The 55,639-nt window shown below is 63.9% G+C and carries 52 protein-coding genes (2 of these 52 only partly in view); 24 read left to right on the top strand and 28 right to left on the bottom strand.

Annotated elements, in window-relative coordinates; translation table 11 throughout:
• Positions 1-103: the 5' portion of a Na+/H+ antiporter gene (locus ACNFBR_RS04365; protein WP_416733818.1), read on the bottom strand. It extends 1,544 nt beyond the left edge of the window; the window shows 103 of its 1,647 coding nt (coding positions 1-103); its start codon is at positions 101-103; its stop codon lies beyond the left edge, outside the window.
• Positions 104-603: 500 nt separating this feature from the next.
• On the opposite strand from ACNFBR_RS04365, the gene ACNFBR_RS04360 reads away from it, so the two are divergent.
• The 4 genes from ACNFBR_RS04360 (at position 604) to ACNFBR_RS04345 (ending at position 3,750) form a co-directional block, all read left to right on the top strand.
• Entirely contained in the window at positions 604-951 is a 348-nt protein-coding gene (locus tag ACNFBR_RS04360; RefSeq protein ID WP_306381699.1) for an ArsC family reductase, read from the top strand.
• 31 nt (positions 952-982) lie between these two features.
• Positions 983-2,017, top strand: coding sequence for a 2,3,4,5-tetrahydropyridine-2,6-dicarboxylate N-succinyltransferase (dapD, locus tag ACNFBR_RS04355; RefSeq protein ID WP_416733817.1), 1,035 nt, complete (start codon positions 983-985; stop codon positions 2,015-2,017).
• Positions 2,018-2,137: 120 nt separating this feature from the next.
• Positions 2,138-3,343 carry a cysteine desulfurase gene (locus tag ACNFBR_RS04350; protein ID WP_416733816.1) on the top strand — a complete coding sequence of 402 codons (1,206 nt, stop codon included), beginning with the start codon at positions 2,138-2,140 and terminating at the stop codon, positions 3,341-3,343.
• Positions 3,340-3,750 carry a SufE family protein gene (locus ACNFBR_RS04345; RefSeq protein WP_416733815.1) on the top strand — a complete coding sequence of 137 codons (411 nt, stop codon included), beginning with the start codon at positions 3,340-3,342 and terminating at the stop codon, positions 3,748-3,750. The genes ACNFBR_RS04350 and ACNFBR_RS04345 overlap by 4 nt, the downstream gene beginning before the upstream one ends.
• Before the next feature lie 113 nt (positions 3,751-3,863).
• Here ACNFBR_RS04345 and tcdA read toward each other — a convergent pair whose 3' ends face one another.
• Entirely contained in the window at positions 3,864-4,673 is an 810-nt protein-coding gene (tcdA, locus tag ACNFBR_RS04340) for a tRNA cyclic N6-threonylcarbamoyladenosine(37) synthase TcdA (protein ID WP_416733814.1), read from the bottom strand.
• Positions 4,674-4,792: 119 nt separating this feature from the next.
• On the opposite strand from tcdA, the gene ACNFBR_RS04335 reads away from it, so the two are divergent.
• From ACNFBR_RS04335 to ACNFBR_RS04320, 4 genes are all read left to right on the top strand, one after another.
• A complete protein-coding gene (locus ACNFBR_RS04335; RefSeq protein WP_416733813.1) occupies positions 4,793-7,384 on the top strand; it encodes a glycosyltransferase in 2,592 nt (863 codons plus the stop codon).
• A 199-nt stretch (positions 7,385-7,583) separates the two neighbouring features.
• Positions 7,584-8,735, top strand: a complete 1,152-nt coding sequence (gene dapE, locus ACNFBR_RS04330; protein ID WP_416733812.1) for a succinyl-diaminopimelate desuccinylase — start codon at positions 7,584-7,586, stop codon at positions 8,733-8,735.
• A complete protein-coding gene (locus tag ACNFBR_RS04325) occupies positions 8,735-9,547 on the top strand; it encodes a putative RNA methyltransferase (protein WP_416733811.1) in 813 nt (270 codons plus the stop codon). The genes dapE and ACNFBR_RS04325 overlap by 1 nt, the downstream gene beginning before the upstream one ends.
• A 17-nt stretch (positions 9,548-9,564) precedes the next feature.
• Positions 9,565-9,942: a hypothetical protein gene (locus tag ACNFBR_RS04320; protein ID WP_416733810.1), complete on the top strand. Its 378-nt coding sequence runs from the start codon at positions 9,565-9,567 to the stop codon at positions 9,940-9,942.
• A gap of 123 nt (positions 9,943-10,065) precedes the next feature.
• Here the strand turns inward: ACNFBR_RS04320 and ACNFBR_RS04315 are convergent, their stop codons facing one another.
• Positions 10,066-10,275 carry a cold-shock protein gene (locus tag ACNFBR_RS04315; RefSeq protein WP_003252255.1) on the bottom strand — a complete coding sequence of 70 codons (210 nt, stop codon included), beginning with the start codon at positions 10,273-10,275 and terminating at the stop codon, positions 10,066-10,068.
• A 233-nt stretch (positions 10,276-10,508) separates the two neighbouring features.
• Here ACNFBR_RS04315 and plsB point away from each other — a divergent pair, with 233 nt between their 5' ends.
• From plsB to ACNFBR_RS04300, 3 genes are all read left to right on the top strand, one after another.
• A complete protein-coding gene (plsB, locus tag ACNFBR_RS04310; protein WP_416733809.1) occupies positions 10,509-12,995 on the top strand; it encodes a glycerol-3-phosphate 1-O-acyltransferase PlsB in 2,487 nt (828 codons plus the stop codon).
• 76 nt (positions 12,996-13,071) lie between these two features.
• The gene (locus ACNFBR_RS04305; RefSeq protein ID WP_012270814.1) at positions 13,072-13,470 is read left to right on the top strand and encodes a YbaY family lipoprotein; all 399 of its coding nucleotides are present in this window, start codon (positions 13,072-13,074) and stop codon (positions 13,468-13,470) included.
• 33 nt (positions 13,471-13,503) lie between these two features.
• On the top strand, positions 13,504-14,193 hold the full coding sequence (locus ACNFBR_RS04300) for a DUF4197 domain-containing protein (RefSeq protein WP_416733808.1): 690 nt from the start codon (positions 13,504-13,506) through the stop codon (positions 14,191-14,193).
• A 127-nt stretch (positions 14,194-14,320) separates the two neighbouring features.
• Here ACNFBR_RS04300 and ACNFBR_RS04295 read toward each other — a convergent pair whose 3' ends face one another.
• Both ACNFBR_RS04295 and ACNFBR_RS04290 read right to left on the bottom strand, forming a co-directional pair.
• Entirely contained in the window at positions 14,321-17,386 is a 3,066-nt protein-coding gene (locus ACNFBR_RS04295) for an efflux RND transporter permease subunit (protein ID WP_416733807.1), read from the bottom strand.
• Between the two features lie 6 nt (positions 17,387-17,392).
• The gene (locus ACNFBR_RS04290) at positions 17,393-18,493 is read right to left on the bottom strand and encodes an efflux RND transporter periplasmic adaptor subunit (protein WP_416733806.1); all 1,101 of its coding nucleotides are present in this window, start codon (positions 18,491-18,493) and stop codon (positions 17,393-17,395) included.
• 284 nt (positions 18,494-18,777) lie between these two features.
• Here ACNFBR_RS04290 and ACNFBR_RS04285 point away from each other — a divergent pair, with 284 nt between their 5' ends.
• A complete protein-coding gene (locus ACNFBR_RS04285) occupies positions 18,778-20,019 on the top strand; it encodes an acyl-CoA dehydrogenase family protein (RefSeq protein ID WP_416733805.1) in 1,242 nt (413 codons plus the stop codon).
• Between the two features lie 136 nt (positions 20,020-20,155).
• Here ACNFBR_RS04285 and ACNFBR_RS04280 read toward each other — a convergent pair whose 3' ends face one another.
• Entirely contained in the window at positions 20,156-21,541 is a 1,386-nt protein-coding gene (locus ACNFBR_RS04280; protein ID WP_416733804.1) for an LLM class flavin-dependent oxidoreductase, read from the bottom strand.
• A 238-nt stretch (positions 21,542-21,779) separates the two neighbouring features.
• Here ACNFBR_RS04280 and ACNFBR_RS04275 point away from each other — a divergent pair, with 238 nt between their 5' ends.
• Positions 21,780-22,421: a TetR/AcrR family transcriptional regulator C-terminal domain-containing protein gene (locus ACNFBR_RS04275; RefSeq protein ID WP_416733803.1), complete on the top strand. Its 642-nt coding sequence runs from the start codon at positions 21,780-21,782 to the stop codon at positions 22,419-22,421.
• 68 nt (positions 22,422-22,489) lie between these two features.
• Here ACNFBR_RS04275 and ACNFBR_RS04270 read toward each other — a convergent pair whose 3' ends face one another.
• Entirely contained in the window at positions 22,490-23,266 is a 777-nt protein-coding gene (locus tag ACNFBR_RS04270) for a class I SAM-dependent methyltransferase (protein WP_416733802.1), read from the bottom strand.
• A 103-nt stretch (positions 23,267-23,369) separates the two neighbouring features.
• Between ACNFBR_RS04270 and ACNFBR_RS04265 the strand changes: the two genes are divergently transcribed.
• The gene (locus ACNFBR_RS04265) at positions 23,370-23,990 is read left to right on the top strand and encodes an energy transducer TonB (protein ID WP_416733801.1); all 621 of its coding nucleotides are present in this window, start codon (positions 23,370-23,372) and stop codon (positions 23,988-23,990) included.
• A gap of 43 nt (positions 23,991-24,033) precedes the next feature.
• On the opposite strand, the gene ACNFBR_RS04260 is transcribed toward ACNFBR_RS04265, so the two are convergent.
• The 6 genes from ACNFBR_RS04260 to ppc all read right to left on the bottom strand — a co-directional run bounded on the left by ACNFBR_RS04260 (position 24,034) and on the right by ppc (position 30,536).
• Positions 24,034-24,864 (bottom strand): isocitrate lyase/PEP mutase family protein, encoded by an 831-nt coding sequence (locus tag ACNFBR_RS04260; protein ID WP_416733800.1) that lies wholly within the window; start codon positions 24,862-24,864, stop codon positions 24,034-24,036.
• Positions 24,865-24,892: 28 nt separating this feature from the next.
• The gene (locus ACNFBR_RS04255; RefSeq protein ID WP_416733799.1) at positions 24,893-25,762 is read right to left on the bottom strand and encodes a DUF72 domain-containing protein; all 870 of its coding nucleotides are present in this window, start codon (positions 25,760-25,762) and stop codon (positions 24,893-24,895) included.
• A gap of 3 nt (positions 25,763-25,765) precedes the next feature.
• Positions 25,766-26,056, bottom strand: a complete 291-nt coding sequence (locus ACNFBR_RS04250) for a hypothetical protein (RefSeq protein WP_416733798.1) — start codon at positions 26,054-26,056, stop codon at positions 25,766-25,768.
• Positions 26,057-26,187: 131 nt separating this feature from the next.
• Complete coding sequence (gene tsaB / locus ACNFBR_RS04245) at positions 26,188-26,862, bottom strand: tRNA (adenosine(37)-N6)-threonylcarbamoyltransferase complex dimerization subunit type 1 TsaB (protein ID WP_416733797.1); 675 nt, start codon at positions 26,860-26,862, stop codon at positions 26,188-26,190.
• Between the two features lie 138 nt (positions 26,863-27,000).
• Positions 27,001-27,651, bottom strand: a complete 651-nt coding sequence (gene adk, locus ACNFBR_RS04240) for an adenylate kinase (RefSeq protein ID WP_016712963.1) — start codon at positions 27,649-27,651, stop codon at positions 27,001-27,003.
• A gap of 257 nt (positions 27,652-27,908) precedes the next feature.
• Positions 27,909-30,536, bottom strand: coding sequence for a phosphoenolpyruvate carboxylase (gene ppc / locus ACNFBR_RS04235; protein ID WP_416733796.1), 2,628 nt, complete (start codon positions 30,534-30,536; stop codon positions 27,909-27,911).
• 165 nt (positions 30,537-30,701) lie between these two features.
• Here ppc and ACNFBR_RS04230 point away from each other — a divergent pair, with 165 nt between their 5' ends.
• From ACNFBR_RS04230 to ACNFBR_RS04220, 3 genes are all read left to right on the top strand, one after another.
• Positions 30,702-31,046: a pilin assembly protein gene (locus tag ACNFBR_RS04230; RefSeq protein WP_416733795.1), complete on the top strand. Its 345-nt coding sequence runs from the start codon at positions 30,702-30,704 to the stop codon at positions 31,044-31,046.
• Positions 31,047-31,320: 274 nt separating this feature from the next.
• Positions 31,321-31,734: a DUF4398 domain-containing protein gene (locus ACNFBR_RS04225; protein WP_416733794.1), complete on the top strand. Its 414-nt coding sequence runs from the start codon at positions 31,321-31,323 to the stop codon at positions 31,732-31,734.
• A gap of 50 nt (positions 31,735-31,784) precedes the next feature.
• Positions 31,785-32,573: an OmpA family protein gene (locus ACNFBR_RS04220; protein WP_416733793.1), complete on the top strand. Its 789-nt coding sequence runs from the start codon at positions 31,785-31,787 to the stop codon at positions 32,571-32,573.
• Positions 32,574-32,855: 282 nt separating this feature from the next.
• Here ACNFBR_RS04220 and ACNFBR_RS04215 read toward each other — a convergent pair whose 3' ends face one another.
• The 15 genes from ACNFBR_RS04215 to ACNFBR_RS04145 all read right to left on the bottom strand — a co-directional run bounded on the left by ACNFBR_RS04215 (position 32,856) and on the right by ACNFBR_RS04145 (position 49,394).
• Positions 32,856-33,182, bottom strand: a complete 327-nt coding sequence (locus ACNFBR_RS04215; RefSeq protein ID WP_003252219.1) for a hypothetical protein — start codon at positions 33,180-33,182, stop codon at positions 32,856-32,858.
• The gene (locus ACNFBR_RS04210; RefSeq protein ID WP_416733792.1) at positions 33,179-34,102 is read right to left on the bottom strand and encodes an alpha/beta hydrolase; all 924 of its coding nucleotides are present in this window, start codon (positions 34,100-34,102) and stop codon (positions 33,179-33,181) included. Before ACNFBR_RS04210 ends, ACNFBR_RS04215 begins: the two co-directional genes overlap by 4 nt.
• The gene (locus ACNFBR_RS04205) at positions 34,074-35,351 is read right to left on the bottom strand and encodes a flavohemoglobin expression-modulating QEGLA motif protein (protein ID WP_012270793.1); all 1,278 of its coding nucleotides are present in this window, start codon (positions 35,349-35,351) and stop codon (positions 34,074-34,076) included. Before ACNFBR_RS04205 ends, ACNFBR_RS04210 begins: the two co-directional genes overlap by 29 nt.
• A gap of 173 nt (positions 35,352-35,524) precedes the next feature.
• On the bottom strand, positions 35,525-36,073 hold the full coding sequence (locus tag ACNFBR_RS04200; protein ID WP_003258915.1) for a hypothetical protein: 549 nt from the start codon (positions 36,071-36,073) through the stop codon (positions 35,525-35,527).
• Positions 36,074-36,102: 29 nt separating this feature from the next.
• Positions 36,103-36,807 (bottom strand): TetR/AcrR family transcriptional regulator, encoded by a 705-nt coding sequence (locus ACNFBR_RS04195; RefSeq protein ID WP_416733791.1) that lies wholly within the window; start codon positions 36,805-36,807, stop codon positions 36,103-36,105.
• A gap of 206 nt (positions 36,808-37,013) precedes the next feature.
• Complete coding sequence (gene lysS, locus ACNFBR_RS04190) at positions 37,014-38,516, bottom strand: lysine--tRNA ligase (RefSeq protein WP_012270790.1); 1,503 nt, start codon at positions 38,514-38,516, stop codon at positions 37,014-37,016.
• Between the two features lie 93 nt (positions 38,517-38,609).
• A protein-coding gene (gene prfB / locus ACNFBR_RS04185) for a peptide chain release factor 2 (protein ID WP_110678858.1) occupies positions 38,610-39,705 on the bottom strand; the annotation gives its coding sequence in 2 pieces (ribosomal slippage) (positions 38,610-39,632 and positions 39,634-39,705; 1,095 coding nt in all).
• 213 nt (positions 39,706-39,918) lie between these two features.
• On the bottom strand, positions 39,919-40,923 hold the full coding sequence (wspR, locus tag ACNFBR_RS04180; RefSeq protein WP_416733790.1) for a Wsp signal transduction system regulator diguanylate cyclase WspR: 1,005 nt from the start codon (positions 40,921-40,923) through the stop codon (positions 39,919-39,921).
• A 51-nt stretch (positions 40,924-40,974) separates the two neighbouring features.
• A complete protein-coding gene (gene wspF / locus ACNFBR_RS04175) occupies positions 40,975-41,988 on the bottom strand; it encodes a Wsp signal transduction system protein-glutamate methylesterase WspF (RefSeq protein ID WP_416733789.1) in 1,014 nt (337 codons plus the stop codon).
• Entirely contained in the window at positions 41,985-44,291 is a 2,307-nt protein-coding gene (locus tag ACNFBR_RS04170) for a hybrid sensor histidine kinase/response regulator (RefSeq protein ID WP_416733788.1), read from the bottom strand. The genes wspF and ACNFBR_RS04170 overlap by 4 nt, the downstream gene beginning before the upstream one ends.
• Positions 44,288-44,953 carry a chemotaxis protein CheW gene (locus ACNFBR_RS04165; protein ID WP_416733787.1) on the bottom strand — a complete coding sequence of 222 codons (666 nt, stop codon included), beginning with the start codon at positions 44,951-44,953 and terminating at the stop codon, positions 44,288-44,290. The genes ACNFBR_RS04170 and ACNFBR_RS04165 overlap by 4 nt, the downstream gene beginning before the upstream one ends.
• A complete protein-coding gene (locus ACNFBR_RS04160) occupies positions 44,950-46,224 on the bottom strand; it encodes a CheR family methyltransferase (RefSeq protein WP_416733786.1) in 1,275 nt (424 codons plus the stop codon). The genes ACNFBR_RS04165 and ACNFBR_RS04160 overlap by 4 nt, the downstream gene beginning before the upstream one ends.
• Positions 46,221-46,724 carry a chemotaxis protein CheW gene (locus ACNFBR_RS04155; protein WP_416733785.1) on the bottom strand — a complete coding sequence of 168 codons (504 nt, stop codon included), beginning with the start codon at positions 46,722-46,724 and terminating at the stop codon, positions 46,221-46,223. The genes ACNFBR_RS04160 and ACNFBR_RS04155 overlap by 4 nt, the downstream gene beginning before the upstream one ends.
• Before the next feature lie 5 nt (positions 46,725-46,729).
• Complete coding sequence (locus tag ACNFBR_RS04150; protein WP_416733784.1) at positions 46,730-48,352, bottom strand: methyl-accepting chemotaxis protein; 1,623 nt, start codon at positions 48,350-48,352, stop codon at positions 46,730-46,732.
• Positions 48,353-48,707: 355 nt separating this feature from the next.
• Positions 48,708-49,394 carry a tellurite resistance TerB family protein gene (locus tag ACNFBR_RS04145; RefSeq protein WP_416733783.1) on the bottom strand — a complete coding sequence of 229 codons (687 nt, stop codon included), beginning with the start codon at positions 49,392-49,394 and terminating at the stop codon, positions 48,708-48,710.
• A 217-nt stretch (positions 49,395-49,611) separates the two neighbouring features.
• On the opposite strand from ACNFBR_RS04145, the gene ydcS reads away from it, so the two are divergent.
• The 7 genes from ydcS to ACNFBR_RS04110 all read left to right on the top strand — a co-directional run.
• Positions 49,612-50,763 (top strand): putative ABC transporter substrate-binding protein YdcS, encoded by a 1,152-nt coding sequence (gene ydcS, locus ACNFBR_RS04140; RefSeq protein ID WP_416733782.1) that lies wholly within the window; start codon positions 49,612-49,614, stop codon positions 50,761-50,763.
• 133 nt (positions 50,764-50,896) lie between these two features.
• Positions 50,897-51,928, top strand: a complete 1,032-nt coding sequence (locus ACNFBR_RS04135; protein ID WP_416733781.1) for an ABC transporter ATP-binding protein — start codon at positions 50,897-50,899, stop codon at positions 51,926-51,928.
• Position 51,929: 1 nt separating this feature from the next.
• On the top strand, positions 51,930-52,841 hold the full coding sequence (locus ACNFBR_RS04130; protein WP_416733780.1) for an ABC transporter permease: 912 nt from the start codon (positions 51,930-51,932) through the stop codon (positions 52,839-52,841).
• Positions 52,831-53,637 carry an ABC transporter permease gene (locus tag ACNFBR_RS04125; RefSeq protein ID WP_416733779.1) on the top strand — a complete coding sequence of 269 codons (807 nt, stop codon included), beginning with the start codon at positions 52,831-52,833 and terminating at the stop codon, positions 53,635-53,637. Before ACNFBR_RS04130 ends, ACNFBR_RS04125 begins: the two co-directional genes overlap by 11 nt.
• A 17-nt stretch (positions 53,638-53,654) precedes the next feature.
• Entirely contained in the window at positions 53,655-55,079 is a 1,425-nt protein-coding gene (locus ACNFBR_RS04120; RefSeq protein ID WP_416733778.1) for a gamma-aminobutyraldehyde dehydrogenase, read from the top strand.
• Between the two features lie 128 nt (positions 55,080-55,207).
• Entirely contained in the window at positions 55,208-55,462 is a 255-nt protein-coding gene (locus tag ACNFBR_RS04115; protein WP_416733777.1) for a type II toxin-antitoxin system HicA family toxin, read from the top strand.
• On the top strand, positions 55,459-55,639 hold the 5' portion of the coding sequence (locus ACNFBR_RS04110) for a type II toxin-antitoxin system HicB family antitoxin (RefSeq protein ID WP_043203391.1). It continues 152 nt past the right edge of the window; the window shows 181 of its 333 coding nt (coding positions 1-181); the start codon lies at positions 55,459-55,461; its stop codon lies off the right edge, out of view. Before ACNFBR_RS04115 ends, ACNFBR_RS04110 begins: the two co-directional genes overlap by 4 nt.

Genomic DNA, 55,639 nt, shown 5'->3' with positions numbered 1-55,639 from the left:
CGGCGATCTGCACCAGCGGCAAGGGCAGCGGAATCACGCGGCCGACCAGCTTCGACAGGCTGACCAGCGTCAGCAGGATGAGGACGGTGTAGGCGGACTGCATCCGGGAAAGCTTCCTTTGTGAACCAGAAACGATAGCAGGGCGAAACATCGCCATTGAAACAATATGTTAGCGGCGACCAACGGTTTGGGGCCGCTGCACGATAGTCGCAGGTGGCCGGGGAATATGTAACATGATGATACTTCGCTGCCAGTGAGATCGAGCGCCGCCCGCGCGGCGCATCGCGAGCGAAGCTCGCTCCTACATTTGTTTCGGGCCAATTATTCCTGTGCCAGTGGCGCGCGGCCCTTTGGCGCTCACCTCGATATCGCGTTGTACAAACAAGGCGGTCGCGTGCGCCTGGCACAGGCGATACTGGCCCGAAACAGATGTGGGAGCAGCCTTGTGCTGCGAAGCGCCGCGCGGGCGGCGCTCGATCTCCGCCACACTGCAAACCCCAAGGCGAGCACACCCGTGGCGCTCACAGTTTCGTTCCCGCATAATCCCGCGACTGACATCGGAAAACGGAGAGATTGGGGCAACCTGCACCCCCAATGCACACAATGACCTACACGCTCTACGGCATCAAAGCCTGCGACACCATGAAAAAGGCGCGTACCTGGCTCGAAGACAAAGCCATCGCCTACGAATTCCACGATTACAAAGCCCAAGGCATCGACCGTGACAGCCTGAACCGCTGGTGCGACGAACACGGCTGGGAAGTCATCCTCAACCGTGCCGGCACCACCTTCCGCAAACTGGACGACGCCAGCAAGGCCGACCTCGACCAGGCCAAGGCCGTCGAGCTGATGCTGGCCCAGCCGTCGATGATCAAGCGCCCGGTGCTCGACCTTGGCGCGCGTACCCTGGTCGGCTTCAAGCCTGACCTGTACGCCGCAGCCCTGGCCTGACCCCCTACCCTATTTCGCACGAGGTAATCACATGTCCAATACCCTGTTCAGCCTGGCCTTCGGTGTCGGCTCCCAGAACCGCCAGGGCGCCTGGCTGGAAGTGTTCTACGCACAACCACTGCTCAACCCGAGCGCCGAACTGGTCGCTGCGGTAGCCCCTGTTCTGGGTTACGAAGGTGGCAACCAGGCCATCGCCTTCAGCAACGCCCAGGCCGCGCAACTGGCCGAAGCCGTGAAAGGCGTGGATGCCGCCCAGGCCGCCCTGCTGACCCGTCTGGCCGAAAGCCACAAGCCGCTGGTCGCCACCTTGCTGGCTGAAGACGCCGCACTGACCTCGACCCCAGAGGCCTACCTCAAGCTGCACCTGCTGTCGCACCGCCTGGTGAAACCGCATGGCGTAAGCCTGGCCGGCATCTTCCCGCTGCTGCCGAACGTGGCCTGGACCAACCAGGGCGCAGTCGACCTGAGCGAACTGGCCGAGCTGCAACTGGAAGCGCGCCTGAAAGGCGAGCTGCTGGAAGTGTTCTCGGTGGACAAGTTCCCGAAAATGACCGACTACGTGGTCCCGGCCGGCGTGCGCATCGCCGACACCGCCCGCGTACGCCTGGGTGCCTACATCGGCGAAGGCACCACCATCATGCACGAAGGCTTCGTCAACTTTAACGCTGGCACCGAAGGCCCAGGCATGATCGAAGGCCGCGTGTCCGCTGGCGTGTTCGTCGGCAAAGGTTCGGACCTGGGCGGCGGTTGCTCGACCATGGGCACCCTGTCCGGTGGCGGCAACATCGTCATCAAGGTCGGCGAAGGCTGCCTGATCGGCGCCAACGCCGGTATCGGCATCCCGCTGGGCGACCGCAACACCGTCGAAGCTGGCCTGTACATCACCGCTGGCACCAAGGTGAACCTGCTGGACGAGAACAACGAGCTGGTCAAAGTGGTCAAGGCTCGCGACCTGGCTGGCCAGACCGACCTGCTGTTCCGTCGCAACTCGCTGAACGGCGCGGTGGAGTGCAAGACCCACAAGTCGGCCATCGAGCTGAACGAAGCACTGCACGCCCACAACTGAGAACCCTTCAGCCCCTGTAGGCGCGAGCTTGCTCGCGAACAGCGCATTCTCAGCGTTTGAAATGTTAAGATCGGGTCTGGCGCCACGCCAGACCCGATTTTCATTCCAGGCCCCGCGAACATGTTCCAGCCCTCCCCCTGGCGTGCCGACTTCCCCGCCATCGCCGCCCTGCAACGGCAGCACCAGACTTACCTGGACAGCGCCGCCACCACCCAGAAGCCGCAAGCGCTGCTCGATGCCCTGAGCCATTACTACGGCCATGGCGCAGCCAACGTGCACCGTGCCCAGCACTTGCCCGGCGCGCTGGCCACCCAGGCCTTCGAAACCAGCCGCGACAAGGTCGCCGCCTGGCTCAACGCCGCAGACTCACGGCAGATCGTGTTCACCCACGGCGCCACCTCTGCACTGAACCTGCTGGCCTATGGCTTGGAACACCGCTTCGAAGCCGGTGACGAAATTGCCATCAGCGCCCTGGAGCACCATGCCAACCTGCTGCCCTGGCAGCAACTGGCGCGCCGGCGCAACCTGCGCCTGGTGGTGCTGCCGCTGGATGCCCATGGTCGCATCGACCTGGACCAGGCACTGCAACTGATCGGCCCGCGCACCCGGTTGCTCGCCGTCAGCCAGTTGTCCAATGTGCTGGGTACCTGGCAGCCACTGCCGGCGCTACTGGCCCATGCCCGCGCCCAGGGCACACTGACCGTGGTCGACGGTGCCCAGGGGGTGGTGCATGGTCGCCATGATGTGCAGCATCTGGGTTGCGACTTCTATGTGTTCTCCAGCCACAAGCTGTATGGCCCGGACGGGGTTGGCGTGCTGTATGGCCGCCCTCAGGCGCTGGAACTGTTGCGCCACTGGCAGTTCGGGGGCGAGATGGTGCAACTGGCCGAGTACCAGAGCGCCAGCTTCCGCCCGGCCCCGCTGGGCTTTGAGGCGGGAACGCCGCCAATCGCCGGGGTGATCGGCCTGGGCGCAACCCTGGACTACCTGGCCAGCCTGGATACCCAGGCAGTCGAATCTCACGAAACCAGCCTGCACCAGCACCTGCTCCGTGGGCTGGCCGACCGCGAGGGCGTGCGGGTGCTCGGTGCGCCACAGGCGGCCTTGGCCAGCTTCATTATCGAGGGGGTGCACAATGCCGATATCGCCCACCTGCTCACCGAGCAAGGCATTGCCGTACGAGCCGGGCACCATTGCGCGATGCCGCTGTTGCAAGGGCTGGGGTTGGAGGGGGCAATCCGCGTGTCGTTGGGCTTGTACAACGACAGCGATGACTTGCAGCGCTTCTTTACGGCGCTGGATCAGGGCCTGGAGCTGCTGCGATGAATATGCCGGAACAGGCGCGCCAGGCGCTGGACGCTTTTGAACAGGGCAAGGGCTGGGAGCAGCGCGCGCGGCTGCTGATGCAATGGGGCGACCGACTGGAACCGCTGGCCGAAGCTGAAAAGACCGAAGCCAACCGAGTGCATGGCTGCGAAAGCCTGGTCTGGCTGGTGGCCGATCAGGTCGAGGGCTTGTGGCGGTTCAAGGCCAGCAGCGATGCACGCTTGTTGCGTGGCCTGCTGGCCTTGTTGCTGGTGCGGGTGCAGGGACTGGCCAGCGAAGAGCTGGCCGGGCTCGATCTGCGCGAGTGGTTCACTCAGCTGGGGCTGGAGCGCCAGCTGTCGCCGTCGCGCAGCAATGGGCTGCATGCAGTGTTGCAGCGGATGGCGGAGTTGGCGTCAACCCGTTGAATCGGTGCTGGCTTCTTCGCGGGCTTGCCCGCTCCCACAGGTACTGCATCTCTTCTCAAGAAAGATGAGCCCCCCTGTGGGAGCGGGCGAGCCCGCGAAGAAGCTCACGCGGTCTATTCAGGCTTGACTCGCTCAGAGGGCCGCCGCGCCCCGGCCACCAGCTTTTCTATCGCCTTGCTCGCCGCCACCATGCCAAAGGTCGCGGTCACCATCATCACCGCGCCAAAACCACCCGAGCAGTCCAGCCGCACGCCCTCGCCCACGAAACTTTTCTGCAGGCAAACGCTGCCATCGCCCTTGGGATATCGCAGTTGTTCGCTGGAAAACACACAAGGCACACCATAGTTACGGCTGACATTGCGCGAGAAGTTGTAGTCGCGCCGCAGGGTGGAGCGCACCCGTGAGGCCAGCGGGTCGTTGAACGTCTTGTTCAGGTCGGCGATCTGGATCTGCGTCGGGTCGATCTGCCCGCCAGCGCCACCGGTCGTCACAATGGCAATCTTGCGGCGCCGGCACCAGGCGATCAGCGCCGACTTGGCCATCACGCTGTCGATGCAGTCGATCACACAGTCCATCTGCTCGGTGATGTACTCGGCCATGGTCTCGCGGGTGACGAAGTCGGCCACCGCATGCACCGTGCACGCCGGGTTGATCGCCCGCAGGCGCTCGGCCATGACCTCGACCTTGGGCCGCCCCACCTGGCCTTCCAGGGCATGGGCCTGGCGGTTGGTGTTGCTGACGCAGACATCGTCCAGGTCGAACAGAGTGATTTCACCCACGCCACTGCGGGCCAGCGCTTCAGCCACCCACGAACCCACCCCGCCGATACCGACCACGGCCACATGGGCCTGCCCCAAACGTTGCAGCCCCTGGTCGCCATACAGCCGGGCAACACCGGCGAAGCGTGGATCTTCTGTGCTCATGTTCATACCCCAAAAAACCGGCGCGCATTATATGCCAGTGGGCCCATCGCCTGCATCGTTAGGAAAGAGACTACCAACCCTGCTTTAATGTCCTATCACTTCGACACAAATGGACGACAATGTCTTCACGTAAATTCGGCCTGAACCTGGTTGTGGTGCTGGCCATCGCCGCACTGTTCACCGGGTTCTGGGCACTGATCAACCGCCCGGTTTCCGCTCCCGCCTGGCCAGAGCAGATCTCTGGCTTTTCGTATTCACCGTTCCGCCTGGGCGAAAGCCCGCAGAAGGGCCAGTACCCCACTGACGACGAGATGCGCCAGGACCTGGAGCAGTTGAGCAAACTGACCGACAGCATCCGTATCTATACCGTGGAGGGCACCCAGGCCGACATCCCGCGCCTGGCCGAAGAATTCGGCTTGCGGGTGACGCTTGGGATATGGATCAGCCCGGACCTGGAGCGCAACGAACGTGAAATCGCCACGGCCATCGAATTGGCCAACACGTCGCGCAGCGTGGTGCGGGTGGTGGTCGGCAACGAGGCGTTGTTCCGTGAAGAAGTCACCCCGCAAAACCTGATCAAATACCTGGACCGGGTACGCGCAGCCGTAAAAGTGCCCGTGACCACCAGTGAACAGTGGCACATCTGGAAGGAACACCCAGAGCTGGCCAAGCACGTCGACCTGATTGCCGCGCACATCCTGCCCTACTGGGAGTTCGTGCCGATGAAGGATTCGGTGGAGTTCGTCCTCGACCGCGCCCGTGAGCTGAAGCACCAGTTCCCGCGCAAACCCCTGCTGCTGTCGGAAGTCGGCTGGCCGAGCAACGGCCGCATGCGCGGGGGTGCCGATGCCACCCAGGCTGACCAAGCCATCTACCTGCGTACCTTGGTCAACACCCTCAACCGCCGTGGCTACAACTACTTTGTCATCGAAGCCTATGACCAACCGTGGAAGGCCAGCGACGAAGGCTCGGTAGGGGCCTACTGGGGGGTGTACAACGCCGAGCGTCAGCAGAAGTTCAACTTCGACGGCCCGGTGGTGGCGATCCCACAGTGGCGTGCCCTGGCGGTGGCCTCGGTAGTGCTGGCAATGATTGCCCTGATGGTGCTGTTCATCGACGGCTCGGCCCTGCGCCAGCGTGGCCGTACGTTCCTGACGTTCATCACCTTCCTCTGCGGGTCGGTGCTGGTGTGGATCGCCTATGACTACAGCCAGCAATACAGCACCTGGTTCAGCCTGACCGTAGGTGTGCTGCTGGCCCTCGGTGCGCTGGGCGTGTTCATCGTGCTGCTCACCGAGGCCCACGAACTGGCCGAGGCGGTGTGGATACACAAGCGCCGCCGCGAGTTCCTGCCGGTACAGGCCGACAGTGCCTACCGGCCCAAGGTGTCGGTGCATGTGCCGTGCTACAACGAGCCGCCGGAGATGGTGAAGCAGACCCTCGATGCGCTTGCCGCCCTGGACTACCCCGACTACGAAGTGCTGGTGATCGACAACAACACCAAGGACCCAGCCGTGTGGGAGCCGCTCAAGGCCCATTGCGAAAAGCTTGGCGAGCGCTTCAAGTTCTTCCACGTCGCGCCCCTGGCCGGCTTCAAGGGCGGCGCGCTGAACTACCTGATACCGCACACGGCCAAGGACGCCGAAGTGATCGCGGTCATCGACTCGGACTACTGCGTCGACCGCAACTGGCTCAAGCACATGGTGCCGCACTTCGCCGACCCGAAAATTGCCGTGGTGCAGTCGCCGCAGGATTACCGCGACCAGCACGAAAGTGCCTTCAAGAAGCTGTGCTACAGCGAATACAAGGGCTTCTTCCACATCGGCATGGTCACCCGCAACGACCGTGATGCGATCATCCAGCACGGCACCATGACCATGACCCGGCGCAGCGTGCTGCAGGAGCTGGGCTGGGCCGAATGGTGCATCTGCGAGGACGCCGAACTGGGCCTGCGTGTGTTCGAGAAGGGCCTATCGGCCGCCTACGCCCACAACAGCTACGGCAAGGGCCTGATGCCCGACACCTTCATCGACTTCAAGAAGCAGCGCTTCCGCTGGGCCTATGGCGCCATCCAGATCATCAAGCACCACGCCAGCGCCCTGCTGCGCGGCAAAGGCAGCGAGCTGACCCGTGGCCAGCGCTACCACTTCCTGGCCGGCTGGCTGCCGTGGATCGCCGACGGCATGAACATCTTCTTCACCGTCGGCGCGTTGCTGTGGTCGGCGGCGATGATCATCGTGCCGCACCGGGTCGACCCGCCGCTGATGATCTTCGCCATCCCGCCGCTGGCGCTGTTCTTCTTCAAGGTCGGCAAGATCATCTTCCTCTACCGCCGTGCGGTAGGGGTGAACCTCAAGGATGCCTTCGCCGCCGCGCTGGCGGGGCTGGCCCTGTCGCACACCATCGCCAAGGCGGTGCTGTATGGCTTCTTCACCAGCAGCATGCCGTTCTTCCGCACGCCAAAGAATGCCGACAGCCACGGGTTGCTGGTGGCGATTTCCGAGGCGCGTGAAGAGCTGTTCATCATGTTGCTGCTGTGGGGCGCGGCGCTGGGCATCTACCTTGTGCAGGGGCTGCCGAGCTCGGACATGCGCTTCTGGGTGGCGATGTTGCTGGTGCAGTCGTTGCCTTATGTGGCGGCGCTGGTGATGGCGTTCCTGTCCTCGCTGCCCAAACCGCAGGAGAAGGCGGCCGAACCGCAACAGGCTTGAGGTTGCCGGGGCTGCTTTGCAGCCCATTCGCGGCGCAAGGCCGCTCCTACAGGTATTGCACACGCTCGATGGGCTGCGGTGATCCTGTAGGAGCGGCCTTGCGCCGCGAATGGGCCGCAACGCGGCCCCACCGGCCGATCGGTTTGATATAAGATAACGCCCCTCAGTTTCCCCGCCTTGCCTTGCCCCGGAGTCCCCCATGACGGCCCCTGCCGAGCTCTCGCCTACCCTTCAACTGGCCTGCGACCTTATCCGTCGCCCCTCGGTCACCCCTGTCGACGCCGACTGCCAGGCGCAGATGATGAACCGCCTGGGCGCCGTGGGCTTCGAGCTCGAGCCGATGCGCATTGAAGACGTCGATAACTTCTGGGCCACCCACGGCAGCCAGGACGGCCCGGTACTGTGCTTCGCCGGCCACACCGACGTGGTGCCCACCGGCCCGGTGCAGCAGTGGCAGCACGAACCGTTCGAAGCGCTGATCGATGCCGAGGGCATGCTCTGCGGCCGTGGCGCCGCCGACATGAAAGGCAGCCTGGCCTCCATGGTGATCGCCAGCGAGCGCTTCGTGCAGGACTACCCCAACCATCGCGGCAAGGTCGCGTTCCTGATCACCAGCGACGAGGAAGGCCCGGCCCACCACGGCACCAAGGCGGTGGTCGAGCGCCTGAAAGCACGCAACGAGCGCCTGGACTGGTGCATCGTCGGCGAGCCGTCCAGCACGACCCTGCTGGGTGACGTGGTGAAAAACGGCCGTCGCGGTTCGCTGGGCGCCAAGCTGACCGTGCGCGGCAAGCAGGGCCATGTGGCCTACCCGCACCTGGCGCGCAACCCGATCCACCTGGCCGCACCGGCCCTGGCGGAACTGGCTGCCGAACACTGGGATGAAGGCAACGCATTCTTCCCGCCGACCAGTTTCCAGATCTCCAACCTCAATTCCGGCACTGGCGCCACCAACGTGGTCCCGGGCGAGCTGACCGCGCTGTTCAACTTCCGCTTCTCCACCGAGTCCACCGTTGAAGGCCTGCAGGCGCGGGTGTCGGCGATTCTCGACAAGCATGAACTGGACTGGTCGGTCGACTGGGCGCTGTCGGGCCTGCCGTTCCTCACCGAGCCGGGCGAACTGCTCGACGCGGTAGCGGCCAGCATCAAGGGCGTCACCGGCCGCGACACCCAGCCATCCACCAGCGGCGGCACCTCCGATGGCCGCTTCATCGCCACCATGGGTACCCAGGTGGTCGAACTCGGCCCGGTCAACGCCACCATTCACCAGGTTGACGAGCGGATCCTGGCCAGCGACCTCGACCTGCTGACTGAAATCTACTACCAGACCCTGGTCCGGTTGCTCGCCTGATGCTCGCCTGCCCACTTTGCCAGGCGCCGCTGAGCCGGCTCGACAATGGAGCGGTGTGCCCGGCCGGCCACCGCTTCGACCGCGCCCGCCAGGGTTACCTGAACCTGCTGCCGGTGCAGCACAAGAACAGCCGTGACCCGGGTGACAACCAGGCCATGGTCGAGGCCCGCCGCGACTTCCTCGACGCCGGCCACTACGCGCCGGTCGCCCGCCGCCTGGCTGAGCTGGCCGCCGAACGCCAGCCCGGTGCCTGGCTGGACATCGGTTGCGGCGAGGGTTACTACACCGCGCAACTCGCCCACGCCCTGCCGGCCGCCGACGGTTACGCCCTGGACATCTCTCGCGAAGCGGTCAAGCGTGCCTGCCGACGCGCGCCAGAGGTCACCTGGATGGTCGCCAGCATGGCCCGCGTACCGCTGGCCGACGCCAGTTGCCAGTTCATCGCCAGCGTGTTCAGCCCGCTGGACTGGGCCGAGGCCAAACGCCTGCTCAGCCCTGGCGGTGGCCTGATGCGCGTAGGCCCGACCAGCGGCCACCTGATGGAACTGCGTGAAGTGCTCTACGATGAAGTACGCCCTTACGCCGACGACAAGCACCTGGCCTTGGTCCCCGAAGGCATGGCCCATGCCCACAGCGAAACCCTCGAGTTCCGCCTGAGCCTGGTCGCGCCCAAGGCCCGCGCCGACCTGCTGGCCATGACCCCGCACGGCTGGCGCGCCAGCGCCGAAAAGCGTGCCCGGGTGATCGACCAGCCCGAGCCGTTCGAGGTCACGGTTTCCATGCGTTATGACTATTTCGTGCGCCAAACCTGAGCACACCCGGAGCCCTTATGCGCCAACCTGATATCGAGATTTACCTGAAGGACGCCGACGTCGACCACAAGCAGATTGCCGAGTGGCTCACCCAGGCGATCGGCCCGTGCAGCGAATGGAAGCAGAAAGGCCATACCTTCAAATGCCAGGCCGGTAACATTCCGGTCACTTGGTTACCCAAAGCTGTGGGGAAATGGAACAGCCTGTACCTGGAAAGTGACCAGACACCGTGGGCCGATGACGTGGCTTGCGCCCACGCCGCATTCGCCGCACTGGGTGTGGAAGTGCGCTGCGCGCCGGGTGGCTGGGTCGAGGAAGATGGGGAAGAGGATGCCGACCGCTGGGTCCGCATCAGCGCCGACGGTGAAGAGGAAATCACCTGGCGTACATCATAAAACTACAGCCTTGCTCATCTATGTAGGAGCGGGCTTGCCCGCGAACACGGGCGAAGCCCGTGCCAGTCACCGTGGTGGCTGCTTCGCGGGTAAACCCGCTCCTACAGCTTGAAACCAGAAGGCTCAGAGGCCCACTACGTCTTCGGCTTGCAGGCCTTTCTGGCCCTGCACGCAGGCGTATTCCACCCGCTGCCCTTCGACCAGGGTACGATGCCCCTCACCGCGGATCGCCCGATAGTGGACGAACACATCCGCACCACCTTCGCGCTGAATGAAGCCATAACCCTTGGCATCGTTGAACCACTTTACATTCCCAGTCTCACGAGACGACATCTGAACTACTCCGGATTTTTATTGTGAAGATCGCCTTGCAGGCATGGGGTTACCTGCCCCGTGCCAACGCCGCTTGCCGAAATATCCTGCAAGTGGCAGGCCGAGTATATGACACAGAACAAAAAAAATTGATGACGGTCCCGCAGTTGGCCGATTTTTGCTGAACTTACGCCGATACGGCAGACTAATTAGCTGGATACTCACCTGAACATCACACCCAGGGCACACACCCCATGACCCGTTCCCCCCTGCACCGCCTGATCTTCGGCGGCCTGCGTCGCCTGTTGTACCTGTGGGTGCGCTCCGAGACCATCAACCAGTCGTCCATGACCCTCAACCTCGACCGCAGCCGGCCGGTGTTCTATGCACTGCCCTCGCCGTCGCTCACCGACCTGGCCGTACTCGACCACGAGTGCACCAAGGCAGGGCTGCCGCGCCCGGTGCTGCCGGTAGCCGTCGGCCCACTGCAGGAGCCAGCCGCGTTCTTCTACCTGACCCCCGACCCGGACTGGCTCGGGCGCCAGGACAAAAGTGGCGCCCCCCCTACGCTTGAGCGCCTGGTGGCAGCCGTCAGCCAACACGCCGAAGAAGATGCGCAGATCATTCCAGTGAGCGTGTTCTGGGGACAGACCCCGGCCAGCGAATCCAGCCCGTGGAAGCTGCTGTTCGCCGACAGTTGGGCCGTGACCGGGCGCCTGCGCCGGCTGCTGACCGTGCTGATTCTGGGGCGCAAGACCCGCGTGCAGTTCTCCGCGCCGATCCACCTGCGCGAGCTGGTGCAGCACAACAAGGGCCACGAGCGCACCGTGCGCATGGCCCAGCGCCTGATGCGCGTGCATTTTCGCAACCTCAAGACTGCCGTCATCGGCCCGGATATCTCGCACCGGCGCAACCTGGTCAAAGGCCTCGTACACGCCCCGCAAGTGCGCCAGGCCATCGCCGACGAGGCGCAGCGCGAAAACCTGCCGCTGGCCAAGGCCGAGGCCCAGGCACTGCGCTATGGCAACGAGATCGCCTCGGACTACACCTACACCGCCATCCGTTTTCTCGAAGTGGTGCTCAGCTGGTTCTGGAACAAGATCTACGACGGCATCAAGGTCAACCACATCGAACAAGTGCAGGGCATCGCTCCCGGCCACGAAGTGATCTACGTACCGTGCCATCGCAGCCACATCGACTACCTGCTGCTGTCGTACCTGCTGTTCCGCAACGGCCTCACCCCACCGCACGTGGCGGCAGGCATCAACCTCAACATGCCAGTGGTGGGCAACCTGCTGCGCCGCGGTGGCGCGTTCTTCATGCGTCGCACCTTCAAGGGCAACCCGCTTTACACGGCGGTGTTCAACGAGTATCTGCACACCCTGTACACCAAGGGCTTCCCGGTCGAATACTTCGTCGAAGGTGGCCGCTCGCGGACCGGGCGCATGCTGCAGCCGCGCACCGGGATGCTGGCCATTACCTTGCGCAGCTTCCTGCGTTCATCACGTACGCCAATCGTGTTCGTACCGGTGTACATCGGCTATGAGCGCGTGCTCGAAGGCCGTACCTACCTGGGCGAACTGCGCGGCGCCAGCAAGAAGAAAGAGTCGGTGTTCGACATCTTCAAGGTGTTCGGTGCGCTCAAGCAACGCTTTGGCCAGGTGTACGTCAACTTCGGCGAACCGATCCGCCTGGCCGGCTTCCTCGACCAGCAGCAACCTGGCTGGCGTGAGCAGGATCACGGCCCGCAGTACCGCCCGGACTGGCTCAACGCCACCACCACCCGCCTGGGCGAGACCGTGGCCCGTCACCTCAACGAGGCGGCCGCCATCAACCCGGTCAACCTGGTGGCCCTGGCATTACTGTCCACCAGCCGCCTGGCCCTGGACGAGCGCGCCCTGACCCGTGTGCTCGACCTGTACCTGGCCTTGCTGCGCCAAGTGCCCTACTCGCCACACACCACCCTGCCCGACGGCGACGGCCAGGCGCTGATCGAACATGTGCGCAGCATGAACCTGGTGGCCGAGCAGAAAGACGCCCTGGGCCGCATCCTTTATCTGGATGAAGGCAATGCGGTACTGATGACCTATTACCGCAACAACGTGCTGCACATTTTCGCCCTGCCGGCGCTGTTGGCCAGCTTCTTCCTCAGCAGTTCACGCATGAGCCGCGAACTGCTGGGCCAATATGTGCACGCGCTCTATCCCTACCTGCAGGCCGAACTGTTCCTGCGCTGGACGCCAGAACAGCTGGACGAGGTGATCGACCAATGGCTGGCCGCCCTGGTCGAGCAGGGCCTGTTGCGCCAGGACAACGACCTGTACATCCGCCCGGCGCCCAGCTCGCGGCAGTTCGTGTTGCTGACCTTGCTCGCCCGCACCATCACCCAGACCCTGCAGCGCTTCTACATGGCCACGTCGCTGCTGATCAACAGCGGGCAGAACAGCCTCAGCGCCGAAGAACTGGAAGACCTGTGCGTGATGATGGCCCAGCGCCTGTCGATTCTGCACGGCCTGAACGCCCCGGAGTTCTTCGACAAGACGCTGTTCCGCCACTTCATCCAGACCCTGTTGCAGCAAGGCGTGCTGCACACCGACGCGCAAGGCAAGCTGGGCTATCACGACAAGCTCGGCGAGTTGGCCGAGGGCGTGGCCAAGCGTGTGCTCTCGGCCGAATTGCGCTTGTCGATTCGCCAGGTGGCCCTGCATCGTGACGACGGGCTGGAAACTTCGGCCATCTGAGGCTTTATCCGACGGGAAAATCCGCTACAGTCCCTGGGGTTGGCCACAAGCCAACGCCAAGGACTTCGGAGATACCATGAAAAAGCTCTTTATGCTGTGTTGCGCATCCCTGCTCGCAGCCTGTTCCAGCCAAACCCCATCCAACCAGGCCAGCCTGGACGGTGAAGTCTTCTACCTGCAGCGTATTGCCCTGCCGCCTGCCGCCACCCTGAGCGTGGAGCTGCAGGACGTCTCGCTGATGGACGCCCCTGCCGTGACCCTGGCCCGCCAGGCCGGCCCGGTCAAAGGCAACGTACCGCTGCCGTTCCACCTCACTTACGACCCGGCCCAGGTCAAACCCGGGCACCGCTATGCGGTGAGCGCGCGCATCGAGCTCGATGGCAAGTTGCTGTTCATCAATACCGAACACCATGGTGTCGCGCTCGACGGCAGTGACCCTCAATCGGTCCGCATCAAAGTCGACCCGATTCGCTGATACCCGTACTCATCCGTTTACAAGGAACGCTTCATGATCCGCACCTCCCTGCGCTTCACTACCCTGTGCGCCGGCCTACTGCTGTCGGCCAGCGCCCTGGCCCTGTCGCTGGGCGACCTGAGCCAGAAAGACGCCACCGGCGGCCTGAAAGATGCCCTGACCCAAGGCGCACAGCTGGCAGTCAAGCAGCTGAGCACCCCAGGCGGTTTCAACAACAACCCGGACGTGCGCATCGAGCTGCCAGGCAACCTGGGCAAAGCCGCCAAGGCCATGAAGATGTTCGGCAAGGGTGAACAGGTCGACGCCCTGGAAGCCAGCATGAACAAGGCCGCCGAAGCTGCCGTGCCGCAGGCCCAGGCGATTCTGGTGGATGCCGTGAAGAACATGAGCGTGAGCGATGCCAAGGGCATTCTCAGCGGCGGTGACGATTCGGCCACCCAGTACCTGAACAAGAGCAGCCGCGAGCAGATCCGCGCCAAGTTCCTGCCGATCGTCAAGCAGGCTACCGACAAGGTTGGCCTGGCCCAGCAGTACAACAACTTTGCCGGGCAGGCGGTAGCACTGGGCGTGGTCGACGCCAAGAGCGCCAGCATCGAGAACTACGTGACCGAGAAGGCACTGGATGGGCTGTTCGAGATGATTGGCAAGCAAGAGCAGAGCATTCGCCAGAACCCTGCGCAAGCAGCTACCAGCCTGGCCAAGAAGGTCTTCGGCGCCCTCTGATACACAACCTGTAGGAGCAGCCTTGTGCTGCGAAGAGGCCGGTGCAACAACATGAATTCTCATGTGCTGCACCGGCCTCTTCGCAGCACAAGGCTGCTCCTACAGACACACAGGGCGGTGAAGCCTGCTAGGTTTTCTTCACCCTGAACCACGCCGCATACAACGCTGGCAGGAACAACAGCGTCAGCACCGTGGCCACGATCAACCCGCCCATGATCGCCACCGCCATCGGCCCGTAGAACACGCTACGCGACAACGGGATCATCGCCAGCACCGCCGCCAACGCGGTCAGCACGATCGGCCGGAAGCGCCGCACCGTGGCCTCGATGATCGCCTGCCAACGCTCCATCCCCGCCGCGATGTCCTGCTCGATCTGGTCCACCAGAATCACCGAGTTGCGCATGATCATCCCCGCCAGGGCAATGGTGCCGAGCATGGCGACAAAGCCGAACGGCTGGCGGAACACCAGCAGGAACAGGGTCACGCCAATCAGCCCCAGTGGCGCGGTAAGGAACACCATGACCGTGCGCGAGAAGCTGCGCAGCTGGATCATCAGCAAACTCAGCACCACCACGATGAACAATGGCATGCCGGCATTCACCGATTTCTGCCCACGCTCGGAGTCTTCCACCGTGCCGCCCACTTCCAGCAGGTAGCCATCAGGCAGCTTGGCGCGGATGTCCTGCAGGGTCGGCAGAATCTGCTTCACCAGCGTTGCCGGCTGCTCCTTGTCGTAGATATCGGCACGTACGGTCACCGTCGGCAAGCGGTTGCGGTGCCAGATGATGCCTTCTTCAAAGCCGTACTCCAACGTCGCTACCTGCGACAGTGCCACGCTCTGGCCATTGTCGGTGGGCAACGCCAGGCTACCGAGGTTGCCCAGTTCGCTGCGTTCCTGCAGGGTGCCGCGCAGCAGGATCTCGATCAGCTCATTGTCCTCGCGGTACTGGCTGACGGTGCTGCCGATCAGCGAACTTTGCAGGAAACTCGCCAGGTGCGCGGTGCTCACCCCCAGGGCGCGGGCACGGTCCTGGTCGATTTCAAGGAACACCGCCTTGCTCGGTTCCTCCCAATCCAGGTGCACGTTCACCACATGCGGGTTTTCGCGCACCTTGTCAGCCACTTCACGGGCCAGTGCACGGGCCTTCTCGATGTGCTCGCCGGTCACCCGGAACTGCACCGGGTAGCCCACGGGCGGGCCGTTTTCCAGACGCGTGACCCGCGCCCGCAGGTCGGGGAACTGCTGGTCAACGGTGCTGATCAACCAGCTGCGCAGGCGCTCGCGGTCTTCCATCGACTTGGCCAGCACCACGAACTGGGCGAAGCTGGCTGCCGGCAATTGCTGGTCCAACGGCAGGTAGAAGCGTGGCGAACCGGTGCCCACATAGGCCACATAGTTGTCGATGCCCTCCTGCTGCTTGAGCAGCGCCTCCAGTTGCTTGACCCGCTCAGCGGTGTTGGCCAGCGAGGCGCCTTCGGCCAGCTTCAGGTCGACCATCAGCTCCGGTCGCCCGGACGCCGGGAAGAACTGCTGGGGCACGAAGCGGAACAGCAGAATGCTGCCGACAAAGGCGGCAATGGTCAGCAGGATCACCGTCTTGCGCCGCCGCACGCACCACTCCACTACCCGCCGCACACGCTGGTAGAACGGTGTGGCGTAAGGGTCAGGCGCATGGCCGTCCTTGCCGTGGCGCGCGGCATGCAGCTTGGCCAGGTCCGGCAGCAGGCGCTCGCCCAGGTACGGCACGAACACCACGGCCGCCACCCACGAGGTCAGCAACGCAATGGTAACCACCTGGAAGATCGACCGGGTGTATTCGCCGGTGCTGGAGGCCGCCGTGGCGATCGGCAAAAAGCCTGCCGCCGTGATCAGGGTACCGGTGAGCATCGGGAAGGCCGTGCTGGTCCAGGCATAGCTGGCCGCCTTGAGGCGGTCGTAGCCCTGCTCCATCTTGATCGCCATCATCTCCACGGCAATGATCGCGTCGTCCACCAGCAGGCCCAAGGCCAGCACCAGCGCGCCGAGGGAGATCTTGTGCAGGCCGATGCCGAAGTAATGCATGGCGGCAAAGGTCATGGCCAGCACCAGTGGGATGGCCAGCGCCACCACCAGGCCAGTGCGCAGGCCCAGCGAGAAGAAGCTCACCAGCAAGACGATGACCAGGGCCTCGACCAGCACCTGGACGAACTCGCCCACGCCGGCCTTCACCGCCGCTGGTTGGTCCGACACCTTGCGCAGCTCCATGCCGGCCGGCAAGTTGTGCGCCAGGCGTTCGAACTCGCCTTCCAGGGCCTTGCCCAGTACCAGGATGTCACCGCCGTCTTTCATCGACACGGCCAGGCCAATGGCATCCTCGCCCATGAAGCGCATGCGCGGTGCGGGTGGGTCGTTGAAGCCACGGTGCACCTCGGCGACATCACCGATACGGAAGGTGCGATCACCTACCCGAATAGGGAACTGGCGGATCTGCTCGACGCTGTCGAAACGCCCGCTCACGCGCAATTGCAGGCGCTCGCTGGGGGTCTCGAAGAAGCCGGCGGTGCTCACCGCGTTCTGCTCTTGCAACGCCTTCTGCACGGCCTCCAGCGGCACGCCAAGGGTGGCCAGCTTGAGGTTGGACAGCTCGATCCAGACCTTCTCGTCCTGAAGGCCGATCAGCTCGACCTTGCCCACATCCTTGACCCGCTGCAGCTGGATCTGGATACGGTCGGCGTAGTCCTTGAGCACCGCATAGTCGAAGCCCTCGCCGGTCAGCGCATAGATATTGCCGAAGGTGGTGCCGAATTCATCGTTGAAGAACGGGCCCTGGACTTCCGGCGGCAAGGTGTGGCGGATGTCCGCGACCTTCTTGCGGATCTGGTACCACAGCTCGGGGATGTCCTTGGAATGCAGTGAGTCGCGGGCCATGAAGGTGACCTGCGATTCGCCGGGGCGGGAGAACGAGACGATCTTCTCGTACTCGCCGGTTTCCATCAGCTTCTTCTCGATGCGCTCGGTCACCTGGCGCGACACTTCTTCAGCGCTGGCGCCGGGCCACAGGGTGCGGATGACCATGGCCTTGAAGGTGAACGGCGGGTCCTCGCTCTGGCCGAGCTTGGTGTAAGACATGGCGCCGATGGCCGCCAGCAGGATCATCAGGAACAGGACGATCTGGCGGTTGCGCAGCGCCCAGGCAGAAAGGTTGAAACCCATCGGGACTTACTCCTTGGCCGTCAGGTTCACTACACGGTTGCTGCGGTCCACGGGGCGTACCTCTTGGCCCTCGCGCAATACATGGCCACCGGCGGCGACCACCCAGTCCCCCGGGGCAAGGCCCTCGAGCACCGGCACACTGTCGCTGCCATAAGCCCCCAGGCGCACCGGCGCCCGCTCCAGGCGGCGGTCCTTGTTCACCCGCCAGACATAGGCCTGGCCGTTTTCCGCTGTAACTGCCGACAGTGGTACCGCCAACGGGATCTGCCCATCATGGGCGATGTACACCCGGGCGCTCTGGCCCAGTTCGGCCGGCGTGGCGGCGCTGGTAAAGGCGATGCGCGCCGCGAACGTGCGCGAACGCGGGTCGGCAGCCGGCGACAACTCGCGAATGCGCCCCTGGAAGCGTTGTTGCGGGTGCGACCACAACTCCACGCTCACCGATTGGCCCACGGCAAAGCGCGCGAACTGCTGCTCCGGCAGGCCGATGGCCACTTCCCGTTCGCCGTCGGCGGCGAGGGTGAACACGGTCTGCCCGGCGGCGACCACCTGGCCCACTTCAACCTGGCGCTTGGCGATCACCCCGGCCTGCGGCGCACGCAGCACGGCATACTCGGCCTGGTTGCCGGCCACGTCGTACTCGGCCTTGGCCTGCTTCAAGCGAGCAAGGCCTGCACGGTAGAGGTTTTCGGCGTTGTCGTACTGGGAGTGGCTGACCATCTGCCGCTCCAGCAGCTTCTGATAACGGTCGCGCTCGGCACGCACCAGCGACAGGTTGGCTTCGGCAGCGGCCAGCTGGGCGCGGTTGGCTTCCAGTTGCAGGCGCACGTCTTGCGGGTCCAGTTCGGCCAGCGGCTGGTCGGCCTTGACCCGCTGCCCCTCTTCGACCAGGCGCTTGCTGACCTTGCCGCCAATGCGGAAGGCCAGCTCCGGCTCGAAGCGCGCACGCACTTCACCCGGGTAACTGTCTGCAGCGGCTGCGGCCGGCTGCGGCTGCACCACCAGCGCCGGGCGCGGCGCGGCAGGTGGGGCGGCTTCCTGACCGCAGGCCGCCAGGAACAGCACGGCGGCAGCGGGCAGAGCGATGGACAAGGCATGGCGCAACATGATGAATCCTTTCGCGGAGGGCACTTCGAATATTTGTACTGACGGGTATATTAAGTCAGGCAAGCGATGGCGGGAAGCTGGCGGCACAAAGAAATTCAGCTGGTTTTCCAGCCGCTAAACGCTGTTGCCCGGCCCACAGCCAATCAACAACTTGCCCCGCCCCGCCACAGTCAAACACCGCTGGAACACATCGCAAGCCCCGCCCCACGGGCCTTCCACTGCCCGGCACGACCTGTGCAATCACCGGTACCTAACACCCTCGTTCATGTACTTGGAGTATTCCGATGACTGCCCTCGAACAGCACCTTCCAGCCCAAGCCAACGGCACCGACTACACCCGACTGGCCGCCCGCTTCCGGCCTATCTTCGCCCGCATTGCCGACTCCAGCGTGGAACGCGAGCGCAACCGCACCCTGCCCTACGAACCCATCCAGTGGCTCAAGGAGGCCGGCTTCGGCGCCGTGCGCGTGCCCGTCGAACAGGGCGGTGGCGGCGCCTCCTTGCCGCAGTTGTTCCAGCTACTGATCGAGCTGGCCGAAGCCGACTCCAACGTGCCCCAGGCCCTGCGCGGTCATTTTGCTTTCGTCGAAGACCGCCTCAACGCCCACGCCAGCGCACCACAGGATGTGTGGCTGCAGCGCTTCGTCGCCGGTGACCTGGTGGGTTGCGCCTGGACCGAGATCGGGGCGGTGAAAATTGGCGATGTCATCACCCGCGTTTCACGCCTGGGTGAGCAGTGGGTAGTCAACGGCACCAAGTACTACAGCACTGGCAGCCTGTTCTCCGACTGGATCGACCTGTTCGCCCGGCGCGACGACACCGGCGCCGATGTGATCGCCGCCATCCGCACTCAGCAGCCCGGTATCCGTCAGCGCGATGATTGGGACGGTTTCGGCCAGCGCACTACCGGCAGCGGTACCTCGGTGTTTGAAAATGCCGTGGTCGAGGAAGAGAACATCATCGATTTCGCCACCCGCTTCAAATACCAGACCGCGTTCTACCAACTGGTGCTGCTGGCGGTGATCACCGGCTCCGGGCGTGCCGCCGTGCGCGACTTCAGCCAGGAAACCCGCAAGCGCACCCGGGTGTTCAGCCATGGCAACGGCGCTGCCGTCAGCCAGGACCCACAGGTGCTGCAAGTGATCGGCAAGGCCTCGGGCCAGGTGTATGCCGCCGAAGCCGCGACCCTGCGCGCCGCCGAGGCCATCCAGCAGGCCTACCTGGCACGCTTTTCCAATGATTCGGCCGCTGAGCAGCAAGCCAATCTGGTTGCCGAGCTGGAATCGGCCCAGGCGCAAGTGGCCGCCATCGACCTGGTACTGCGCGCCACCAGCGACCTGTTCAATGCCTTGGGCGCTTCCACCACCAGCACCAGCCGCCAGCTCGACCGCCACTGGCGCAACGCCCGCACGGCGGCTTCGCATAACCCGGTGATCTACAAGGAGCGGATTATCGGCGACTGGCAGGTGAACGGTACCGAACCACCGTATGTGTGGCAGATTGGTGGGGGTGCCAAGCAGTCCTGAGTCATCGCACTGGGGCTGCTGCGCAGCCCATCGCAGGCAAGCCAGCTCCTACAGTGACCGCACGTGTCTGAAGATCTGCGCAATACCTGTAGGAGCTGGCTTGCCTGCGATGGGCCGCAAAGCGGCCCCGGCTATTTCAGACAGGTTCGGCTTGACGGCCAAGGTCGCGGTAGCCAGCCGCCGGGTGGCTGGCCGGCAGCCGTGGGCCGTCGCCGAACAGTTTCTCGCGCAGGGTGCCAGGGCGATATTCAGTCTTGTAGGCGCCGCGTTGCTGCAGCTCCGGCACCAGCAGCTCGACCACGTCACGGAAGGTTTCGTGGGCCAGGGCATAGGTCAGGTTGAAGCCATCGACATCGGTTTCTTCAACCCAGGCCTGCAGTTCGTCCGCCACGGTTTGCGCGCTGCCGACGATCAGTGGGCCAAAGCCGCCGATGCCGACCCAGTCGGCCAACTCCTGCACCGTCCACTGCTTGTTCGGGTCGGCGGTGGAAAACGCTTCCACAGCCGACTGGATGGCGTTGGTGTGGATATGCTCCAGCACCTGGTCGGGCTGGTACTCGCTGAAGTCGATGCCGGTCCAGCCAGAGATCAGCGCCAGGGCGCCTTCGTAGCTGGCGTAACTTTTCAACTCCTGCCATTTGGCCTGGGCCTTGGCGTCGGTCTCGTCGACGATCACCGTCTGCATGTTGAAGATCAGCACCTTGCGCGGGTCGCGCCCCGCCTCGGCAGCGCGGCGACGAATATCGGCCACGGTCTTTTTCAGGATGACCTTGGACGGCGCAGCGACGAACACGCATTCGGCGTGGCCGGCGGCAAAATTTTTGCCGCGGCTGGACGCCCCTGCCTGATACAACACGGGCGTGCGCTGCGGCGAAGGTTCGCAGAGGTGGATACCCGGAACCTGGAAGTGCTTGCCCTGATGGCGGATCTCGTGGACTTTGCGCGGGTCGGTGAACAGGCCGGTTGCACGGTCACGCACCACCGCATCGTCCTCCCAGCTGCCTTCGAGCAGCTTGTACAGCACCTCCAGGTATTCGTCGGCGAAGTCGTAGCGGGCATCATGGTCGCTCAGCGCTTTCTGCCCCAGGTTGCGTGCGCCGCTGTCGAGGTAGGAGGTGACGATGTTCCAGCCGATGCGGCCCTTGGTCAGGTGGTCCAGGGTCGACAGCCGCCGAGCGAACGGGTACGGGTGCTCGAACGTCAGCGAGGCGGTCAGGCCGAAACCCAGGTGCTCGGTAACCAGTGCCATGGGCGTGATCAGTGCCAGCGGGTCGTTCACCGGCACCTGGGCCGCCTGACGGATGGCGGCATCGCCATTACCGCCGAGTACATCGTAGATGCCGATCACGTCAGCGATGAAGATGCCGTCGAACTTGCCGCGCTCCAGCAGCTTGGCCAGGTCGGTCCAGTACTCCAGGTCCTTGTACTGCCAGGCGCGGTCCTTGGGGTGGCGCCATAAGCCGGGCGACTGGTGGCCGACACAGTTCATTTCGAAGGCGTTCAAACGAATTTCACGTGGCATGGGGACTCCTGCTCGATAGGCTCGGCACCCTTTTCAGATGCCCTTGCAGCTTTGTGAACACGATTCATGCCAACAAAATAAACTTTATAAATCAGTAACTTATGCATATTTAAAACAGCACTGGTGCCTGACTGACGACATCACTGTCGATCAACTGTCCGCTGGCAGACAGCAGCCATTGTGACCTGGTTTTAGCCGGATCGCGCCTGACCCGTTAAGATGGGCGTTCTTCAACCAGATGCAGACCACAATGTCCAACGACGCACCCATCGGCCCGGGCCGGCCCAAGGACCTGGCCAAGCGCGAGGCGATTCTCGAAGCGGCCAAGACGCTGTTCCTCAGCCTTGGCTACGCCAACACCAGCATGGATGCGGTCGCTGCGGCGGCAGGTGTTTCAAAGCTCACCGTTTACAGCCACTTCACCGACAAGCAAACCTTGTTTTGCTCGGCGGTCATGGCCACCTGCCAGATCCAGTTGCCTGACCTGCTGTTCGAGTACCCCGAGGGCGTCGCGGTGGAAGAGGTGCTGCTGACCATTGCCCGTGGCTTCCAGGCACTGATCAGCAGTGACGAGGCGGTCAAGCTCAGCCGCCTGATCATGGCCCAGGGCAGCCTGGACCCAAGTTTTGGCGAGTACTTCTACGAGGCCGGGCCCAAGCGCGTGCTGGCGGGGATGGAAGCGCTGCTGCGCGGGGCACACGAGCGCGGGCTGCTGCGCATCGACAACCCGCTGCATGCGGCGGAGCACTTTTTCTGCCTGGTCAAGGGTGCGCCGGATTACCGGTTGCTGCTTGGGTGTGCGGGGCCGCTGGAGGGCGACGAGGCCGAGGCGCATGTGCGCGAGGTGGTGGGGGTGTTCCTGCGGGCGTTCCAACCCTGAAGCTGTGGGCGTGGGAGTGGGCACGCCCGCTCCCACCATGGCCGGATTGACCGACCCTATAGGGTGAATCAGGTTTTCAGCGCTTTCTTCGGGTAAATGTCATACCGGCTCGACTTGCCTTCCAGGCTATGGCTTGGCTTCGGCCCGTCGATGATCGGTGCCTTGCGCGGGCGCTTCACCACCACCCGGTGGCTGGCCAGCGCCAAGGCCGCCTCGAGCAGCGCCGGGGCATCCAGGTCATCGCCCACCAATGGCCGGAACACACGCATTTCCTTTTTCACCAAGGCGCTCTTGTCCCGATGCGGGAACATCGGGTCAAGGTAGATCACCTGCGGCGCCTCCCCTTCCCAACTGCGCATGCGCTCGATGGCGTTGCCAGTCAGCAGCCGCATGCGCCCGACAATCGGCCCTACTTCTTCATCCGCGCGCGCCCGCGCCAGGCCATCCTCCAGCAGCGCGGCAATCAGCGGCTGGCGTTCGATCAGGGTCATCTGGCAGCCAAGGCTGGCCAGCACGAACGCATCCTTGCCCAGCCCCGCCGTGGCATCCAGCACTTGTGGCCGCACGCCCTGGGCGATGCCGACAGCCTTGGCGATCATCTGCCCATTGCCACCGCCAAACTGGCGCCGGTGCGCGGCCTGGCCTTCGACGAAGTCCACTCGCACCGGGCCAGGTGCCTGCGGCCCCAACTGCTGGATCTGCAAACCATCAGCGCCGACCTGCACGGCGAAATCAGCAGCCTCGTCGTGCAGCGGCAGCGCGAGGCGCTCGGCCCACGCAGCGGCTTGCGCCTCGAATTCAGCCGACAACGCCTCGACTCGGATACCTGTGCCCTGCTCTTCCATCACGTACACCTGAAAATTGAACCCCGCCATTAATGTATCGGCCGTCACAGCCGATACAGGCAATATCCCGCTATTCTGCCAGAGCACAACGCGCGCGACTGCCATGTCAGATACTCTTCCCATCGGCTTGACCTATTTGTCGCCTGTCGGCAACTACAGTCAGCACAACACCCAGGCACTCGGGGGCGTCAGCCACCTGTGGCAGGATTTTTTCGCCCGGGCCATGGCCGAGCAACAGGAAGAGCCGGTAGACAGCGTCAGCCAGTCGTTCGTGCAGTACGACCACGACAGCGGTGAACCCATCGGCGGCGCCCGTGCACTGGCCATGATCGACGCCCAGCGTGCCTGCCCGGTGCAAGACACCGTGGTAGCACCGCCCGAGCCACTGTTCCTGCCCAAGGCAGAGCTCGAAGCCAAGCTGCTACCGCCCGCCCCAGAGCCGTTCAGCGCCATCGAACTGATCGAGCAGCAGCGCCAGCTCGACATTGACAACAGTTGGCTACGCCCGGTGGTGATGAGCCAGGGCCAACCCATTGCCGAGCCAGGCCCAGGCCCTGCTCCAAGGTCTCTGTTCCTGCCTATCGCCGAGTTCGAAACCCACCTTCTGGACCCGGCGCCCGAACCGTTCGACGACGCTACCCTGGCCAAACAGCAGAACGACCTGGCGTTCGACATGCACTGGGCGCGCCCGGTGGTGCTGAACAACGTTCGCGCTCACGCCTGAGCAAGGGCACACCCGCCAGCCAGCAGCGCCAGCACTCCCCTTGTCAGCGGCGGAACAGGTCGTTGAGCTGGGCGAAGGGCAGTGCCTGCTCGCCGTAGCCGAACGTGCCCTCATCGCGGATTTCCAGTGCGGCCCGGTGCAAGGCCCCGAGTGCGGCACGGGCCAGAGACGAGCCCACGCTGATGCGGCGCACGCCCAGGTCCTGTAGCTGGTTCACGCTCAACGGCACGCCCGCCATGCCCATCAGTACATTCACCGGCCGCGGCGCGACTGCCTGCACCACCGCGCGGACTTCCTCCACGGTGCGCAGCCCTGGGGCATAAAGAACGTCGGCACCGGCCTCGGCATAGGCCTGCAGGCGCAGGATGGTGTCGTCCAGGTCCATGCGACCATGCAGCAGGTTTTCTGCCCGTGCGCACAAGGTGAACGGGAATGGCAGGCTACGCGCAGCCTGCACAGCGGCGCGCACGCGCTCCACGGCCAGGCCTAAGTCGTAGATGGGCGCATCGCTGCGGCCACTGGCATCTTCGATGGAGCCGCCTACCAGGCCAGTTTCGGCAGCACGCAGGATGGTCTGAGCACAGGCTTCAGGCAAGTCGCCAAAGCCGTTCTCCAGGTCGGCAGCTACCGGCAATGCGGTGGCATCGACGATCTCGCCGGCATTGTCCAGGGTATCGTCCAGGCTCAAGGCCCCTTCGGCATCCGGGCGGCCCAGGCTGAAGGCCAGGCCGGCGCTGGTGGTCGCCAGCGCTTCGAAGCCCAGGCTCGCCAGCAACTTGGCGGACCCGGCATCCCACGGGTTGGGGATGACGAACGCACCGTCGCGCTCGTGTAGCGCCTTGAAGGCTTCGGCTCGCAGGGTTTGCACATCCATGGTTCAACCTCCGGCAGTCAGGGAAAAGTCAGAGTAGCCCCAGTTGTTCGACCTCGGGCGCGCGCGGCAATTCCGGCAAGGGTGCAAGGCCCGGCAAGCGTGCCATCAGCCGCTGGTGAAAGCGTTGAGCCAACGCCGCTGCCAAGCGGTTGTCCGAGGTGTGCAGGAAGATGTAGGGGCTGCGTCCTTCTTCGATCCACCCAGCCACCTTGTCCACCCAAGGTGTGAGAAACGTCTCGTTGGCATCCAGTTCCGGATGGCCGATAAAACGCACCTGCGGGTGCTGGCTGAAGGCTGCAGGGCGTGGCGGCACCTTGGGCTTTTTCGACTGCGCATGCAGCACGGCAGGGTCGCGGGAGGTGCAACTGAACAGCGCACGCGGGTCGAGGCAGATACGCTCGATACCGCGTTCGTGCAACAAGCGGTTGAGCAGGCGCTCTTCATCGCCCTTGGCGAAAAAGGCCTGGTTGCGCACCTCCACCGCCACTGGCACGGCGATTTCATCGAGGAAGTGGCAAAGCTCGCCCAAGCGTGCAGGGCCGAATTGAGCCGGAAGCTGCAGCCAGTATGGCGATACGCGCTGGCCCAGCGGGGCCATCAGCCGGGTGAAGTCAAAAGCTGGCTCAAGCTGATCACGCAGGTCGCCCTCGTGGCTGACGTCCCTTGGAAACTTGGCGGTAAAGCGAAAGTGCGCGGGCATCACCTGCGCCCAGCGGGCAATGGTGCCGGCGGCGGGGCGTGCGTAGAACGTGGTGTTGCCTTCGACGGCATTGAACACTTGGCTGTAGAAACCAAGCATTTGATTACTGTTGGCGTCAGCGGGGTACAGGTAGTCGCGCCAGGCGTTTTCGCTCCACGACGGGCAACCGAGAAAGTAAGGCAGTGGTGATGGATTCATCCACTAAATGTACAGGTCGAGCCCCAGTACTTCCATGTCCCAGTCGGTAAAACCGGCGGTGCTCAGGTAGCTGGCCAGTGCAGTGGCGGTGCGCCGGTCACGGGCGCGGGGGAACACCATGTCCTGCTGACGGGCTGGCAGGCCACCGCTGCGGCGGCGGGCGCTGGCTTCCTGCGGGGCGGCTTCGGCCTCTTCGATCACCTCGGCGTCGTCGATGGCCTCGTCGCGCACCGCTGCCTTGCGCGCAGGGCGCTTGACCGGATAGGACTGCGATGAGAAACCGTCGATACGCATGGCATGAGCACTCAGGACCAATGATGGCAATTTAGCAGCATCAGAGTTCCGTCGCTAATGCTTGAGTGATAACTGGACCACAGATCGCACAAATGGTTTTAGCGTGATCGGCGATAACCGACGAACAGCACTCACTGTTTCTTGGGCGTAGCCACATTATCGCGCAGATAGACCGGTTGCGCCTGCTCGGCGACGATTGCCTCGCCACGTGCCCAGGCGAAGCTGGCCAGGCTGAGCACGTCCAGGGCATTGGGCAAGGCGTTGGCATTGCTGGCCGCCACCTGCACTGCCAGGCGCTCGGCATAGCCCCAGCCGGTACCGGCACCGAACCACTCGCCATGGCTGTCGGCTGGCAACGCAACCTGTTCGGGCGGCAGCACCGCCTCGCGGCCCACCAGGCGCATTTCACCCGCCGTGGCCTGGTAGCAGCCCCAGTACACTTCATCCATGCGCGCATCGATGGCAGCGGCCACCTGCTGCACGCCATGCTCACGCAATGCCCCCTGAGCCAGCGCGGCCAGGTTGGACACCGGCAGCACCGGCCGTTCGAGCGCGAAGGCCAGGCCCTGGACCACGCCAATGGCAATGCGCACACCGGTGAACGCGCCCGGGCCACGGCCAAAGGCGATGGCATCCAGCGCATTCAGTGCCACGCCAGAATCGGCCAGCAGCTGCTTGATCATCGGCAGCAGCTTCTGGGCATGCATGCGCGGAATCACCTCGTAATGGCTGGTTACCTTGCCGTCATGCAACAGCGCGACGGAACAGGCTTCGGTGGCGGTATCCAGGGCCAGCAGGGTGGTCATCGAACGGGTATCCAGGTGCGAATGAAAAAGAGCGGCAGTATAGAGCAGCAGCGGCGTTGTGTCCCGAAGGGGCGCTGTGCGGCCCCAAACGACAACGGCCCGCAAGCGGGCCGTTGTCGAGATACGCAAGGCGCTGGATCAGCTCAGGGCTGCCAGTACCTTGGCGGTGATGGCTTCGACCGAGCCGACACCTTCGATGTGGCTGTACTTCGGCTTCCCAGCATTGGCGGCCGACAGCTTCTGGTAGAAGTCCACCAGCGGCTTGGTCTGGCTGTGGTAGACCGACAGGCGATGGCGAACGGTTTCTTCCTTGTCGTCGTCGCGCTGGATCAGGTCTTCACCCGTCTCGTCGTCCTTGCCTTCCACTTTCGGCGGGTTGTACTGAATGTGGTAGGTGCGGCCCGAGGCCAGGTGCACGCGGCGGCCAGCCATGCGGCCAACGATTTCTTCGTCGTCCACGGCGATTTCGACCACGGCGTCGATGTCGACACCAGCAGCGACCATGGCTTCGGCTTGCGGGATGGTGCGTGGGAAACCGTCGAACAGGCAGCCATTGGCGCAATCAGGCTGGGCGATGCGCTCCTTGACCAGGCTGATGATCAACTCGTCGGAAACCAGCTGGCCAGCATCCATGACTTTCTTCAGCTCCAGGCCCAGCGGGGTGCCGGCCTTGACGGCGGCACGCAGCATGTCACCGGTGGAGATCTGAGGGATACCGAACTTTTCGGTGATGAACTTTGCCTGAGTACCTTTACCGGCCCCGGGAGCTCCCAGCAGAATTACGCGCATCTCGTGCTCCTCAAATTTTTTTATGAAATTCAATGGATTCGGCGACCAGGGCCAAGTCCGGAAAATCGGGTATGACCACAAATCGGTCAGAAGGCTGCTCAAGATACACAGCGCTCGGCAGCCAGACAAGCGTCCCAAAGTTGCAGGAATGCGCCACTTGCGGCTGACCGGGCAGGCGGTTGCGCCCGGCGCAACCACCCTCCCCGACCTTGAGCCGGGTATGCCCGGCACTCGCCAGGCATGGCCCGGGCATGCCCTCAGCCGGTGTTGCGCAACCCGGCGGCGATACCCGCCACGGTCACTAGCAAGGCCTGCTCCAACGGGCTGTCCAGAGCGGCTTCGCGGCTGCGCGAGCGGGCCAGCAACTCGGCCTGCAGGCGGTGCAACGGGTCCAGGTAGGTGTTGCGCAGGCTGATGAATTCCAGCGTCTCGGGGCTGTGCGCCAGTAGCACCGGCTGCCCGGTCAGGCCCAGCACCACCTGGCACGACTGCGACAATAGGTCGCGCAGGTGCGTACCTAAAGGAAGCAAGTGCGGTTGCACTAGACGTTCGTCGTAGGCCTCGGCAATTTGCGTATCGGCCTTGGCCAGCACCATTTCCAACATGTCGATGCGGGTGCGGAAGAACGGCCATTGCTCGCGCATCTGCGCCAGCAACTCACCCTGGCCACGGGCCAAGGCATTGCTCAGCGCGGTTTCCCAACCCAGCCAGGCTGGCAGCATCAGGCGGGTCTGGGTCCAGCCGAAGATCCACGGTATGGCCCGCAGGCTTTCGATACCCCCGGCACGTCGCTTGGCCGGGCGGCTGCCCAGCGGCAGGCGCCCCAGTTCCTGCTCTGGCGTCGACTGGCGGAAGTATTCGACGAAGTCGGGGTTCTCCCGCACCACGCCGCGGTAGGCCTGCACGCCATCGGCGGCCAGTTGGTCCATCACCTCGCGCCAAGCCGGCTGCGGGGGCGGTGGTGGCAACAGCGTGGCTTCGAGCACGGCAGCCAGGTACAGGTTGAGGTTTTGTTCGGCAATGCCCGGCAAGCCGAACTTGAAGCGGATCATCTCGCCCTGTTCGGTAGTACGGAAACGCCCCGCCACCGAACCCGGAGGCTGCGACAGGATCGCCGCATGAGCCGGGCCACCGCCCCGCCCAACCGTGCCGCCGCGGCCGTGGAACAGCAGCAGCTCGACCTGGTGCTCGGCACAGATACGCACCAGGTTTTCCTGGGCCCGGTACTGCGCCCAGGCGGCGGCCGTGGTGCCGGCATCCTTGGCTGAGTCCGAGTAGCCGATCATCACTTCCTGCGGGCCGCGCAGGGCAGCGCGGTAGCCCGGCAGGCCGAGCAGGCGCTGCATCACCGGGCCGGCGTTGTCGAGGTCGGCGAGGGTTTCGAACAGCGGTACCACGCGCATGGGGCGGGTCAGGCCGGCTTCCTTGAGCAGCAGTTGCACGGCCAGCACATCCGAGGCGGCGCCGGCCATGGAGATGACGTACGAGCCCAGCGAAGCCGCCGGCGCAGCGGCGACTTCCCTGCAAGTGGCCAGCACTTCGGCAGTGTCCGCTTGCGGCTTGAAATGCGCGGGTAGCAGCGGCCGACGGTTTTTCAGCTCGGCCTGGAGGAACTCGATGCGCTGCTCTTCGTCCCAATCGGCGTAACGCCCCAGGCCCAGATAGTCGGTGATTTCGGTCAGTGCATCGCGGTGGCGAGCAGCGTCCTGGCGCACGTCCAGGCGGCCCAGGAACAGGCCGAAGGTGACGGCGCGGCGCAGGCAGTCGAGCAGCGGGCCTTCGGCGATCACGCCCATGCCGCATGCGTGCAGCGACTGGTAGCACAGCTCCAACGGCGCAATCAGGTCGCGGTTGTCCATCAGGACGTCGGCACCGGCCGGCTGGTTGCTGCCCAAGGCCGAATGCGCCCAGGCCCGCGTCGCACGCAAACGGTCGCGCAGTTGCTTGAGCACGGCGCGGTAGGGTTCGGCGCTGTCGCCGACACGTTCACGCAAGGTATCGTTGGCCTGCTGCATGGACAGCTCCGCGGCCAGTGCATCGATGTCGCGCAGGAACAGGTCGGCGGCCATCCAGCGCGCCAGAAGCAGCACTTCGCGGGTGACGGCAGCGGTCACGTTGGGGTTGCCATCACGGTCCCCCCCCATCCACGAGGCAAAGCGGATCGGCGCGGCCTCCAGCGGCAAGCGCAGGCCAGTGGCCTCCAGCAGGGCCTTGTCGACCTTGCGCAGGTGGCTGGGGATGGCGTGCCACAGCGAATGCTCGATCACCGCGAAGCCCCACTTGGCTTCGTCTACCGGCGTGGGTCGGGTGCGGCGGATTTCTTCGGTGTGCCAGGCTTCGGCGATCAACCGACGCAGCCGTTCGCGGACCTGTTGGCGTTCGGCAGGCGTCAGGTCGCGGTGGTCCTGCGCGGCCAGTTGGCCGGCGATGGCGTCGTATTTCTGGATCAGCGTACGGCGAGCGACTTCAGTAGGGTGAGCAGTGAGCACCAGCTGGATGTCGAGCTTGGCCAATTGCCGGGCCAGGGCATCGTTGCTGTGGCCGGCCTGCTTGAGGCGCGCCAGCAACTCGGGCAGTACCCGCGCTTCGAACGGTTCGGGCTGATCGGCGTCGCGGCGGCGGATCAACTGGTACTGTTCGGCCATGTTGGCCAGGTTGAGGAACTGGTTGAAGGCTCTGGCCACGGGCAGCAGGTCTTCTTCGGCCAGGTCCGCCAAGGTCGAGCTCAGTTGCTCGCCGGGGCCGCGCCGGTCGGCCTTGGCACTGTGGCGAATGTCCTCGATCTTCTGCAGGAACGCATCGCCATGCTGCTGGCGAATGGTTTCGCCAAGCAGCTCTCCCAACACATGGACATCTTCACGCAAACGCACATCGATATCGGTCATTGGCCCTCTCTTTGGCGCGGCTCTGGCGCACTCCTGTACACAACTCTGCCGAAGAGTGCCCCCAGCCGAGCAGCCATGGCAAGCCGTGATCAGCCAAAGCAAACTAAAGTGAAAGCACAGCACTCCCATGCCATGCAGCCTTATCAGGCGTAACCAGAGGTCATCATGAAAATCCGTGAGCTCGCCCAGCACTGGGAACAAAATGCCGCTGGCACTCTAAGCCGCACAGGCCATGTCCTGCACCTTGACCTGGAGTCCGAGGCGCGGCTGGCCGCACTGATCGATATGTACCCCAAGCGCACCGCCGAGGAATTGCTCGGTGAACTGGTGGCCGCTGCCCTCGAAGAATTGGAGGCCAGTTTCCCTTATGTGCAAGGCCGCCAGGTCATCGCCACCGACGAAGAAGGCGACCCGCTGTACGAAGACGTCGGCCCTACACCACGCTTTCTTTCCCTGTCGCGCCAGCACCTGCACAGCTTGAGCAACACCGCTGTCGACAGCGAAAAATAACCCGCCTCCTACGTTCCGGGCCCCTGAAAGGCCCGGAATACCGCCTTCGGCCGAGAAAGTTCCAGTAAATCCTCGCTGACCAAACAGTCAGAAATAAATCCACGCCCAGCGCATTTTTTTCTGAACCATTCGAAAAACGCTCGAGTCGGAGCCAATAGCCATCACGCTAAAACCCTGCACACAACCCTCGTGCACCGTTCAGCTGAAGCGCGCGGTTTTGTCAGGGATTGAGCGATGGACTGCTACGGACATCGTCGTTATCAGGAGTGATCCAATGGAGCTGACCACCATGAAGACCCGCACCAGCAAACTGTCATCCTCTCATGTGCGCGGGTTCAAGCTGGCCGCGCTGGCCCTCGGCAGTAGCCTGGTCCTGGCCGGCTGTGCGGGCAACCCGCCCACCGAGCAGTATGCCGTTACCCAGTCCGCCGTGAACTCCGCCGTCAGCGCTGGCGGTACCGAGTTTGCCGCCGTGGAAATGAAAGCGGCCCAGGACAAGTTCAAGCAAGCCGAAATCGCCATGCACGACAAGAAATACGACGAGGCCAAGCGCCTGGCCCAGCAGGCCGAGTGGGACGCACGCCTCGCCGAACGCAAGGCCCAGGCGGCCAAGGCCCAGAAGGCCGTGCAGGATGCCCGCCAGGGCGTTCAGGACGTACGTGAGGAAGGCCTGCGCAGCGCTCAATGAGCCCTGCCCCGCCAACCTTAGCCTTCGCACACGATCAAAGGATGAACACTATGCGCAAACACGTCATGATTCCCGCCCTGCTGGCCCTGAGCGTCGGTCTTGCTGCCTGCTCGCACGACCCGAATGCCAACCTGGAAGCGGCCCGCAGCAACTTCTCCTCGCTGCAGAGCGACCCGCAATCGAGCAAGGTCGCGGCACTGGAGACCAAGGACGCTCAGGACTGGCTGAACAAGGCCGACAAGGCCTACATGGACCGTGAAGACCAGAAGCAGGTCGACCAACTCGCCTACCTGACCAACCAACGCGTTGAAGTGGCCAAGCAGACCATTGCCCTGCGTACCGCTGAAGGCGAGCTGAAGAACGCCTCGGCCCAACGCGCCCAGGCCAAGCTGGATGCCCGCGACGCGCAGATCGCCAAGCTGCAGGACAGCCTCAACGCCAAGCAGACCGACCGCGGTACGCTGGTGACCTTCGGCGACGTGCTGTTCGACTTCAACAAGGCCGAACTCAAGAGCAACGCCTACCCGAACATCACCAAGCTGGCGCAGTTCCTCCAGGAAAACCCGGAGCGCAAGGTGATCGTCGAGGGCTACACCGACAGCGTCGGCTCGGCCAACTACAACCAGAGCCTGTCCGAGCGTCGCGCTGGCGCCGTGCGCATGGCGCTGGTGCGTGCTGGCGTGGACCCTGCGCGCATCGTCGCCCAGGGTTACGGCAAGGAGTTCCCGGTAGCGGACAACGGCAGCAACTCAGGGCGTGCGCAGAACCGCCGGGTGGAGGTGACCATCTCCAACGACAACCAGCCGGTGGCACCGCGTACGGTGAGCCAGGTGAACTAGTCCGCCGATAGCGTTATGGGGCCTGCGAGATCGAGCGCCGCCCGCGCGGCGCATCGCGAGCGAAGCTCGCTCCTACATTTGTTTCGGGCCAATTATTCCTGGGGGATTTGCGCGCGAACGCCTTGGCGCATGACTTGATATTGCGTCGTACAAACAAGGCGGTCGCGCGCTCCTGTCACAGGCGTTACTGGCCAAAAACAAACGTAGGAGCGAGCGCAGCTCGCGATGCGCCGCGCGGGCGGCGCTCGATCTCGCCGGCGCTGAAAATGCTACGTCGAACATTCACTGCACCTGCTGCGGGGTTTCCTCGCCCATGCAGCGCACCGCGCGCTTGCGGTTGTCCACCAGCACGCCGGTCAGGCCTTTTTGCTGGGTGTCGAACAGCACCAGCACACCATCGACACACTGGGCCACCTGCGGCGCCGGGTCCAGCGAGACCTTGTAGTCCTCGCCAGGAATGGTCTTGAGCATGGTGAAGTCCTGCAGCAACAGGGCATCCTCGGGTTTGGCGAAATGCAGGTAACCGTAGTACCACAAAGCCCCCACCGTCACGATGATGCTGCCGACGCCTGTCAGGATCAGCGGGATGGCGTTGCGTTCTTCACTCATTGCTTGTTCTTCTCGTCAGGGAAATTGGGCACTTCGGCAAGCCGCCGCAGGCCGTTGAAATGGCTAGGGTCATCGAGGAAACGCAGCATCACCTGGCGCCAGGTCGGGTCGGCGAAGGTCTGCACGTGGCCGCCTCGGGTCAGTTGCAGCACCCGTGGTGGTGGCGCGTGCTGGTACAGGCGAATGCCGTTGTCCATCGGCACCAGGTTGTCGTCGATGCTGTGGAAAAACAGCTTCGGCGGGCTACTCAACCGCTCGATCGAGCGGATCGCGCTGTCGCCGTCCGGCACCAGCCACGACAGCGGCACCTGCAGCGGCCAGGTCATCCATGAGGTGCTGAGGGCATAGCGCCCCACCGCGCGGTAGCTGGCCGGCACACCATCGAACACCAGTGCGCTGAAGCGCTGGCGCTGCTCAGGGTGGGCCGCCAGATAGTGAATGGCCATGGCGCCACCCAGGCTCTGCCCCAGCAGCACCAGCGGCTTGCCCTTGACCTCGGGCGCCTGGTCCAGCCAGGCCATGGCGGCGGCAATGTCCTCGTACACGTCCGGCAGGCTCGGCTGGCCCTGGGACAAGCCGTAACCTCGGTAATCGATCATCAACACCTGGTAGCCCTGCTCCGGCAGCCAGTAGCTACCCCCCAAATGCCCAGGCAGGTTGCCGCCGTTGCCATGCAGGTGCAGCACCGTGCCCTTGACCTCGGCGCCGGCCTTGGCCGGTAGCCACCAACCGTGCAGGCGGATGCCATCAGCCGTGGTCAGGGTGACATCGCGGTATTCCAACTTGGCTCGCTCTGGCGTGAAGGCCTGGCCACGCTCGGGGTAGAACAGCAGGCTACTGCAGCCGCCAAGGCCCAACAGCACCAAGCCCAGGGCCAGCAGGCGGCAGCACTCAGAGAATGTTCGCGTAGTCGGCTTCAATACGGTCCAGGCTCAGGTGGTTGAGGAAGTTGGAGAAGCACATCCAGGCCGACAGCGCGTTAAGGTCGCGGAACTGTTCGGGCAGGTACTTGGGCGGCTCGACCAACCCCTCCTCGACCAGCTGACGCAGGGTGCGCATGTCTTCCAAGGTGGTCTTGCCACAGAACAGCAATGGGATCTGTTCCAGCTTGCCCTTCTTCACGGCCAACTGAATGTAGTTGTAAACCATGATGAAGCCCTTGAGGTAGGACAAGTCCTTGGTGAATGGCAGGCCATTGGGTACCGAGCCGCGGAACACTCGGCTGGCGTTGCTGTAGCTCTGCGCCATCTCGAAGCCCTGCTCGCGGAAGAAATTGAACACCTGGAGGAAATCGGCGCCCTCCTCGACCATGTGGATCGCGCGGGTGCGATTGGTGAGCTTGCGCAAGCGGCTGGGGTAGGAGGCAAAGGCAATCACTTCCATGAGGATGGCCAGGCCTTCCTGGGTCACCGTCGACGAGGGCGGGCCCTTGGCCAGGAAGGTACAGATAGGCTGGTTCTGGCCATTCAGTGTGGTGCCCACGTGCACCAGCCCTTCGTGCACCTCCAGGGCGCGCACGTCGCGGACGTTGAACATGGCGTCGGCGCGCACCTTGATGTAGTCGGCACCGGCCGCAGCATCGGCGACGATGCCATCAGACTCGAATACGCGAATGGTTTCCTCGGCCTCGCCGAACACCTTGTTCAGACGGCGCTGGAGAATGTCCACGGCCTCTTTGGCCGTCAGGTTCTTTGGTTCGTCCTTGAGGTCACCTCGGCCGTCGATGTTGTTCAGGTAGTCGGAGAACATCATGCCGAGGTCGGCCAGGGTCGGGTCACCGGCGTGGAAAGCATCCGAGGCTGCGCCGTACAGCTCCTGGGAGATCAACCCGAAGTCCTCGGTGCCGCGCGCTTCGAGCATGCGCACCACCATGCGGTACTCGCGGCACATGCGCTTCATGATCTGCCCGACCGGGTTGAACTGGCCTAGCTGGCGAATGATGTCGCGCTCGATGCCCTGGAACTCGGCCTTGACCGCGCTGGAGTCGAACGACAGCGGGCGCGACTGGTAGTAGGCGCGGTCAACCGCCGGCGGCTCCTTGCCCTTGGCCTTGAGAAAGCCCTGGCGAATATTGTCGTCCCATTTCACCGCGTCCAAGACCCGGATCGGGGTCTGGGCCGCGACGATGCGGTCGGACAATGCACGAATGGTTTGCTGGTATTCGTCCACCGGGGACTCCTTATCTGCGTCGGCCTCGATCCCTGTAGGAGCAGCCTTGTGCTGCGAAGAGGCCAGTATCGGCAGCAAATATCTTCTGTCTTACCGGCCCTTTCGCAGCACAAGGCTGCTCCTACCGGGATCGCATTGCAATTTCAAACCATGAACAGGCCGGTAACAGGCAACTACTTGCCTGAGCGCTGGAACCGCGCCACCTCGACGAACAGGTCGGAGTTGGCCGGGTCGTCCAGGTAGGCCAGCACCCGGGCCGACGGGCTGTCGATCAGCACGCCGTCGCCGTTGTCTTCCGGCACCTCGGTGCTACGCCCGGTCAGTTCCTTCTTGTCCACCGCCTGCTGCACCTGCTCGACATCCAGGTTGTAGACCACCAGCTCCTTGCCATCGACGATATCGAAACCACCGATCAGGAAATTGCCACCCAGGCGCTTGGGCACGCCGGCCGACAGGTACCAGCGGTTGCCGTGGCGCGACACGGTGAACACGTATTCCTCCGGGGCCTTGCCCTTGGCAGTGGCCACCGCCTTGTAGGCATCGCCACCGCTGCGGCTGATCACCAGTTTCAGCGGCTCGCCCCAGGCGTCCTTGCTGCTCCACTTGCCAAGCAAGGCCTTGGGCGCCGCCTGATTGCTGGGCAAAGGCTCATGGAAGGTCACCAGACAACCGCCCAGCAGCAGGAATGACAGAGTCAACAACACCACACGCCAGGCTTTCATCAGGTTCTCCTTGAAAAGTCGGTCTCGGCTCAGGCCGATGCCAGCACCAGCTGCAGGTATCGGGTAAGCATAGCGAGCATCTGCCCATCGGCTTGCGCGTTCGCATCCTTGAGCAGGCCCTGATATTCCATCTGCTCGATAATCGCCGTCAACATCTGGGCGTCCTGTTCCGGTTGCCGCGAACCCACCACCTGCAGCAATTGCCGGGTGCCGTGCAGCAAAATCTGCTCATGGGCACACACCAGCTCGGCCAGACGCGGGCACAGCAACGCCTCCTGGCGAAAGGCCTGCTCGGCCATCAGGAAGTCGCGGCGGTTCAGCAGTTGCCGCTGGACGTAGTCGGCGGTCATGCGCGCCACTTCGTCAGCCAACCGCGCCCGAGACTGCTGGCTGCCATCGCCCTGGGCCAGCAACTGGCGCAACACCACCTCGGTGTTGGCCCACAACTTGGCCATGTAGGCAGCGCTGCGCTCGACGTATTGGGCGAAGGTATCGGTGAGCAGGTCCTCGATGTCCTTGAAGTAGTAGGTGGTGGCCGACAAGGGCACACCGGCCTCGGCGGCCACCGCACGGTGGCGCACGCCGCGCACGCCATCACGCACGACAATGCGCATGGCGGCGTCGAGAATCAGCTGGCGACGCTGCTCGCTGCCTTGGCGGGCAGTCTTGCGGCCTTGGTATTGCACGCTTTCGGCGACGGCGGTGGCGATGCCGGCGGCGCCTTGGTCAGGCATGGCGGGTGTCACAGGGAATACCTCATGGGCAGTGTTTCATCAGTGCCGGCCTCTTCGCGGGCACGCCCGCTCCCACAGGCCCCCCGCAACCATCAGGTCCTGCGCAAGACCTGTGGGAGCGGGCATGCCCGCGAAGAGGCCAGTACAAACAACATAAAGATTCAGGCAAGAAAAAGCCGCCTCGAAAGGCGGCTCGTTCAAATCACTCAGGCCTGCGGACGCATGTGCGGGAACAGGATCACGTCGCGGATCGACGGCGAGTTGGTCAGCAGCATCACCAGGCGGTCGATGCCGATGCCCTCACCGGCGGTCGGCGGCATGCCGTACTCCAGCGCACGCACGAAGTCGGCGTCGTAGTGCATGGCTTCGTCGTCACCGGCGTCCTTCTCGGCCACCTGGGCCAGGAAGCGCTCGGCCTGGTCCTCGGCATCGTTGAGCTCGGAGTAGGCGTTGGCGATTTCGCGGCCACCGATGAACAGCTCGAAGCGGTCGGTTACAGCCGGGTTGTCGTCGTTGCGACGGGCCAGCGGCGACACTTCGAACGGGTACTCGGTAATGAAGTGCGGCTGCTCCAGCTTGTGCTCGACCAGCTCTTCGAAAATCATCACCTGCAGCTTGCCCAGGCCTTCGTGGCCCAGCACCTTGGCACCGGCCTTCTTGGCGATGTCGCGGGCGCGGTCGACGTCCTGCAGGTCGGCAGCGGTCAGCTCGGGGTTGTACTTGAGGATCGAGTCGAACACCGACAGGCGCACGAACGGCTCGCCAAAGTGGAATACCTTGTCGCCGTACGGCACGTCGGTGGAGCCCAGTACCAGTTGCGCCAGCTCGCGGAACAGTTCCTCGGTGAGGTCCATGTTGTCGCGATAGTCGGCATAAGCCTGGTAGAACTCAAGCATGGTGAATTCAGGGTTGTGACGGGTCGAAACGCCTTCGTTACGGAAGTTGCGGTTGATCTCGAAGACCTTTTCGAAGCCACCGACCACCAGGCGCTTGAGGTACAGCTCCGGCGCGATACGCAGGAACATGGCCATGTCCAGGGCGTTGTGGTGGGTTTCGAACGGCTTGGCGGCGGCACCGCCCGGAATGGTCTGCAGCATCGGCGTTTCGACTTCGAGGAAGTCACGCTCGATGAGGAACTTGCGGATGTGCGAGATCACCTGCGAACGCACACGGAAGGTGTGGCGGGTTTCTTCGTTGACCATCAGGTCGACGTAACGCTGGCGGTAGCGCTGCTCGGTGTCGGTCAGACCGTGGTGCTTGTCGGGCAGCGGGCGCAGCGACTTGGTCAGCAGGCGCACGTTGGTCATTTCGACGTACAGGTCACCCTTGCCGGAACGGGCCAGGGTGCCTTCGGCGCTGATGATGTCGCCCAGGTCCCAGGTCTTGACCGCAGCCAGGGTTTCTTCCGGCAGGGTCTTGCGGTTGACGTAGACCTGAATGCGGCCGGTCATGTCCTGGATAACCATGAACGAGCCACGGTTGAGCATGATACGGCCGGCAACCTTGACCGGGATCGCGGCTGCTTCCAGCTCTTCCTTGGTCTTGTCCGCGTACTGTTTCTGCAGGTCGTTGCAGTAGCTGTCGCGACGGAAGTCGTTGGGGAAGGCGTTGCCCTTGGCGCGCTCGGCGGCAAGTTTTTCCTTGCGCAGGGCGATCAGGGCGTTTTCTTCCTGTTGCAGGTCTTGCGATTCGGTCTTGAGGTCGCTCATGTCGTCATTGTTTCCATCAGGTATTCGTTGCCCTATTCGGGCAGGGCTCGCGATACCGGCGGGTAGCCAGGTATCGCGGCAGTGGAGTGCGGCTTACAGCCCTTGCTTGAGGCTTGCTTCCAGATACTGGTCGAGGTCGCCGTCCAGCACTTTCTGGCAGTCGCTGCGCTCTACGCCTGTGCGCAGGTCTTTGATGCGCGAGTCATCCAGCACGTAGGAGCGAATCTGGTGGCCCCAGCCGATGTCCGACTTGCTGTCTTCCAGCGCCTGCGAGGCGGCGTTGCGTTTCTGCATTTCCAGCTCGTACAACTTGGCCCGCAGCATTTTCATGGCGGTGTCCTTGTTGGCGTGCTGGGAACGTTCGTTCTGGCAAGCCACCACGGTGTTGGTCGGCACGTGGGTGATACGCACTGCCGAGTCAGTGGTGTTCACGTGCTGGCCACCGGCACCGGAGGAGCGGTAGGTGTCGATGCGCAGGTCGGACGGGTTGATCTCGATCTCGACCTTGTCGTCGATCTCGGGCGACACGAACACTGCCGAGAACGACGTGTGGCGACGGGCACCGGAGTCGAACGGGCTCTTGCGCACCAGGCGGTGCACGCCGATTTCGGTACGCAGCCAGCCGAAGGCGTACTCGCCCTTGATGTGCACGGTGGCACCCTTGATGCCGGCCACTTCACCTTCGGAAAGCTCGATGATGGTGGCGTCGAAGCCGCGCTTGTCGGCCCAGCGCAGGTACATGCGCAGCAGGATGTTGGCCCAGTCCTGCGCCTCGGTACCGCCGGAGCCGGCCTGGATGTCCAGGTAGGCGTTGTTCATGTCCATCTCGCCGCTGAACATGCGACGGAACTCAAGCTGGGCCAGGTTTTCTTCCAGGCCTTCCAGCTCGGTCACGACGTCGCCGACGGCGCCTTCGTCATTTTCCTCGACGGCCATGTCGAGCAGGTCCTGGCAATCACCCAGACCGTTGGACAGCTTGTCCAGGGTCTCGACCACCTGCGCCAGCATGGCACGCTCGCGGCCCAGCGCCTGGGCGTACTCGGGCTTGTTCCAGACGTTGGGGTCTTCCAGCTCGCGGTTGACTTCGATCAGGCGGTCATGCTTGTGATCGTAGTCAAAGATACCCCCGAATTGACTGGGAACGCTCGGTGAGGTCCTTGATGGTGTTCAGGATCGGTTGGATTTCCATGGGCTGGCTACTCGCACGAATTCGGTGAAAAGCCTGCGAGTATAACCGAGTCCGCAGCGTGGCGGCAGACCCGTCGGGCGACCATCTGGCTGTAATCGGCCCGTAGGAGCAGCCTTGGGCTGCGAAAGGGCCAGTACGGGCGAAAGGTATCTTTTACCCCTCCCGGCCTCTTCGCAGCACAAGGCTGCTCCTACAAGTACGGTGCAGGCTTGGTCAGGCGATACCCACCTGGTTGCGCCCGCCGTTCTTGGCTTGGTACAGGCCTTTGTCAGCCGCCGAGATCAACTGCCGGCAGTGGCTGCCGATGGTCGGGGTCTGGGTGGCCAGGCCGATGCTTACGGTCAAGTACGAGTCGGCCACCGGTGCGGTATGCGGGACACCCAGGCCCAGCACGGTCTGGCGCAGCTTTTCGGCCACCAAGCGCGCCCCGCCTGGTGAGGTGTTGGGCAATACCAGGGCGAACTCTTCGCCGCCATAGCGCGCCGGCAGGTCGGTCGGCCGCGAGCACGAGCCACGAATGGCTTCGGCCACCTGACGCAAAGCCTCGTCGCCGGCCAGGTGGCCAAAGCTGTCGTTGTAGGCCTTGAAGTAGTCCACGTCGATCATCAGCAACGACAGCTGCTGCTGCTCACGCATTGCCCGGCGCCATTCCAGCTCCAGGTACTCGTCGAAGTGGCGGCGATTGGACAGCCCAGTCAGGCCATCGGAGTTCATCAGCCGCTGCAGCATCAGGTTGGAATCCAGCAGTTGCTGCTGGCTGACCCGCAACGCACGGTAGGCTTCGTCGCGCTGCAGCAAGGTCAGGTAGGAGCGCGAGTGATAGCGGATACGCGCCACCAGCTCGATGGTGTCGGGCAGCTTGACCAGGTAATCGTTGGCCCCGGCGGCAAACGCCGCACTTTTCACCAACGGGTCTTCCTTGGTCGACAGGACGATGATCGGGATGTCCTGGGTCGCCGGGTTGTTGCGGTATTCGCGCACCAGGGTCAAGCCGTCCAGGCCAGGCATGATCAGGTCCTGGAGAATTACCGTGGGCTTGATGCGCATGGCCTGGGCCACCGCCTGGTGCGGGTCGGCACAGAAGTGGAAGTCGATGTTGTCTTCATTGGCCAGACCACGCCGCACCGCTTCGCCGATCATTGCCTGATCGTCGACCAACAACACCATCGCCGAGTTCTCGTTGGTGGTCGCGAAACCTTCGATCGGTAAGTCATTCATACCTGTTCACCCGATCACTACCGGCCTGGCGGCGTGATTCAATACAGTTCGTCATTTTGCGAAAAATTCCGTCAAGCGCCCGGCTATGCGTTCCAGCGGGCGAATTTCCACTGCGGCATCGATGGCCGCGGCAGCTTTGGGCATGCCGTACACCGCGCTGCTGCCCTGGTCCTGGGCAATGGTCAGAAAGCCCTGTTGCCGCATCAGCTTCAGGCCTTGGGCACCGTCGCGCCCCATGCCGGTGAGCAGCACGCCCACGGCATCACCATTCCAGTAACGGGCCACGCTCTCGAAGAACACATCGATCGAGGGCCGATAGATTTCGTTGACAGGCTCGGCAGTGTAGGCCAGTTGGCCATTCTGTAGCAGGCGAATGTGGTGGTTGGTACCGGCCAACAACACCTGCCCCGGCTGCGGCGGTTCGCCTTCACGGGCCAGGCGCACCGGCAGGCCCGCCGCGCTGCTAAGCCATTCGGCCATGCCTGCGGCAAACACCTGATCCACATGCTGGACCAGCACGATGGCCGCCGGAAACGCTGCCGGCAAGCCCTTGAGCAGCACTTCGAGCGCCGCCGGGCCGCCCGCCGACGAGCCGATCGCCACCAGCCCACGACGCTGCGAGGCCTCACGCAGCGGTGCGGCCACCGGCCTTGTGGCGGGGGCGCGCTGCTGACCGACCAGCCAGCCGATATTGAGAATTTTGCGCAACAGGGGCGCCGCCGCTTCGCGGGCATCGCCAGCGCCCAGCGCCGGGGTGTCGACCACGTCAAGGGCGCCATGGCCCATGGCCTCGAACACCCGGTGCACGTTCTGCTTGCGGTCGACCGTGACGATGACGATGGCACACGGGGTCTCGGCCATGATCCGGCGGGTTGCCTCGACACCGTCCATCACCGGCATGATCAGGTCCATGAGGATCAGGTCGGGCAGTTGCTCGGTGCAGCGCTGCACCGCCTCGGCACCGTTGCTGGCCACCCACACCACCTGGTGTGCGGGCTCCAGGGCGACCGCACGGCGTAGCGCTTCGACGGCCATGGGCATGTCATTGACGATGGCGATCTTCATCCCTGAGCACCTCCGATCAGCTCCACCACAGCGTCCAGCAACGCATCGTCGTGGAAGCTGGCCTTTGCCAAATAGTAGTCGGCGCCAGCATCCAGACCACGCCGTCGGTCTTCCTCACGGTCTTTATAGGACACCACCATCACCGGCAGCGACTGCAGGCGCTGGTCGCGGCGCACCAGGGTCACCAGTTCGATGCCGTCCATGCGCGGCATGTCGATGTCGGTGATCAGCAGGTCGAAGTCCTCGCCACGCAGGGCGTTCCAACCGTCCATGCCATCCACCGCCACTGCCACATCGTAGCCGCGGTTGCCCAGCAGCTTGCGCTGCAGCTCACGCACGGTCAGCGAATCGTCGACCACCAGGATGCGTTTTCGGACCACGCCACGGGCACCGCTGCTGCCGCGCTCGACACGCTCCAGGCTGCCGGTGCTGAGCAGTTTCTCCAGCGACCGCAGCAAGTCTTCGACATCGACGATCAGTACCACCGAGCCATCATCGAGCAAGGCGCCGGAGGAAATGTCCTGCACCTTGCCCAGCCTTGGGTCGAGTGGCATCACCACCAGCACGCGTTCGCCCACCAGCCGCTCCACGGCCACGCCGTACAGCTGCTCGCGCTCGCGGATCACCACCACGCGCAGGCTGGCCTCGTCGCTTTGCCCGGCCGGGCGGTTGAGCAACTGGCTGGCCGCCACCAAGCCAATATGCCGGCCTTCGTGCCAGAAGTGCTGGCGCCCTTCGATCTGCACGATCTGCTCGGCGGTCACTTCCAGCGTGCGTTCGATGTGGGCCAGTGGGAAGGCGTAAGCCTCACCGCCCACTTCGACCACCAGGCTGCGTACCACCGACAGGGTCAGCGGTACCTGCAGATGGAAGCGACAACCCTGCCCCGCCACCTGGGTCAGCTCGATCGAGCCACGCAGCTCGCGGATCATGTGTTGCACCGCATCCAGCCCCACGCCACGCCCGGACACTTCGGTGACCTTGTCGCGCAGGCTGAAACCGGGCAGGAACAAGAACGTCAGCAGCTCGGCCTCGCTCATCCGTGCCACCGTGTCGGCCGGCGACAGGGCGCGCTCGACGATGCTGCTGCGCAAGCGCTCCAGATCGATACCGGCACCATCATCGATCAGTTCCAGGCTGAGCATGCCCGCCTGGTGCGAAGCCCGCAGGCGGATCACTCCCTCGTCAGGCTTGGCCGCCAGCAGCCGTCGCTCGGGCAGTTCGATGCCGTGGTCGACAGCATTGCGCAACAGGTGGGTCAGCGGTGCTTCGAGTTTTTCCAGCACATCGCGGTCGACCTGGGTCTTCTCCCCTTCCACCACCAGCCGCACCGGTTTGCCCAGCGAGCGGCCAAGGTCGCGGACCATGCGGCTTTGCCCGGTCAACACATCGGCAAACGGCCGCATGCGGCAGGCAAGCGCCGTGTCGTACAGCAATTGCGCACGCTGGCTGGCCTGCCAGCCGAACTCGTCCAGATCTGCCGCCTGTTGCTGCAGGATCTGCTGGGTTTCCGCCAGCAAGCGCTGGGTTTGCGCCAGGGCTTCGAGCACCTCGCTGCTCTGGCCAACGTCCTCCAGTTGCATACGCAAGCCGTCGAGCGCCTGCATGCCTTGGCCATGCATGCGTTTGAGGCGCTGCAGGGTCGCCAGGTAAGGCTTGAGCCGCTGGGTTTCCACCAGCGACTTGCTGGACAGGTCGAGCAGGCTATTGAGGCGGTCGGCGGTAACACGCAGTACCCGCTCGGCACCTTCGCCAGCGCGCTTGCCAGCCTTGCGCCGTAGGGCGGGTTCAGGTTCAGGCTCGGGTTCAGGCTCCAGCGGTTCGGCTGGCAACACCAACGGCGCGGGCGGCAAGCTTGCCATCGGCGGCTGCTCAGGTACGGGTGCCGCCAGCGGCTGCGCTGGCAGGGTAGCGCCTGGGTCGAGCAGGCTGGCCATTTGCGCCAGAAACACCGGCAGGGTCGCCTGCGCCCCGCCATCGCCTGGTGTGGCGATGCGCATCAGCAGGTCGGTACCCTGCAGCAGCGCGTCGATATGCTCGGCGCTCAACCGCAGGCGGCCTTCCTGAGCCGCCACCAGGCAATCTTCCATGACGTGGGCGACGCTCACGCCAGCATCCACCCCGACGATGCGCGCAGCCCCCTTGAGCGAGTGAGCGGCGCGCATGCACGCCTCAAGCTGGTCGGCCTGGGTGGGGTTGCGTTCCAATGCCATCAGGCCGGCGCTGAGCACCTGGGTCTGCGCCTCGGCCTCCAGGCTGAACAGTTCGAGCAACGATGCGTCGCGCATTTGCTCTGGGGTCATGACAGGCTCCGCTGCACGGCAGACAGTAAGTGTTGATCGTCCAGCACCCGCACGCTGCGGCCGCGCCACTGCAGGACTGCGGCGGTGAAGCGGGTGGCGTCCTGGCCGCTGCCCAGCAGCAGTGGGTCGAGCCGGTGAATACCGTCGATTTCCTCGACGGCCATCACCACCGGCCCTCCTTCGGCGGCCAAAATCAGCATGCGTGGCATCGCCCGCGTGCTACGTTGCTCGGCGCTACCGGCCTGCACACCCAGCAAGTCAGCCAGTGACAGGCACGGTACCAACGCACCGCGCACATTGGCGACACCCTGCAGCAGCCGCGAGCGTTGGTGTGGCAGTGAATGCACCGCCTGCAACGGGGCGATCTCGGCCAGGCAGGCGGTAGCCAGCGCCAGCCACTCTTCGCCCAGGCGGAACAGCAGCATGGAGCAGCCGGTGTTGTCCTCTACCGGCTGCACCGCTGCAGCCGGGTGGTCCTGCATCAGCGCATAGCGGTCGAGCAAGCGCGTGGCCGCAGCGGCATACACCTCGCAATTACGGCAATGGACATGCCGCTCCAGCAGCGGGCACTGCTTGTCGCCGTGCACGCCAATACGGTTCCAGCAGTCGTCGATGTGCGCGTCATCGTCGGCCAGCAACTGCATCGTGGATTCATGGTTCATCGATCAGACTCCCGGCCAGCCCGCGCCGCCCGTTCCTGCAGGCGCCGGGCACCGGCCAGGTCGCCCTGGGCCGCCAGCAAGGCCGCCAGGTGCACCAGCGCCTCGGGGTGTTGAGGCTCCAGGTACAAGGCCTTGCGATAGTGGGTCAACGCCTGCTGCGCATCGCCTTCGGTATCACTGAGCAGTCCCAGCCAGTAGTACACCTGCGCCGACGGTGCGTATTGGCCCAGGTAGCGCTGGCATTCGCCACGGGCCTGCTCGCTGGCACCGGCATTGGCCAGGCGGGCAATGCTGGCCAGCAACTCGCTGGCGCCCTCCTGTTTGTGCTCGCGTGCAGGCGCCGGCCTGGCCGCCACCGGCAGCACACGCAGCGGGCGCGGCAATGGCGCGCTGGGTGGCGGATAACCCGGCGTGGGCAAGGTCGTCAAGGTACGCTTCACAGGTTGGGCGGGAGCCGCTGCCAGCGGCGCGCTGTCGCCCTCCTGGCGCACATAGGCAAACGACTGGGCGATCCCCAGCGGGCGCATGCCCATGCGCGCCAGCAAGCTGCCCTCGGCCGGGCCGATGAACAGCACGCCCTGGGTATGCAACAGGCGCTTGAGCACTTCGAACACGCGCTGTTGCGTCGGCACGTCGAAATAGATCAACAGATTGCGACAGAACACGAAGTCATACAGGCCATCGCGGCTGGTCAAGGCCGGGTCTAGCACGTTGCCCACCTGCAGGCTGACCTGCTGGCGTACCCGCTCATGCACGCGGTGGCCTTCGTCGAGGGCTTCGAAATAGCGCTCACGAAAACCCAGTTCGCGGCCACGGAAGGCATTGCGCCCATACACGGCCTGCCCGGCCTTGGCTACCGAACTGGGGCTGATGTCCATGCCATCGATCAGAAAGGCCCCCGGCGCGATGCCGGCGTCAAGCAAGGCCATGGCCAGCGAATAGGGTTCCTCGCCGGTCGAGCACGGCAGGCTGAGCAAGCGCAGAGGGCGCGCGCCAGCCAACTGGGCCAGGCGTTTATGGGCCAGGCTGGCCAACGCGGTGAAGGATTCGGGGTAACGGAAAAACCAGGTTTCCGGGACGATCACCGCTTCGATCAGCGCCTGTTGCTCATCCGCCGACTGCTGCAGGCGCAGCCAGTAATCGTCCAGGTCCATCGCGCCGGCCGCCACGCAACGCTGGCGCAGCGCACGTTCGACCATGGGCGCGCCAACCGAGTCTACATCCAGGCCAATACGCTCGCGCAAGAATCGGAAGAAACGCTGTTCGTTCATGTAGGCATCCCTGTCGGGTCTTGCGGGTACAGCAATTCGTGCACGGCGTCGGGCAGCAGGTCACTGACTTCGATGCGTTGCAGCAGGCCCTGGGCATCCTGGCGCACCGGGCCCAGGTAAGGCGCTTCGCCGGTGTCCACCCCATAAGGCTGGAACTCATCGGGCTGGCAACGCAGGGTTTCGGTGGCTTGCTCCAGGATCAGGCCAAGTTGCAGGCTGCCACGGTAGTGCACCAGCACCAGGCGGGTGCTGGTGCGTTGCGCCGCTGGCTGGCCAAAGCTCAACGCGGCAAGGTCGATCACCGGCACCAGTTGGCCACGATGGGCGAGGATACCGGCGACCCAGGCGGGTGCCTGGGCGATCGGTTTGAGCGGCTGACGCGGCAGCACCTCGATCACCTCGTGCACACTCAAGGCAAAACGCTGCGCCCTGATGCGAAACTGCAGGTACAACGCCCCCTTGGCGTTATCCGCCTGCGCGGCGGGTTGCAAGTCGTTCATCGCGGTCAGACTTTGAAGCGCGACACGCCGCCACGCAGGCCGGCGGCCACCTGGCTCAGCTCATCGATGGCAAAACTGGCCTGGCGCAGCGACTCGACGGTCTGAGTGCTGGCATCGCTGAGCTGGGCCAGCGCCTGGTTGATCTGCTCGGCACCGGTGGCCTGAGCCTGCATGCCTTCGTTGACCATCAGCACACGTGGCGCCAGGGCCTGCACCTGGTGAATGATCTGGCTGAGCTGCTCGCCCACTTGTTGCACTTCGAACATGCCGCGGCGCACTTCTTCGGAAAACTTGTCCATGCCCATGACCCCGGCCGACACGGCCGACTGGATCTCGCGCACCATCTGCTCGATGTCGTAGGTGGCCACGGCGGTCTGGTCGGCCAGGCGGCGCACTTCGGTGGCAACCACGGCGAAGCCACGGCCATATTCGCCGGCTTTTTCCGCTTCGATGGCGGCGTTGAGCGACAGCAGGTTGGTCTGGTCGGCAACCTTGACGATGGTGACCACCATCTGGGTGATGTTGCTGGCTTTTTCGTTGAGGATACCGAGCTTGGCATTGACCAGGTCGGCGGCGCCCATCACCTGGTGCATGGTCTCTTCCATACGCGCCAGGCCTTGCTGACCGGAGCCTGCCAGGCTGGAAGCCTGGTCGGCGGCTGTCGTCACTTCGGTCATGGTGCGCACCAGGTCACGGGAAGTGGCGGCGATTTCTCGCGAGGTGGCGCCGATTTCGGTGGTGGTGGCGGCCGTTTCGGTGGCGGTGGCCTGCTGTTGCTTGGACGTGGCGGCAATTTCGGTGACCGAAGTGGTCACCTGCACCGACGAGCGCTGCGCCTGGGCCACCAGGTTGGCCAGTGCTTCGGCCATTTCGTTGAAGCCGCTTTCGATGGCACCGAACTCATCCTTGCGGTCCAGGCTCAGGCGCATGCTCAAGTCGCCCGAGCGCAGCTTGTCGAGGGCATGCACGATACGTTGCATGGGCGCGGTGATGGCACGCATCAACAGCAGGCCGCAGATGCCGGCAGCGACGATTGCCAGCAGCAGCGAAACCACCATGCTGCCCTTGGCCGTGCTGACGGCGCTGACGATCTCGTTGGTGGCGGCGTCGGCAGAAGCCCGGTTGTTCTCGATCACTTCATTCAGGTGCTTGCGCCCATCCACCCAGGCCGGGGTCAGCACCTCGACGATCAGCCGTTCGGCTTCGGCGTAGTTGTGCTGGCGGTAGGTATCCAGCACCTGGCTGACGATCTTGAGGTAGTTTTCTTCGAGCTGCACGAAGCTGTCGAAGCGGGTCTGGTCGTCCTTGTCCTGAATGGTGGCCTGGTAGCTGGCCATGTGTTGCTTGAGCCGGTCCTCGAAGCTTTTGAACAGCTCCATGTCGGCTGAAGTGATTTCACGGTGGTTGGACAGGCCCACCAGTTGCTGGCTGGTGACGTAGCTGTCGACCCAGGCACTGCGGATCATCGAGCTGTAGTAGACCCCGGGAATGCTGTCGGTCCCAACCGCCTCTTCGGCGGTTTCGATGGTCACCAACCGCGAGTAGGCGGCCACGATCATCAGCAGCATGATGGCGATGATCACGGCGAAACTTGCCAGGATCCGTTGGCGCAAGGTCCAGTTTTTCACATTCAGCCCTCAGGAATTCACAACGAGCGGGAAAATCGCCGAAGTATAGCCCAGAGGCCTTACAGATTTGATGTGTTTGCCATTAGGAATTTGGTGCCTGTTACACCGAGCGCCGCCCGCGCGGCGCATCGCGAGCGAAGCTCGCTCCTACATTTGTTTCGGGCCAGTATCACCTGTGCCCGCGCGCGCGACCGCCTGGTTTGTTCGACGCGATATCGAGTCATGCGCCAAGGCGTTCGCGCGCAAATCCCACAGGCATAAATGGCCCGAGACAAATGTAGGAGCGAGCTTCGCTCGCGATGCGCCGCGCGGGCGGCGCTCGATCTGATAAGCGCTTACTGTCTTATGACAGGCCCTACAACTGCCCAGCGGCTACCCGCACCTGGCTCTCCAGTTCCTGGCGCAAGCCTGGGTCCAGGCGTAGCTGGCGGGCCAGTTCATCCAGGTAGGCACGCTCCATGAAGTTTTCCTGGTCGACCATCATCACGCTGGCCAGGTACATCTCGGCGGCCATCTCCGGCGTTTGCGCGGCGCGGGCCACTTCGGCCGGGTCCAGCGGCTTGTTCAGTTCGGCATGCAGCCAATGCTGCAATTGGCGGTCGCTGTCCAGGCGGGTGAACTCTCCCTCGATCAGCGCCCGCTCGCGCTCGTCGATATGGCCATCGGGCTTGGCCGCCGCCACCAGTGCCCGCAGCACCGCCTGGCTGTGCTGCTCGGCCTGGGCTGGCGGCAGGCGGTCGACGGTTTGCGGCTCGGCTGCAGCCATCCGCTGGTTGGCCTGCCAGTTGCCGTAGGCCTTGTAAGCCAACACACCCAGCGCGGCCAGGCCACCGTACGTCAGGGCCTTGCCGCCGTACTTACGGGCCTTCTTGCTGCCCAGCAATACGCCCAGAGCGCCCCCTCCCAACAGGCCACCACCTGCGCCGGACAACAAACCGCCAAGCCCACTGGAAGCGCCGCCAGGCTTGTTGCCACCGCCCTGTTTTTCGAGCAGTTGCTGGCCGGATTTCAGGAGTTGATCAAGCAAGCCCCGGGTATTCATTCGCATGACTCCACGCAAGAAGATTCATGCGCCAGAGTAAGGCTTGGTGCAGCACTCGCCATGCAGGGATTTGCTTCCAGATGTTGCGTTAGCTGGCAAAAAGCCAACTAGACTCGATATCGCCAATACCTCGCACCCGCGCACTACGCTTATAACGATTGCTTCACTGCTTGCTTGATGACTGCCCCGAACAAGATCGCCAAGAAGAGGGAACACCATGTCAGTGCACAAGACCGCATTGCTCGGCGCCATGACTGGCGCCGTGCTGGCCAGCGCCAGCCTGCAGGCCGCCGAACCGCCCAAGGCCCTGGGGGCCGGCGAGGGGCGCCTGGACATCGTCGCCTGGCCGGGCTACATCGAGCGCGGTGAAAGCGACAAAGCCTATGACTGGGTGACCGGTTTCGAAAAGGAAACCGGCTGCAAGGTCAGCGTGAAAACCGCCGCGACCTCGGACGAGATGGTCAGCCTGATGACCAAGGGCGGCTATGACCTGGTGACCGCTTCGGGCGATGCCTCGCTGCGGCTGATCGTCGGCAAGCGCGTGCAGCCAATCAACACGGCTTTGATCCCCAACTGGAAAAACATCGACCCGCGCCTGCAGAACGGTGGCTGGTACGTGGTCGACAAGCAGGTATACGGCACCCCCTACCAGTGGGGGCCGAACGTACTGCTGTACAACACCAATACCTTCAAACAGGCGCCGACCAGCTGGAGCGTGGTGTTCCAGCCGCAGGACCTGCCCGACGGCAAGCCGAACAAAGGGCGCGTGCAGGCCTATGACGGGCCGATCTACATCGCCGACGCTGCGCTGTACCTGAAGTCGGCCAAGCCGGAGCTGGGCATCAAGGACCCCTACGAGCTGAACGAGGCGCAATACAAGGCCGTACTGGAGCTGCTGCGCCAGCAGCAACCGCTGATCCACCGCTACTGGCATGACGCCACGGTACAGATGAGCGATGTGAAGAACGAAGGTGTGGTTGCCTCCAGCTCCTGGGGCTACATGGTCAATGGCCTGAAGGCCGAGAACCAGCCGGTGGCCTCGACCATTCCCAAGGAGGGCGCAACCGGCTGGGCCGACACCACCATGCTGCATGCCGAGGCCAAGCACCCCAACTGCGCCTACAAGTGGATGGACTGGTCGCTGCAGCCGAAGGTGCAGGGCGACGTGGCAGCCTGGTTCGGCTCGTTGCCGGCGGTGCCGGCGGCGTGCACCGGCAGCGAACTGCTGGGCGCCGAGGGTTGCAAGACCAACGGCTTCGACAATTTCGACAAGATCGCATTTTGGAAAACCCCACAGGCTCAAGGGGGCAAGTTCGTGCCGTATAGCCGCTGGACCCAGGACTACATTGCGATCATGGGTGGGCGCTGAGGTTGCCTGAATGCCTGATCCGGCCTCTTCGCGGGCACGCCCGCTCCCACAACAGGCGGTGATCAACCTGTGGGAGCGGGCACGCCCGCGAAGAGGCCAGTAAAGGAGAAACATTGATGCCCGGAGCCCACGCATGCCCCTAGCCGTCCAGTTCACCCAGGTTTCCCGCACCTTCGGCGAGGTCAAGGCCGTCGACCAGGTCAGCATCGACATCATCGATGGCGAGTTCTTTTCCATGCTCGGCCCATCGGGCTCGGGCAAGACCACTTGCCTGCGCCTGATCGCCGGTTTCGAACAACCCTCCAGTGGTTCGATCCGCATCCACGGAATAGAGGCGGCCGGCATGCCGCCCTACCAACGTGACGTCAACACGGTTTTTCAGGACTACGCCCTGTTCCCGCACATGAATGTGCTGGACAACATCGCCTATGGCCTGAAGGTAAAAGGCGTGGCCAAGGCCGAGCGCCACAGCCGCGCCGAAGAGGCCCTGGCCATGGTGGCCCTGGCCGGCTACGGCGCGCGCAAGCCGGCGCAGCTGTCTGGCGGCCAGCGCCAGCGCGTGGCCCTGGCCCGGGCGCTGGTCAACCGGCCTCGGGTATTGCTGCTGGACGAGCCGCTGGGCGCGCTGGACCTGAAATTGCGCGAACAGATGCAAGGCGAGCTGAAAAAGCTGCAACGCCAGCTTGGCATCACCTTCATCTTCGTCACCCACGACCAGACCGAAGCGCTGTCGATGTCCGACCGGGTCGCCGTGTTCAACCGCGGCCGTATCGAACAGGTCGACACCCCGCGCAATCTGTACATGAAACCCGCCACCACCTTCGTCGCCGAATTCGTCGGCACCTCCAACGTGGTGCGTGGCGAGCTGGCCATGCAGCTCAACGGCAGCCCGGCGCCGTTCTCCATCCGCCCCGAGCACATCCGCCTGGGCGACCTTGTGGTCACCAGCCACGAAGTGCAGGTAAGCGGCCTGCTGCGCGATATCCAGTACCAGGGCAGCGCCACCCGCTACGAGCTGCAGTTGGACAACGGCCAACTGCTGGCCGTCAGCCAGGCCAACGACCGCTGGCAGACACAGGCGCAGGCCTGGCAGCCTGGGCAACGGCTGCAGGCGCACTGGCCCCGCGAAGCGATGACGGTGCTGCAGGAAACCGAGGGCCGCTGACATGAGCACACTGCGCGGCCTGTCCAACCTGCTGTACCGGCGCCCCAACCTGTACCTGGCATTGCTGTTGATCCCACCGCTGACCTGGTTCGGTGCGATTTACCTGGGTTCGCTGTTGAACCTGCTGTGGCAGGGTTTCTATACCTTCGACGACTTCACCATGGCGGTCACCCCGGACCTGACCTTGGGTAACTTCGCCGCGTTGTTCAACCCGTCGAACTTCGACATCATCCTGCGCACCCTGGGCATGGCGGTGGCCGTATCGCTGGCCAGCGCGGTGCTGGCCTTCCCCATCGCCTACTACATGGCGGGCTACACCAGCGGCAAGACCAAGGCGTTTTTCTACATCGCGGTGATGATGCCGATGTGGGCCAGCTACATCGTCAAGACCTACGCCTGGACCCTGCTGTTGGCCAAGGGCGGCGTGGCCCAGTGGTTCGTCCAACTGTTGCACCTGGATGCCCTGTTGCAGGCGGTGCTGGCCGTGCCGGGCGTGGGCGGCAGCACGTTGTCGACTTCGCACCTGGGGCGCTTTCTGGTGTTCGTGTACATCTGGCTGCCGTTCATGATCCTACCGATCCAGGCCTCGCTGGAGCGCTTGCCACCGTCGTTGCTGCAGGCTTCGGCGGACCTCGGCGCACGGCCAGGGCAAACCTTCGTGCAGGTGATCCTGCCGCTGTCGATCCCCGGCATCGCCGCCGGCTCGATCTTCACCTTTTCGCTCACCCTGGGCGATTTCATCGTGCCGCAGCTGGTCGGCCCACCCGGCTACTTCATCGGCAGCATGGTCTATGCCCAGCAAGGGGCGATCGGCAACATGCCGATGGCCGCCGCGTTCACCTTGGTGCCCATCGTGCTGATCGCGGTGTACCTGTCCATCGTCAAGCGCCTGGGGGCCTTCGATGCACTCTGAAAAAGCGTCTGCGGGGCTGCGCCTGGCGGCCTGGGGCGGGTTGCTGTTCCTGCACTTCCCGATCCTGATCATCCTCCTGTACGCCTTCAACACCGAAGACGCGGCGTTCAGCTTCCCACCCAAGGGTTTTACCCTGAAGTGGATCGGTGTGGCCTTCGCCCGGCCTGATGTGCTCGAAGCGATCAAGCTGTCGCTGCAGGTGGCCTGCCTCGCCACGCTGATCGCCCTGGTACTTGGCACACTGGCTTCGGCGGCGCTGTACCGGCGCAGCTTTTTCGGCAAGGAGAGCATTTCGCTGATGCTGATCCTGCCCATCGCCCTACCCGGCATCATCACCGGTATCGCCCTGCTCTCAGCGTTCAAGACCTTGGGGATAGAGCCTGGAGTGTTCACCATCGTGGTTGGCCATGCCACGTTCTGCGTGGTGATCGTCTACAACAATGTGATTGCCCGCCTGCGGCGTACTTCGCAGAGCCTGATCGAAGCCTCGATGGACCTGGGTGCCGACGGCTGGCAGACCTTCCGCTACATCATCCTGCCCAACCTCGGCTCGGCGCTGCTGGCGGGCGGCATGCTGGCCTTTGCCTTGTCGTTCGACGAAATCATCGTCACCACCTTTACCGCCGGCCACGAGCGCACGCTGCCGATCTGGCTGCTCAACCAGCTCAGCCGCCCGCGTGACGTACCGGTGACCAACGTGGTCGCCATGCTGGTGATGCTGGTGACCATGCTGCCGATTCTTGGCGCCTATTACCTGACCCGGGGCGGCGAAAGCGTCGCGGGCAGTGGCAAATGACCCTGGAGGAGCCCCCGATGCAAACGCAGATGCTGATCAATGGCCAACTGGTCGCTGGCCAAGGCCCAGCCTGGACCGTGCTCAACCCGGCGCTGGGCAGCGCCCTGGCGCAGATCAACGAAGCCACCGAGGCCCAGGTGGACAGCGCCGTGCGCGCTGCCGACCAGGCTTTCGACAGCTGGTCGCAAACCAGCCCCAAGGACCGCTCGCAAGCCTTGCTGGCGCTGGCCGATGCCATCGAAGCCCATGGCGATGAGCTGGCCCGGCTGGAATCGCAGAACTGCGGCAAGCCGCTGAGTGCCGCACTGAATGACGAAATCCCGGCGATTGCCGATGTGTTCCGTTACTTCGCCGGTGCGGCGCGCTGCCTGGGCGGTTCGGCAGCGGGTGAATACCTGCCAGGCCACACCTCGATGATCCGCCGCGACCCGCTGGGCGTGGTGGCCTCGATTGCCCCGTGGAACTACCCATTGATGATGCTGGCCTGGAAGATTGCCCCGGCCCTGGCCGCTGGCAACACCGTGGTAATCAAGCCCTCCGAGCTGACCCCGCTAACCGCATTGCGCCTGGGCGAACTGGCCCAGGACCTATTGCCACCAGGCGTGCTGAACATCCTTTTCGGTCGCGGCCAGACGGTTGGCAACCCGCTGGTCAACCACCCCAAGGTGCGCATGGTGTCGCTGACCGGCTCGATCCCTACTGGCGCGCACATCATCAGCGCCACTGCCGACAGTGTGAAACGCATGCACATGGAACTGGGTGGCAAGGCCCCGGTGCTGGTGTTCGACGATGCCGACATCGACGCTGCCATCGATGGCATCCGCACGTTCGGCTTCTACAACGCCGGCCAGGACTGCACCGCAGCCTGCCGCCTGTATGTGCAGGACGGTATCTACGAACGCTTCGTCGAACGCCTGGGTGAAGCCGTCGCCAGCCTCAAGCCCGGCCTGCAGGAGGCCGAGGACACTGAGCTGGGGCCGCTGATCAGTGCCCAGCACCGTGACAAGGTCGCAGGCTTGGTGCAGCGAGCCATCGCCCAGCCGCACATTCGGCTGGTAACCGGTGGCAAGGCGATCGATGGAGAGGGCTTCTTCTTCGAGCCAACCGTGCTGGCGGATGCCCTGCAGGACGACGAGATCGTGCGCAACGAAGTGTTTGGCCCGGTAGTGTCGATCACCCGTTTTACCGACGAAGCGCAGGCGCTGGAATGGGCCAACGATTCCAACTACGGCCTGGCCTCATCGGTATGGACCCGCGACACCGGCCGCGCCCACCGCCTGGCGGCGCGCCTGCAGTACGGCTGCACCTGGGTGAACACCCATTTCATGCTGGTCAGCGAAATGCCCCACGGCGGGCAGAAGCACTCGGGGTACGGCAAGGACATGTCGATGTATGGGCTGGAAGACTACACCTGTGTGCGGCATGTGATGATCAAGCACTAAGCGATTGTGTTGACCGAGGGGCTTTGCGTTCCCTCGGTCACCATCTCAGATATTTCCTTCAAACTCGATCCACTCCCTCCTACAGTTCATCCATTGAGCCACTGCTGCTGGTATCATAATCTGATACCATGAACAATCATCAGCAAGCCACACTTGATGCAGTACTGAAAAAGCCGGTTCCCAGGACGCTGGAATGGGCGCGACTGGAGTCACTGTTGGTATCAGTGGGTGCCCGGGTGATCGAAGGTAGAGGCTCACGGGTTCGCTTTGAACTTAATGGAGCAGTGGCAACCTTCCATCGCCCTCATCCTGATAGGCACGCCAAGCCCTACCAACTGCGAGACGCCCGCCAGTTCCTCGAGCAGGCAGGAGTAATACCATGAATGTCATGACTTACCGCGGCTATGCCGCTCGTATCGAATACAGCGACGAAGACCAGTTGCTGATCGGCCACGTCGCAGGTATTCGCGATGTGATCGGTTTCCATGGCGAATCGATCAGTGAGTTGCGCCAGGCATTCGAAGAGGCCGTGGACGACTATCTTGAGACATGTGAACGCC

The organism is Pseudomonas sp. NY11955 (assembly GCF_048068035.1).
Classification (GTDB): Bacteria; Pseudomonadota; Gammaproteobacteria; order Pseudomonadales; family Pseudomonadaceae; genus Aquipseudomonas.
Note: the sequence above shows the minus strand (reverse complement) of the source record. Positions and strands in the feature narration are given on the sequence as shown.

What these genes read in the sequence shown, in the direction of transcription:
- ACNFBR_RS04345 (WP_416733815.1), top strand. Translation starts at nt 3,340, where the DNA reads ATGAATATGCCGGAACAGGCGCGCCAGGCGCTGGACGCTTTTGAACAG.
- ACNFBR_RS04320 (WP_416733810.1), top strand. Translation starts at nt 9,565, where the DNA reads ATGCGCCAACCTGATATCGAGATTTACCTGAAGGACGCCGACGTCGAC.
- ACNFBR_RS04290 (WP_416733806.1), bottom strand. Translation starts at nt 18,493, where the DNA reads ATGTTGCGCCATGCCTTGTCCATCGCTCTGCCCGCTGCCGCCGTGCTG.
- ACNFBR_RS04145 (WP_416733783.1), bottom strand. Translation starts at nt 49,394, where the DNA reads ATGAATACCCGGGGCTTGCTTGATCAACTCCTGAAATCCGGCCAGCAA.
- wspF (WP_416733789.1), bottom strand. Translation starts at nt 41,988, where the DNA reads ATGAAGATCGCCATCGTCAATGACATGCCCATGGCCGTCGAAGCGCTA.
- ACNFBR_RS04120 (WP_416733778.1), top strand. Translation starts at nt 53,655, where the DNA reads ATGCAAACGCAGATGCTGATCAATGGCCAACTGGTCGCTGGCCAAGGC.
- ACNFBR_RS04170 (WP_416733788.1), bottom strand. Translation starts at nt 44,291, where the DNA reads ATGACCCCAGAGCAAATGCGCGACGCATCGTTGCTCGAACTGTTCAGC.
- ACNFBR_RS04260 (WP_416733800.1), bottom strand. Translation starts at nt 24,864, where the DNA reads ATGGATGTGCAAACCCTGCGAGCCGAAGCCTTCAAGGCGCTACACGAG.
- ACNFBR_RS04270 (WP_416733802.1), bottom strand. Translation starts at nt 23,266, where the DNA reads ATGGAAGAGCAGGGCACAGGTATCCGAGTCGAGGCGTTGTCGGCTGAA.
- ACNFBR_RS04130 (WP_416733780.1), top strand. Translation starts at nt 51,930, where the DNA reads ATGAGCACACTGCGCGGCCTGTCCAACCTGCTGTACCGGCGCCCCAAC.
- ACNFBR_RS04280 (WP_416733804.1), bottom strand. Translation starts at nt 21,541, where the DNA reads ATGCCACGTGAAATTCGTTTGAACGCCTTCGAAATGAACTGTGTCGGC.
- ACNFBR_RS04225 (WP_416733794.1), top strand. Translation starts at nt 31,321, where the DNA reads ATGGAGCTGACCACCATGAAGACCCGCACCAGCAAACTGTCATCCTCT.
- ACNFBR_RS04285 (WP_416733805.1), top strand. Translation starts at nt 18,778, where the DNA reads ATGACTGCCCTCGAACAGCACCTTCCAGCCCAAGCCAACGGCACCGAC.
- ACNFBR_RS04195 (WP_416733791.1), bottom strand. Translation starts at nt 36,807, where the DNA reads ATGCCTGACCAAGGCGCCGCCGGCATCGCCACCGCCGTCGCCGAAAGC.
- ACNFBR_RS04250 (WP_416733798.1), bottom strand. Translation starts at nt 26,056, where the DNA reads ATGCGTATCGACGGTTTCTCATCGCAGTCCTATCCGGTCAAGCGCCCT.
- ACNFBR_RS04295 (WP_416733807.1), bottom strand. Translation starts at nt 17,386, where the DNA reads ATGGGTTTCAACCTTTCTGCCTGGGCGCTGCGCAACCGCCAGATCGTC.
- tsaB (WP_416733797.1), bottom strand. Translation starts at nt 26,862, where the DNA reads ATGACCACCCTGCTGGCCCTGGATACCGCCACCGAAGCCTGTTCCGTC.
- ACNFBR_RS04325 (WP_416733811.1), top strand. Translation starts at nt 8,735, where the DNA reads ATGCTCGCCTGCCCACTTTGCCAGGCGCCGCTGAGCCGGCTCGACAAT.
- lysS (WP_012270790.1), bottom strand. Translation starts at nt 38,516, where the DNA reads ATGAGCGACCTCAAGACCGAATCGCAAGACCTGCAACAGGAAGAAAAC.
- ACNFBR_RS04305 (WP_012270814.1), top strand. Translation starts at nt 13,072, where the DNA reads ATGAAAAAGCTCTTTATGCTGTGTTGCGCATCCCTGCTCGCAGCCTGT.
- ACNFBR_RS04335 (WP_416733813.1), top strand. Translation starts at nt 4,793, where the DNA reads ATGTCTTCACGTAAATTCGGCCTGAACCTGGTTGTGGTGCTGGCCATC.
- dapE (WP_416733812.1), top strand. Translation starts at nt 7,584, where the DNA reads ATGACGGCCCCTGCCGAGCTCTCGCCTACCCTTCAACTGGCCTGCGAC.
- ACNFBR_RS04300 (WP_416733808.1), top strand. Translation starts at nt 13,504, where the DNA reads ATGATCCGCACCTCCCTGCGCTTCACTACCCTGTGCGCCGGCCTACTG.
- ACNFBR_RS04230 (WP_416733795.1), top strand. Translation starts at nt 30,702, where the DNA reads ATGAAAATCCGTGAGCTCGCCCAGCACTGGGAACAAAATGCCGCTGGC.
- ACNFBR_RS04220 (WP_416733793.1), top strand. Translation starts at nt 31,785, where the DNA reads ATGCGCAAACACGTCATGATTCCCGCCCTGCTGGCCCTGAGCGTCGGT.
- ACNFBR_RS04360 (WP_306381699.1), top strand. Translation starts at nt 604, where the DNA reads ATGACCTACACGCTCTACGGCATCAAAGCCTGCGACACCATGAAAAAG.
- ACNFBR_RS04275 (WP_416733803.1), top strand. Translation starts at nt 21,780, where the DNA reads ATGCAGACCACAATGTCCAACGACGCACCCATCGGCCCGGGCCGGCCC.
- tcdA (WP_416733814.1), bottom strand. Translation starts at nt 4,673, where the DNA reads ATGAGCACAGAAGATCCACGCTTCGCCGGTGTTGCCCGGCTGTATGGC.
- ppc (WP_416733796.1), bottom strand. Translation starts at nt 30,536, where the DNA reads ATGACCGATATCGATGTGCGTTTGCGTGAAGATGTCCATGTGTTGGGA.
- ACNFBR_RS04255 (WP_416733799.1), bottom strand. Translation starts at nt 25,762, where the DNA reads ATGAATCCATCACCACTGCCTTACTTTCTCGGTTGCCCGTCGTGGAGC.
- ACNFBR_RS04265 (WP_416733801.1), top strand. Translation starts at nt 23,370, where the DNA reads ATGTCAGATACTCTTCCCATCGGCTTGACCTATTTGTCGCCTGTCGGC.
- ACNFBR_RS04315 (WP_003252255.1), bottom strand. Translation starts at nt 10,275, where the DNA reads ATGTCGTCTCGTGAGACTGGGAATGTAAAGTGGTTCAACGATGCCAAG.
- ACNFBR_RS04135 (WP_416733781.1), top strand. Translation starts at nt 50,897, where the DNA reads ATGCCCCTAGCCGTCCAGTTCACCCAGGTTTCCCGCACCTTCGGCGAG.
- ACNFBR_RS04160 (WP_416733786.1), bottom strand. Translation starts at nt 46,224, where the DNA reads ATGAACGAACAGCGTTTCTTCCGATTCTTGCGCGAGCGTATTGGCCTG.
- plsB (WP_416733809.1), top strand. Translation starts at nt 10,509, where the DNA reads ATGACCCGTTCCCCCCTGCACCGCCTGATCTTCGGCGGCCTGCGTCGC.
- ACNFBR_RS04350 (WP_416733816.1), top strand. Translation starts at nt 2,138, where the DNA reads ATGTTCCAGCCCTCCCCCTGGCGTGCCGACTTCCCCGCCATCGCCGCC.
- ACNFBR_RS04165 (WP_416733787.1), bottom strand. Translation starts at nt 44,953, where the DNA reads ATGAACCATGAATCCACGATGCAGTTGCTGGCCGACGATGACGCGCAC.
- ACNFBR_RS04125 (WP_416733779.1), top strand. Translation starts at nt 52,831, where the DNA reads ATGCACTCTGAAAAAGCGTCTGCGGGGCTGCGCCTGGCGGCCTGGGGC.
- ACNFBR_RS04215 (WP_003252219.1), bottom strand. Translation starts at nt 33,182, where the DNA reads ATGAGTGAAGAACGCAACGCCATCCCGCTGATCCTGACAGGCGTCGGC.
- adk (WP_016712963.1), bottom strand. Translation starts at nt 27,651, where the DNA reads ATGCGCGTAATTCTGCTGGGAGCTCCCGGGGCCGGTAAAGGTACTCAG.
- ACNFBR_RS04115 (WP_416733777.1), top strand. Translation starts at nt 55,208, where the DNA reads ATGAACAATCATCAGCAAGCCACACTTGATGCAGTACTGAAAAAGCCG.
- ACNFBR_RS04155 (WP_416733785.1), bottom strand. Translation starts at nt 46,724, where the DNA reads ATGAACGACTTGCAACCCGCCGCGCAGGCGGATAACGCCAAGGGGGCG.
- wspR (WP_416733790.1), bottom strand. Translation starts at nt 40,923, where the DNA reads ATGAATGACTTACCGATCGAAGGTTTCGCGACCACCAACGAGAACTCG.
- ACNFBR_RS04200 (WP_003258915.1), bottom strand. Translation starts at nt 36,073, where the DNA reads ATGAAAGCCTGGCGTGTGGTGTTGTTGACTCTGTCATTCCTGCTGCTG.
- ydcS (WP_416733782.1), top strand. Translation starts at nt 49,612, where the DNA reads ATGTCAGTGCACAAGACCGCATTGCTCGGCGCCATGACTGGCGCCGTG.
- dapD (WP_416733817.1), top strand. Translation starts at nt 983, where the DNA reads ATGTCCAATACCCTGTTCAGCCTGGCCTTCGGTGTCGGCTCCCAGAAC.